Below are 57671 nucleotides of genomic sequence, written 5' to 3'. Positions count from 1 at the left end.
CCCGGCCAAGGCCGTCATAGGTCAGGGTCTGGGTCAGGCGGGTACCGCTGACCGTGTCACGGGTGGTGTAAGTGTGCGGGCGGGAGAACGCGTCGTAGCCGATCTCGCTGGTGACGTTGCCGACTGTGATCCGTTGCAGACGGCCGGCGCTGTCGAACGCGCGCTGGTGGTCCACGCCGGCGGCGTCTTCGAAGCCCAGCTGCAGACCGCCGAGGCTATAGCGCCAGGTGGTGACATGCGCCTGGCCATCGACCGTCCAGGTGTCGGTCTGCGGCTTGCCGGCAGCGGTGAAGGTCATCTGCTGAACGCCCAGCGGGCCACTGGCCGAGATGGTGGTGCCCAGGGTGCGGTCATAGCTGAAGCCGTGGGCGCTTTCACCAGCAGGGAGAATCTGTTCGACCAGGTTCTCCAACGCTTTGAGGTAACGGAAATCCACACGCTTGCCGTCGGCGAGGATGTTGTGGGTGGGTTGCAGTTGGCCTGCGGCGTAGTGATGTTCAGTGATGCGGCCTCCGCATTGGATGCTCAGCGGGCGGCCGAGGCCGTCGAACTGCTGGCGACCCACGGTCACGGGTTGTGCATAGTTGTTCATCATGGGTTCTCCACGGTTTGCATGGCCACCGACGTGGGGTGCTCGCCGTTGCTGTGTGGGGCGTAGGTCCAGAGGGTCTTGCGGGACTGTGAATCGCCGGCTGCAAGGCGCTCGACGACACGAGAGAACGCGTCGTAAGTGGTGCGGGTGCTGCTACCCACGCCGATGGCGGGTACGACGCTCTGCTCGATGACACGGTCCAACCCATCGCGAAGCTGGTAGGTTGTGCGCACCAATCGTCGCTTGTCAGGGTCGCCGCCACCGTCGTCATAGTGTTCGGTCTTCAACGGGCTGCCGTTGAGGTTCTTGTGCACGATCTCCAGGCTGCCTGCCTTGCCCTGGGCGGATTGCCAACGTTGCTCGGTCTGGGCGATCGGGTCGTGCACGGTGTAGGTGGTCACACCATTGCCCGCAGTCACCTGTGCAACGTTGCCCCAGTGGTCGTAGCTGGTGGTGCTGGTCGGGCTGAACAGCGGCTGGCCGTCGGCTGCCCAGTCCGTTTCGTTGCGCGAGGTTTCACGCCCCAGGGCGTCATACTCGATGCGGCTCATGCAGCGAAAAGGTGCAGCCGGGTGATCGAGGTCTTCGAGCTCTACCCATACCGTGCGGCCGGCGCCGTCGAGCCAGGTGCGCTTGCGCTGGCCAGTGGCGTCCTGCTCTTCATGGCCCACGCTGGCCAAGAGCAGGCTGGAACCGTCGATACTCGGCACGCGTGGGGCATGTTGCATGACGAATGCGTCGCTGAGGTGGTAGGCAGAGGTGCGGGTCACTTCATATTCGGTACCGCTGGCGATGACACTGCTTACCACGCGCCCGAGCCTGTCGTAGGCGTGGTCGGTGTGCACTCCTGCAGCACTGGTCTCGCGCAGGGTCCGGCCGCTGACCAGGGAGCGGGCGGTGCTGGTGCGCATGTGCTGGGTTTGATCCGCCTCGTCACCTTCGATCACGGTGGTGGTCAGCAGTGTCGCCACGCCGTTTACGGGCTCGATGCTGTAGGTATGGCGGGTGGCGATCGGCCGCCCTGCCACAGTCTTGGTGGCGCTGGCCAGGCGGGCGTAGTGCGGGCCAACCGTATCGATGTACGAGTTGTCGGAAGTTTCGACCACGGTTCCGGCCGTTTCGTCCTCCAGTTGCTCGCGCTCGACCAGTTGCAGGGCGGGGTCGCCGGTGATCAGCGAAGGCAACGCGGCATAAGTGTAGCGGGTGACCATGACCGGCGCAGCACCGTGGGCCGGTGCGGGCGGTGTAACCCTGTGCAGTTTCAAGCGGCGCACCATGTCCAGGCCATCTTCAGGCGCGCTGCCGGGCTCGCCTTCGATCGGGTAATACTCCTTGAACTCCGTCACGCCATTGGCCTGGACCGACTCGAGTGGGTTGCCATAGTGGTCGAAGGTGGAGGTGGTGACCTCGCTGCGTTCCCGTTTGACGGTATCGCCCTGCCACTCGATAAATGTGGTGGTCACCTGGCGCGGCAACTGGCAGAACGCCGCCTGCTCTTCCCAGGATTTGCCGTAGTCGACGTGGTAGCTGGTGTCGACGCGGGTTTCATGGTCGCCGGAGCGGCGGCGCTCGAGGGTTTGCAGGTGGTAGCGATCCCAGTGACGCTGTACGGTCTGCTTGATCGAGCCGCTTGAGTTGGTCTGGGTTTCAGTGACGGAATATTCGTAGCGCTCACGCAGCTTGTAGAGGTTGTCGCGGCCCGATTCCCATTGGAAGCCCAGCTGGCTGCCAAAGCCGAGGTAGTTGTAGGCACCCATCCAGGCGTAGCTATACGACAGCGTGCCTGATGCCGCACTGTCGGTGTGCTCCCAGCGCAACACGCGTGGCAGGAAACTGATCGGCGCGCCGCTGGGCAGGCGATGCGAGTCCCCGGCGGTCTTGCTCCAGAACAACTTGTCGGTGGCGCCAAGCGGGCCGCCGACTTCCTTGGGGAACAGCAGCGACTGGCCGTTGCCGACATCTATAGCCTCATAGCTGAAGGCAAAAGGCATTTCGACTTCAGGCAGGTGCAACTTCGCCAGGCGGCTGTTCGCTTGTTCGAAGACGTAAACCGCTTCTTCGGCAGTACCCGGTGCGAGCAGCAACCTAGGTGAAGTGCCGCTGCGGTCGAGCCGGGCCAGCACGCATTGGTTGTCGTCGGTGATCTCCCTGAGGAAGTTGACACCGTTGGCCGAGCTCCACTGCAGGTGCAGCCGCCGGCCTGCATCGCTGCGCAGCTCATGCAGCACATAGGGGCCGCTGCCGTTGACCTGCTTGAGGACCTCGATACGGCCGTCTTTGTGAGTGATCCGATAACTGCCATCGTCAGTACGCACTACCCGCAGCGCATGCAGCTTGTAGTCGCGAAACGTCAGCTGGCCGTCCACGACGGCCTGAACTGCGTACTGTTCGCCCGTGCCAAGGCGCAGCGCCTGGGCGCCTTGTGCCAGTGACAGTTCGCTGACCAGCAGCGACCAGCCCAGGCCAAAGCCTTGGTTGCGATGCGAACCCAGGCTGCTGAACGCCAGGGTGAAGGGCAGGGAAGGGCCGCCAAGGTTATTGGCGATACCCAATTCGATGTTGAAGACCAGGTTGAACTGGCCCGTTCGTGGGTCGACCGCTGATTGCATGGCCGAGAGGAAGTTGCCGGCTTGTGTGTGAATGCCGCCCGTGTTGAAGGGCAGTTCAGGTGTTTGGGAGGTTTCAATGATGGGGTCTGACATTTCTTCTCTTCTGTGAAAAGGGTGTGAGCAATCGTTGCCGCTGGTGCGGTGCGTAATAGGTCAAGTCTTTATAAGGGGGTGTAGCGATTACGCCAGGGCATCTACAGCTAGTTGCCGAAGTTCAGGGTTTTGCTGCTCGTTGATGCTTATTTTATTTGGCTGATTAAATATATATGGTGCATATCCAGCAGGCTGTATGCGCAATGGGTTCTAATGTTGCAGCCATTTAGGTATCACTGCGATTGAACGATATTAGGTGCTGAGGCTTCGGCGATGTGGGAACTTTCTGGTACGCCCAGGAGATTAGTCGTAGGTATTGTAGGTGTGCCATTGGCATTTAATGAAATAACCGCGGCAAAACCAGGTGGGGAGGCACCATAAAGTGCGAACCTGCTCAGCAGGCAGGGCTTAAACTTCAAGATGTCAGGAACGACTGATGTGATGTTTACAGATTGGTCTGTAAAGTATGCGTCTTGAACGCCAATGTACGGGTACAAAGCATGGCCTATTACCCCATCTATGACACTCTCAAGTTGCATGTCCATGGTCTGTCTCCATTAGCTGATCAGCCAGAGACAGAGTAAAAGGTCCTACACGCGAAAACAGATGGTGAAGGTTCCTGGTGACCCGGCCTGACTGCCCGGTGCTGCAGGCACACAGGCTGCGGGTAGGCAAAAAAGTCCATGCATGGCACGTTCCCACGAGTCGATACGTCTGGGAGCGCTCCGCACATTACAACCGTCCCCCCTGCTGGCCAGCGAGGCCATGGAACTTTGCCCCTGCCTCACGCCTCCACCGCTAGCAGGACATCGCGCAGGATCAGCCACCCAGCAACCCGAACGACCGGGAGCCCCCTTATGGCCAGGCACATCATCCACTACACCGGCCCCATCAACTCGTCCACCTGCGGCAACCTGATCAACACTTGCTCGCGCGCCCTGCAGCAAGGCGCCGAGCTGCTGCAGCTGAACATCGCCACCATGGGCGGGGAGTGCAGTTATGGCTTCACCCTGTATAACTTCCTGCGCAGCCTGCCGGTGCCGGTGCACACCCACAATCTCGGCACGGTGGAGTCGATGGGCAACATCATCTTCCTTGCCGGTAGCCACCGTACTGCCTGTGCGCTGAGCAAGTTCCTGTTCCATCCCTTCCACTGGACCTTGCACGGCTCGGTGGACCATGCGCGCATGGCCGAGTACGCCATGAGCCTGGATTACGACCTGCGGTTGTATGAGCAGATTGTTGTCGAGCGGACCGCAGGGGGCAGCGAGGCGCTGGATGTGCCGCGCTACTTGATGGCTTACCCGCGGATTCTGGGGCCGGAGGAGGCGCTGCGTTGTGGGTTGATCCAGGCCATCGACGATTTGCCGATTGCGGCGGATAGCACGCAGTGGAGTGTGCATGCGTGATTGCATGTGGGCGGTAGAGTGCATGGCGACAGGTTTGTAGCGCCCCCAAGATCGAGCGCCGCCCGCGCGGCGCTCGATCTCAAAGGCGCGGAAAAAACACCGGCGAACACCTAGTGGTCTTCACCCCACCTCAACCCCTCGCTTCACCACCAACGTCAAAATGTCATAACTCGCCACCAGTTCCCCATCCTGATTGATCACCTCCACATCCCAAGCCACCACCCCTTGCGGTTGCCCCTGGGGGCTGGTCTTGCCCTGGTCTATCTTGCGCTTGCAGGTCAACCGCGCCTGGATGGTGTCGCCAATCCCCACCGGGGTAATAAAGCGCAGGGTATCCAGGCCATAGTTGGCCAGCACCGGCCCTTCACCCGGCGAAACGAACAGCCCGGCCGCCGCCGACAGCACGAAATAGCCATGGGCGATGCGCTTGCCGAACTGCGACTGTTTCGCCGCGATCTCGTCGAAGTGCATGTAGAAGTGATCGCCCGACAGGCAGCCGAAGTTCACAAGGTCGGCCTCGGTCACCGTGCGCCGGTGAGTAAGCAACGACTCACCGATGCGCAGGTCATCGAAGTGGCGACGGAACGGGTGTACCTCGGTTTCGATTACCTCGGCGCCACGCACGTATTCGCCGGTCACCGCCATCAGCATGCTCGGTGAACCCTGCACCGCGGCGCGTTGCAGGTAGTGCTTGACCGCGCGCAGGCCGCCGAGCTCTTCACCGCCGCCAGCGCGGCCTGGGCCGCCATGCTTGAGTTGTGGCAGCGGCGAACCGTGGCCGGTGGATTCCTTGGCCGCTTCACTGTCGAGCACCAGCAGGCGCCCGTGCCAGGCAGCAGCGGCCGGGATGGCCTTGGCTGCCACCGTGCGATCGGCGGTGACCAGGGTCGCCACCAGGCTGCCCTTGCCACGAGCCGCCAGGGCTAGGGCTTCGTCGAGGTCGTCGTAGGCCATCAGCGTGCTGACCGGGCCGAACGCTTCGATATCGTGGGCGCCGCCCTCGGCGTGCGGGTCGCGGGCCAGCAGCAGGGTCGGGGCGAAGAACGCGCCTTCAGCCACGCCGTCACCGACCGGGCTGAAGCCATCGCTGGCGCCCAGCAGCTGGTCGCAACTGTCCAGCAGCATGCGTACGCGTTCACCGACATCGCGCTGCTGCTCGTGGGAAGCCAGGGCGCCCATGCGCACGCCCTCGACCGACGGATCACCGACCACCACTTTGCGCAGCCGTTCGCGCAGGCGAGTGGCTACGGCGTCGATGTGCCTGGCCGGGACGATGGCACGGCGGATCGCCGTGCATTTCTGCCCAGCTTTGGTGGTCATCTCCCGCGCCACTTCCTTGATGTACAGCTCGAACTCTTCGCTGTCGGGGTTCACGTCCGGGCCGAGGATGGCGCAGTTGAGCGAGTCGGCTTCGGCGTTGAACGGCACCGAATTGCGCACCAGGTTCGGCGTGACGCGCAGCTTGGCGGCGGTGTCGGCGGAGCCGGTGAAGGTCACCAGGTCCTGGCCCTGCAGGCGCTCGAGCAGGTCGCCGGTGCTGCCGATCACCAGTTGCAGGCTGCCGGCCGGCAGCAGGCCCGATTCATTCATCAGGCGCACCACGGCTTCGGTCAGATAGCTGGTGGAGGTGGCCGGCTTGACGATACACGGCATGCCAGCGAGGAAGGTCGGGGCGAACTTCTCCAGCATCCCCCAGATCGGGAAGTTGAAGGCGTTGATGTGCACGGCCACGCCGGTGCGCGGCACCAGGATATGGCTGCCGGCGAAGTGGCCTTGCTTGCCCAGCGGAATCGCCGGGCCCTCATGCACCAGATTGCCCGACGGCAGCTCGCGGCGGCCCATGCTCGAATAGGCGAACAGCGTGGCGTTGCCGCCTTCGATGTCGATCCAGCTGTCGGCGCGGGTGGCGCCTGAGTGGTGGGACAGGGCGTAGAGCTGTTCCTTGCGTTCGGCCAGGTACAGCGCCAGGGCTTTGAGGCGCGCGGCGCGTTGCTGGAAGTCCATGGCCAGCAGTTGCTTGAGGCCCTGGACACGGGCGAAATCGACCGCTTCGGCGAAGTCCGGGCGTTCTTCGTGGCTGTAGGCCAGGACGTGGCCGTCGAGGGCGCTGCGCAGGGCCTGGGCGCCGTGCTGGCCGATCCAGCGGCCGGCGATGAAGCTTTGCAGGGTAGGGGCGGCGGACATGCTGTTCTCCATGCTGTTCTGATAGACAGGCGGCGCGCTTACCAGAGCGCCAGGGTGTAGCCGATGATCAGGCGGTTTTCGTCCACGGCATTGGTCAGGCCATTGCCGGAACGGAAGGTCACGTTGCGCCAGCGCAGGCTGACGTCCTTGAACGGGCCGCTCTGGATGACGTAGGTGATGTCGGTGTCGCGTTCACGCTCGCGGCCATTGTTGAGGGTGGCGGTCTCGGCATGGCGGCCGTCGGTGTAGCGGGTCATGAAGCTCAGCCCGGGGATGCCCATGGCCACGAAGTCGTAGTCGTAGCGCAGCTGCCAGGAGTCGAGCCCGGCACGGGTGAAGGTGTTGTAGGTGACCAGGTTGACGGTGTACGGGTCGCCGCCGTTGAGGAACGGGAAGGCACTGTCGCCGGACATCTGCTGCCAGGTTGCGGTGAATTTGTGGGCTTTCACGCCGAGGGTGAACATGGCGTTGAAGTTGCGGTTGTCGATGCGCCCGGCGCGCTCGGCGCCATCGCCGCGGCTGTCGAAGTAGCGCAGGTCGCTGCGCAGGCTTACGCCCTCGGCCAGCGGTTGGGTGTGCAGCAGGCCGACGTACTGCTGGCGGTAGATCTCTTCGAGTTTGGCGTAGTAGTAGCTGACACTGGTCTGCGGGGTGAAGGCGTAGCTGCCGCCACCGAAGTCGAAGTGATCGCTGGTGGCGGCGCCATAGCCGATATCGTCGCGCCCGGAGGAATCACGCAGGTTGGCCTTGGTCAGGCGCCCGCCATTGAAGGTCAGGCCGTCGAGCTCCTGGCTGGTCAGCAGGCCGCCCTGGAAGGTCGAGGCCAGCAGGCGGGTGTCGTTGTACACCACCACCGGCAGGATCGGCTGCAGGGTGCCCAGACGCAGTGTGCTCTTGGACACCCGAAGCTTGCCGGTCAGGCCCAGTTCGCTGTAGTCCTCCACCGGCTCCTTGCTGTTGGGGCCGAACGGCAGCAGGCCGGTGCCGCGCCGGTCACGGCTGGAGTCAAGCTTGATGCCAAGCTGGCCCATGGCGTCCACCCCGACGCCGACCGGGCCATCGGTAAAGCCCGATTCGAAGCGCGCGGTGAAACCCTGGCCCCATTCCTCGGCCTTGTTCTGCGGTGCGTTGTCCTGGCGGAAGTCGCGGTTGATGTAGTGGTTGCGCAGCTCGACGCGCGCGTGGCTGTCGCCGATGAAGTCCGCCAGGGCCGGCAAGGGCAGGGCGAGGGTGGCCAACCAGGCGGCCGAGGTGAGGCGTGTGCGGTTCATTGTTGTTGTCCCCGTCGTTCTTATTGTTCTTGTGATCAGTGCTTGCTGGCGCCGGCGGCGCCGATACCGGTCATGGAGCGGATGAACTGCGCCAGGTAGCGGCCACGTTCGTCCTGGGCGCGCTGCGAGCTGTCGGTGACCGAGAAGGCCCAGGCGCCGAGGAACGCCAGCGACATGGAGAACAGCGCCGGGTTGCTGTAGGGGAACAGTGCGTGCTCGTTGTGCAGTACGTTGACCCATACCGCCGGGCCCAGCACCACCAGCACGATCGCCGAGACCAGCCCGGCCAGGCTGCCGCCCACCGCACCGCGGGTGGTCAGGCCTTTCCAGAACATCGACAGCAGCAGCACCGGGAAATTGACCGAGGCGGCCACCGCCAGGACCAGGCCGGAGAGGAAGGCGATATTCTGCGATTCGAACATCAGGCCCAGCAGCACCGCGAACAGACCGATCACCAGGGTGGCGATGCGCGACACGCGCATTTCCTGCTGCTCGCTGGCCTGGCCTTTGCGCATGACGCAGGCATACAGGTCGTGGGACACGGCCGAGGCACCGGACAACGCAAGGCCGGCAACCACGGCCAGGATGGTGGCGAAGGCCACAGCCGAGATGAAGCCGAGGAACAGGTTGCCGCCCACCGCCTGCGCCAGGTGCACCGCGACCATGTTGCCGCCGCCGATGATCGCGCCCGCGGCATCGCGGTAGGACGGTTCGGTGCCGACCATGACGATGGCACCGAAGCCGATGACGATCAGCAGCAGGTAGAAGTAACCGATGAAACCGGTGGCGTAGAACACGCTCTTGCGCGCTTCCTTGGCGTCGCTGACGGTGAAGAAGCGCATCAGGATATGCGGCAGCCCGGCAGTGCCGAACATCATCCCCAAGCCCAGTGAAATCGCATCTACCGGATTGGACAACAACGCCCCCGGCGCCATGATCGCCTGGCCCTTGGCATGCACGGCCACGGCGCTGGCGAACATCGCCTCGGTGCTGAAACCGAAGTGCTTGAGCACCATGAAGGCCATGAAGCTGGTGCCCGACAGCAGCATCACCGCCTTGATGATCTGCACCCAGGTGGTGGCGAGCATGCCGCCGAAGGTCACGTACAGCACCATCAGCACGCCCACCAGCATCACCGCATACAGGTAGCTGATGCCGAATAGCAGTTCGATCAGCTTGCCGGCGCCGACCATCTGCGCCACCAGGTACAGCAGCGCCACGGTCAGGGTGCCGAACGCCGAGGTGATGCGCACCGGGCCCTGGGCCAGGCGGTAGGAGACCACATCGGCGAAGGTGTACTTGCCCAGGTTGCGCAGGCGCTCGGCGATCAGGAACAGGATGATCGGCCAGCCGGCCAGTACGCCCAGGGCGTAGAGCAGGCCGTCGTAGCCGTTCATGAACATCATCGCCGAGATGCCCAGGAAGGACGCGGCGCTGATCATGTCGCCGGCGATCGCCAGGCCGTTCTGCATGCCGGTGAGGCCACCGCCGGCGGTATAGAAGTCACTGGCCGAGCGGGTGCGCAGCGCCGCCCAGCGGGTGACCAGCAGGGTGAAGCAGACGAACACCAGGAACATCGAGATGGCGGTCCAGTTCATCGTGCGCACTCCTGCTTGACCTTGTCGTTGAGCGGGTCGAGCACGGTGTTGGCGCGATGGGTGTAGATCCCGGTGAGGGCGAAGGACAGCAGCACCATCAGCACCCCGACCAGCATGCCGACACTGGTGACCCCGCCGCTGAGGGACTGGCCGAGCACGCCGGGGGCGAAGGCCACCAGGAGGACGAAGCCGTAGTAGGCGGCCAGCATGGTCAAGGTGAGGGTGCCGTTGAGGCGGCGCTTGCGCTTGATCAACTGCTGGAAGTCGGGGTGGTTGTTGATGCTCTCGAGGTGTTCGGGGGTCATGGCTGGCGTTCTCTCTGGCTGTTGTAATTGTTTTTTCAGGTCACGCGGGGGTAGCTTTTGGATATCGCGGGGCAAGCCCGCTCCCACGTCAGCTACCTGCGTGGGAGCGGGCTTGCCCCGCGATCGGGTTCAAAGCTGATCGAAGTCGAGCACCACCTTGTCGCTCAGGGGGTAGGTCTGGCACGACAGCACGTAGCCGGCGGCCACTTCGTAGTCTTCCAGGGCATGGTTGCTGTCCATCTCCACCTCGCCCTCGATCACCTTGCACTTGCAGGTCGAGCACACCCCGGCCTTGCACGAGTACGGCAGCTCGGCGCCGATGGCGTTGCCGGCATCGAGCACGCTGCGGGTGTTGCGCGGCAAGTCGAAGGCCAGGGCGCGGCCATCGCTGATCACCGTCACCTGGCTGACCGCCGAATCCAGCTCGCGCGCCGCCTCGCGGGCTTCGCGACGGGCTTCGCTGCCGGCGGCGGCGAACAGTTCGTAGTGGATGCGCGCGTTGTCCATGCCGTTGGCCCGCAGGCTGTCGCGCACGGTCTCGGTCATGGCCTGGGGGCCACAGATGAACGCGGCGTCGAGCTGCTTCACATCCAGCCAACGGGAGAACAGCTGGCCGCACTTGTCGGCGTCGATGCGGCCGTTGTACAGGTCGACGTCCTGTTGCTCGCGGCTGAACACGAAGATCAGGTTGAGGCGGTCCAGGTACTGGTTCTTCAGGTCTTCCAGGCGATCGCGGAACAGCGCGCTGTTGCTGGCGCGGTTGCCGTACAGCAGGGTGAAGCGGCTGTGGGGTTCGGTGGCCAGCGTGGTCGCGACCAGGGACAGGATCGGCGTGATGCCACTGCCGGCAGCCACGCCCAGGTAGTTGCCCTGGCGCGCCGGGTCCAGCGATACGAAGAAGTTACCCGACGGCGGCATTACCTCCAGTTGCTGGCCGGCCTTGAGCACTTCATTGGCAAAGGCCGAGAAGCGCCCGCCGGGCACGCGCTTGACCGCCACGCGCAGCTCGCCATCCTGCACGGCGCTGCAGATCGAATAGGAGCGGCGCACTTCCTCGTCATCGAGCTGGGTGCGCATGACCAGGTACTGGCCCTGGGTGAAGCGGAATTGTTCCTGCAGATGCGCGGGCACGTCGAAGGCGATGGACACCGCGTCGCGGGTTTCCTGGCGCACTTGCTTGATGGTCAGGCTGTGAAACGGGCTCATGGCGTTCTCCACGGCTCAAAGGCATTTGAAATAGTCGAACGGCTCCAGGCACGCGCGGCAGCGGTACAGCGCCTTGCAGGCCGTGGAGCCGAACTGGCTGAGCAGTTCGGTATGGGCGCTGCCGCACTGCGGGCAGCACACGCTGGGCGTGCTGCCGCGCAGGCTGGCGCTACCCGCGGGTGGGGCGATGCCATAGGCGCGCAGGCGCTCACGGCCTTGCGCACTGATCCAGTCGGTGCTCCAGGCCGGCATCAGTCGGCGCTCCAGCGCGGGTTCGGCGAAGCCGGCCTGCTCCAGGGCCTGACGGATGTCGCCCTCGATCACCTCGGTGGCCGGGCAGCCGGAGTAGGTCGGGGTGACCACCAGGTGCAGGTGGCCGGCGCGCCAGTCGAGGTCGCGCACTATCCCCAGGTCTACCACGCTGACCACCGGCACTTCCGGGTCCATCACTTCGGCCAGCACCGCCCAGGCATGGGCCAGGTCGCCGTGCTGCTGGGCCCGGGCGCCGCGGTCGCCGGCGATCAGCTCACCAGGTTGCATCGGGGTAGGCTCGCGGCAGGAATTGCATCTCGGCCAGCAGCAGGCCGAGGTGTTCGGTGTGCAGGCCCTTGCGCCCGTCCAGGTAGAAGTGGCTGGCGGCCTTGGGCAGGGGCAGGTCGACCGAGGCGAAGATGGCGGTGACGGTGTTCAGCCAGTGTTGGGCGATCTGCGCTGGGTCGGCGGCGATACCGGCCTGGGCCAGTTGCACTTCGCCGTCGTTGGCGACGCTCAATTCGACCGTGAAGCGCCACAGCGCCGGGATGGCTTCGAGCATGCGCCGACGGCTTTCTTCAGTGCCGCCACCCAGGCGCTGCACCCATTCGCCGGAGCGGCGCAGGTGATAGGTGACTTCTTTCAGGGCCTTGGCGGCGATGCCGGCGATGCGTTCATCGCTGGAGGCCGTCAGCGCTTCAAGCGTGGCGTGGTGCCAGGCGTCGTAAAGGAACTGCTTGAGCATGGTCACGGCGTAGTCGCCGTTGGGTTGCTCGACCAGCAGCAGGTTGCGGTAGGCGCGTTCATCGCGGCGGAACGCCAGCGCGTCGGCGTCGCGGCCGTCGTCCTGCAGTTCGGCGGCGTAGTCCAGCCAGTTGCGGGCCTGGCCCACCAGGTCGAGGCCGACGTTCATCAGCGCCAGTTCTTCTTCCAGCGCCGGGGCCTTGCCGCACCACTCGCACAGGCGCTGGCCCTGGACCAGGGCGCTATCGCCGAGCAGCAGCAGGTATTGGATAAGTGCTTGCTTGTGCATGGCGGGCCTCACATGTGTCCGACTTCGGCGGGCAGCTCATAGAAGCTGGCGTGGCGGTAGACCTTGTCGTCCGCCGGGGCGAACAGCGGGTCTTTCTCGTCGGGCGAGGAGGCGGTGATCAACGCCGAGGGCACTACCCACAGGCTCACGCCCTCGCTGCGGCGGGTGTACAGCTCGCGGGCGTTCTCGATGGCCATGGCGGCGTCGGCGGCATGCACGCTGCCGACATGCTTGTGGTTGAGGCCGTGCTTGCTGCGCACGAATACTTCGTAGAGGGTCCAGTCAGACATGCTCGATCTCCGCATCGATGGCCGCTTCAGGCGGCGTTCTTGTTCTGTTGTTTGCGTGCGTAGGCCACGGCGGCCTCGCGTACCCAGGCGCCGTCTTCGATGGCCTTGCGGCGGGTGGCGACGCGTTCCTGGTTGCACGGGCCGTTGCCCTTGATCACTTCGTAGAACTCGTCCCACTGGATGTCGCCGAAGTCGTAGTGACCGCGCTCGGCGTTCCACTTGAGCTCAGGGTCGGGGGCGGTGCAGCCGAGCAGCTCCAGCTGCGGCACGGTCTGGTCGATGAAGCGCTGGCGCAGTTCGTCGTTGGTCTGGCGCTTGATCTTCCAGGCCATCGACTGGGCGCTGTTGGGCGAGTGTTCGTCGCTGGGGCCGAACATCATCAGTGCTGGCCACCACAGGCGGTTGATGGCGTCCTGGACCATGTCCTTCTGGGCCTGGGTGCCGTGGCGCATCATGGTCAGCAGCAGCTCGTAGCCCTGGCGCTGGTGGAAGCTCTCTTCCTTGCAGATGCGCACCATGGCGCGTGAGTAGGGGCCGTAGGAGGTGCGCTGCAGCACCACCTGGTTGACGATCGCGGCGCCATCCACCAGCCAGCCCACTGCGCCCATGTCGGCCCAGCTGAGGGTGGGGTAGTTGAAGATGCTCGAGTACTTGGCCTTGCCGCTGTGCAGCTTGGCGATTTCTTCGTCGCGGTCGGCACCGAGGGTTTCCATGGCGCTGTACAGGTACAGGCCGTGGCCGGCTTCGTCCTGGATCTTGGCCATCAGTTGCAGCTTGCGCTTGAGGCTGGGAGCACGGGTGACCCAGTTGCCCTCGGGCAGCATGCCGACGATCTCTGAGTGGGCGTGCTGGGAGATCTGGCGGATGAGGGTCTGGCGGTAGGCGTCGGGCATCCAGTTCTTGGCTTCGATCTTGATCTCGGCGTCGATCTTTTCCTGGAAGGCGCGCTCTTCGGGCGACATCTCTTCCAGCGACTTGAGGCGTTTGACGCCGGTTTCTACGAGCTGTGCGTACATGTTCGGGCTCCCGGTGGTGGGCGGCTTGGGGCGTGGGGTATTTATAAGCGATACAAAACACAACATCAAACAGTATTTGATGTATCAAATAAAATTTGTGTATCGCATTGAGGCCCGATCGCGGGGCAAGCCCGCTCCCACGCCACTGTCTCAGCGTGGGAGCGGGCTTGCCCCGCGATGGCGTTGTCATGGGCGAAAAAAAGCCCCGGACCATGCCGGGGCTCGATGGACAGCTGCCGGATCAGCCGGCCAAGCGCTTGTCATAAACGTGGCAAGCCTTGCCTTCGGAACGCTTCAGCGCCCCGCACGGCTGCAGGTGCACTTGCGTGCTGATGCCGATATAGGTCTTGATCTGCTTCGCCAGCTCACCCACCACCTGCTTGCGCTGGCCTTCATCCAGGTACTGGCTGTCAGCACGCAATTCCACGTGCACCTCGACGCTGTCGAGGTTGCCATTGCGATACAGATGGATCTCATACATCTCTGAAAGCTGTTTGATTTTTAGGACCTGTTCTTCGATCTGCGTGGGGAACACGTTCACCCCGCGGATGATCAGCATGTCGTCGCTGCGCCCGGTGATCTTGCCGATGCGCCGCATCGGCCGGGCGGTGCCGGGCAGCAGGCGGGTGAGGTCGCGGGTGCGGTAGCGCACCATGGGCAACGCCTCCTTGCTCAGCGAGGTGAACACCAATTCGCCGAGCTGGCCGTCCGGCAGTACGGCGCCGGTCACCGGGTCGATGATCTCGGGGTAGAAGTGGTCTTCCCAGATGGTCGGGCCGTCCTTGGTCTCGATGCACTCCATGGCTACGCCAGGGCCCATGATTTCCGACAGGCCATAGATGTCCAGGGCGTTGATGCCCAGGCGCTGCTCGATGGAGCGGCGCAGCTCGTCGGTCCAGGGCTCGGCACCGAAGATGCCCAGGCGCAGCTTGAGGTCGTCGGGGGCAATGCCTTGGCGCTCGATCTCGTCGGCCAGGTTGAGCATGTACGACGGCGTGACCATGATGATGTCGGGCTGGAAGTCGCGGATCAGCTGCACCTGCTTTTCGGTCTGGCCGCCGGACATGGGGATCACCGTGCAGCCCAGACGCTCGGCGCCGTAGTGGGCGCCGAGGCCGCCGGTGAACAGACCGTAGCCGTAGGAGACATGTACCTTGTCGCCCTTGCGCCCGCCGGCGGCGCGGATCGAGCGCGCCACCACGTTGGCCCAGGTGTCGATATCGTTCTGGGTGTAACCGACCACGGTCGGCTTGCCGGTGGTGCCGCTGGACGCATGCAGGCGCACCACCTGGTCCTGGGGCACGGCGAACATGCCGTAGGGGTAGTTGTCGCGCAGGTCGTTCTTGCCGGTGAAGGGGAACTTGGCCAGGTCGTCCAGCGTGTGCAGGTCGTCCGGGTGGGCGCCGCAGGCGTCGAAACGCTGACGGTACAACGGCACGTTCTGGTAGGCGTGCAGCAGGCTCCAGCGCAGGCGCTCCAGCTGGTGCTGGCGCAGCGCGTCGAGGCTGGCGGTTTCCATCGGGTCGAGCAGGGCGCGTTCGGCTTTGGCGTAATGGTTCATGGTCTCACTCGAATTGTTCTTGTCGTGGGCCGAAGCCCTGAGTGTCATGGAGGGCAGCATACTGCCCGCGTTGCATGGCGTCTCTGGGCGGCTGATCAGAGGCGCTCGATCACCAGGGCAATGCCTTGGCCTACGCCGATGCACATGGTGCACAGGGCGTAGCGGCCGCCGGTCTGTTCAAGCTGGTGCAAGGCGGTGGTGACCAGGCGTGCACCGCTCATGCCCAATGGGTGGCCCAGGGCGATGGCGCCGCCGTTGGGGTTGACCCGTGGGTCGTCGTCGGCCAGGCCCAGTTCGCGCAGCACGGCCAGGCCCTGGGCGGCGAAGGCTTCGTTGAGTTCGATGACGTCCATGTCGGCCAGCGCCAGGCCGGTCAGCTCCAGCACCTTGTGGGTCGCCGGTACCGGGCCGATGCCCATGATGCGGGGTTCGACCCCGGCCACCGCCAAGCCCAGCACCCGGCCGCGGGCCTTGAGCTTGTGCCGGCGCGCGGCCTCGGGGCTGGCCAGCAGCAGGGCGCAGGCGCCGTCGTTGACCCCGGAGGCATTGCCGGCGGTGACGCTGCCGCCCTCGCGGAACGGCGTACCCAGGCGCGCCAGCTGCTCAAGGGTGGTGTCGCCACGGGGGTGTTCGTCGTGCTCGATGCATTTGGCCGGGCCTTTGCGCTGGGGGATCTCGACCGGCACGATCTCCTGGGCCAGGCGCCCACTGGCCTGGGCCGCGGCGGCCTTGTGCTGGCTGCGCAGGGCAAAGGCGTCCTGGTCGGCGCGGCTGATGCCGAACTGCTCGGCAACGTTCTCGGCGGTTTCGGGCATCGAGTCGATGCCGTATTGCGCTTGCATCAGCTTGTTGACGAAGCGCCAGCCGATGGTGGTGTCGTACAGCTCGGCGCTGCGGCCAAAGGCCTGCTCGGACTTGCCCATCACGAACGGCGCACGCGACATCGATTCAACCCCGCCGGCCAGCATCAGCCCGGCTTCGCCGCAACGCAGGGCGCGGGCGGCATTGCCGATGGCGTCCAGGCCCGAGCCGCACAGGCGGTTGAGGGTGGTGCCGGGCACGCCGATCGGTAACCCGGCCAGCAGGCTGGCCATGCGCGCGACGTTGCGGTTGTCCTCGCCGGCCTGGTTGGCGCAGCCGAGGATCACATCGTCGACCTGGCTCCAATCCAGTTCAGGGTGGCGCGCCATCAGCGCCTTGATCGGTACCGCGGCCAGGTCATCTGGGCGCACGCCGGACAGGGCGCCGCCATAGCGGCCAATCGGGGTGCGCACCGCGTCGATGATCAGTGCATGGGGCTGGAGGCTGTCAGTCATGGGTGTTCTCCGGTGCCAGCACGCTGCCGCGCACCCTGTAGGATTTGCCGTGGAACAGGGCGATCAGCTCGCCATGCTGGTTTTCGATGCGCACGTCGTAGTTGCCGGTGCGGCCTTTGCGGCTCAGTTCGGTCGCGCTGGCGACGAGCTGGTCGCCGCGTTTGGCCGGCGCGATGTAGTCGATGCTGCAACCCAGGGCCACGGTGGCTTCGTCATGGCTGTTGCAGGCGAAGGCAAAGGCCGAGTCGGCCAGGGCAAACAGAAAGCCGCCATGGCAGGTGCCGTGGCCCTGGATCATGTCGGCGCGCACGGTCATGGCCAGGCGCGCGCTGCCGGGGCTGGCATCGAGCAGCTCGATGCCCAGGCCTTGGCTGGCCGCGTCGCGGGCGAACATGGCCTCGGCGCAGGCACGCGCCAGGGCTTGGGGAGAGTGATCAGACATGCAGGCGGCCTCCTTCGGCGTGGGTGCGGCGCAGCAGCAGGGAAGGGCGGTAGCGTTCCTCGCCGTAGCTGCGCTGCAGGTTGTCGAGCACGCGCAGGGTGTAGCCGACACCGAGGCTGTCGGCCCAGGCCAGCGGGCCACGGGGGTAATTGACCCCGGCGCGCATGGCCAGGTCGATGTCTTGCGGCGTGCCAACCCCTTGCAATACAGCGTCGGCAGCTTCGTTGGCGAGCATGGCGACGGTGCGCAGCACCACCAGGCCGGGCAGGTCGGCAACGGCGCTGACCTCGAGCCCGGTGCTGCGCAGCAAGGCAATCGCCTGCTCGCGTGCCTCGGCTGTGCAGTTGGCGGCGTGGCTGATGGCAAGGCGGGTAGCGCTGGCATAGTCCAGGGCCAGATCGAGCAGGACCAGGTTGCTCAGGCCGTCCTCGCGGGCACGCTGGCTGGCCAGGCGGCCGTCGGAAAGCGCCAGGGTGGCGTCGCCGACCCGCAGCAAGCCTGCGCCTGCGCGTTCGGTGACGCTGATGCCGGCGGCGCGTAGACGGTCAACCAGGGATCGCAGTACGCCGAGGTCACCTTCTACCGCGCAGCAATCCACTTTCGCCTGGCTAGCCAGGGTGAGCGGTTGTGGCCTTTGCGCACCCTCGACATAGCTGTAGAAGCCTTGGCCGGACTTGCGTCCCAGGCGCCCGGCATCCACCAGCGCCTTCTGCACCAGCGACGGCTGGAAACGGAAATCGCCATAGAAGGCCTCGAACACCGAGCAGGTCACGGCGTAGTTGACGTCATGCCCGATCAGGTCGGTGAGCTCGAAAGCGCCCATGCGAAAACCGCCGGCCTCACGCAGCAGGGCGTCGAGGGTGGCGCAATCGGCGGCGCCTTCCTGCAGCAGGCGCAGGCTTTCGGCATAAAAAGGGCGCGCCACGCGGTTGACGATGAAGCCCGGCGTAGACTGCGTGTGCACCGGCTGCTTGCCCCAGGCCTTGGCCGTCTCATACAAGGTGGCGGCTACGGCGGGATCAGTGGCCAGGCCCGAGACGATCTCCACCAGGGCCATCAACGGCGCTGGGTTGAAGAAGTGCATGCCGATCACATGCTGTGGGCGCTTCAGGCCGGCGGCCAGGCTGGTGATCGACAGCGACGAGGTGTTGCTGGCGAGGATGCAGTCCTCGTTGCACAAGGCTTCGAGCTGGCGCAGCAGCGCCTGCTTGATAGAGAGGTTTTCGACGATGGCTTCGATTACCAGACGAGCGTTCGCCAGTGCATCGAGGGTTTCCACCGGCTGCAGACGGGCGCTGATGGCATCGCGCTCGGCGGCTGCCAACTTGCCTTTTTCCACCAGGCGACCGAGTTGCCGGTCGATCCCTTCGACCGCCTGTGCAGCGGCGCCTGGGCGGTTGTCGTAGAGGCGAACCGGATGGCCAGCCTGGGCAGCTACCTGGGCAATCCCGGCACCCATGGCGCCGGCACCGATTACCGCCACTAGCGCATTGCTGTCGAGTGCACGCATGTTCAACGCCCCTTGAACGCGGGTGCGCGCTTGTTCATGAAGGCGCTGACGCCTTCGCGGTAGTCCTCGCTGCGCCCGGCCAGCCGCTGCAGGTCGCGCTCCAGCTCGAGCTGTTGGTCGAAACGGTTGTCGTAGCTCTGGTTCAGTGCGCGCTTGATCAGGGCCAGGCCGTAGGTGGGCTGGGTCGCCAGCTGGCGGGCCAGGGTCAGGGCCTCGTCGCGCAGGGCGGCATCGTCGACCACGCGGTAGATCAGGCCCCACTGTTCGGCCTGTTCGGCGCTCAGGCGTTCACCGAGCAATGCCAATGCCTTGGCCCGGGCCATGCCGATCAGACGCGGCAGCAGCCAGGTACCGCCGGAGTCGGGTACCAGGCCGATCTTGCAGAACGCTTGGATGAAACTGGCCGAACGTGCTGCCAGCACCAGGTCGCAGGCCAGCGGGAGGTTGGCGCCAGCGCCGGCGGCCACGCCATTGACGGCACAGATCACCGGTAGCGGCAGGTCGCGCAGGCTGCGCACCAAGGGGTTGTAGAACTTTTCGATGGACTCGCCCAGGTCGGGCATTTCGGCGCCGGGGGCGACATTGCGATCGGACAGGTCCTGGCCTGCGCAGAAACCGCGGCCTTCCCCGGTCAGCAGCAGCACCCGGGCGTGTTCGCTCTGGCGCACTTGCTTGAGGGCTTCGCGCACTTCCAGGTGCATGGCGCCGTTGAAACTGTTCAGTTGCTCGGGCCGGTTGAGGCTGAGCAGGGCGACGCCGTCGTCGTCGATGGAAAACAGGATGTGCTGGAAAGGCATGCTCAAAGCGCTCCGTCGGTGGAGGGGAGGGGTCACTGGCCGAGGAAGCGGGCCGGGCGTTTTTCCTGGAAGGCGCGGATGCCTTCATTGCGGTCGGCAGTGCCGGCCAGCAGGGTGAAAGCGTGGCGCTCGAAGCGCAGGCCGGTTGCCAGGTCGGTGTCCTGGGCCTTGAGCAGCGCCTCCTTGGCCAGGCGCACGGCCAGCGGCGCCTTGGCGGCGATGACGCGGGCCACCTGCAGGGCGCGCTCGACCGCAAGCTCCGGCTCGGTGACTTCGCTGACCAGGCCGGCCTGCAAGGCATGGCGGGCGTCGATGGCCTCGCCGCTGAGGACCATCTGCATGGCCAGCGGCTTGCCCACCGCGCGCAGCAGGCGCTGGGTGCCACCGGCGCCGGGGATGACGCCGAGGTTGATTTCGGGTTGGCCGAAGCGTGCATCGCTACCGGCAATGACGATATCGGCGCACATCACCAGCTCGCAGCCGCCGCCCAGGGCATAGCCATTTACCGCGGCAATCAGCGGCTTGGCGAAGGCGGCGATGCGTTGCCAGTGGGAGACGCGGGGGTCGTTGAGGATGCCGACCAGGTCGCGCTCGGCCATTTCGTTGATATCAGCGCCGGCGGCGAAGGCCTTGCGGCTGCCGGTGATGATCACGGCACGGGTGTGTTCGTCGCGCTCGGCGGCTTCGAGTTCGGCGGCCAGCTCGGCCAGCAGCTCGGTGCTCAAGGCGTTGAGGGCTTGCGGGCGATGCAGGGTAAGCAGACGGACGCCGTCCACTGGGGGCTGCACAACGAGGTTGCTTGGCATGGTGGTACCTCAGGCTGCACGTTCGGCGCCAGCTGGAGCTGGCTTTTCTTGGAGTTGTTGGCGGTGCCGGGGCAAGTATAGGTGCAATGCGATACCGATTGGCAACACATAAATTGCTTATTTGTATCTCAATTTGTTCTTGCTCTCACTGCTAGCATGCATCGCTGGCGAGCCGGTACAGCAGTAGAAAAGGCTTTCAAATTAGCGAGCAAGCCCTTTCAGACGCTGCTTCATCGGTAATGAGTCGTCGCTCTCAAAGCGATACACGCCTGGATAAATTGACTTGTGTATTTGAAGTGATACAAGATCGCCCCGTCATCTGAATCACATTGAGAAGCAACCTATGCCCAGCTACCGCCTCGACGGCCTGACCCCTGTGGTTCACCCCAGTGCCTATGTCCACCCCAGCGCAGTCCTGATCGGTGACGTGATCGTCGGCCCTGAGTGCTATGTAGGCCCACTGGCCTCGTTGCGCGGCGACTTCGGGCGTATCGTCCTGGAGCAAGGCGCCAACCTGCAGGACACCTGCGTGATGCATGGTTTCCCCGGGGGCGACACGGTGGTGGAGCGCAATGGGCACGTCGGCCACGGCGCGGTGTTGCACGGTTGCCGGGTGGGCGAGGATGCCTTGGTGGGTATGAATGCGGTGGTGATGGATGGGGCGCATATCGCGCCGCGCTGCATCGTCGCCGCCACGGCCTTCGTCAAGGCCGGCTTCCAGTGCCCGGAACAGAGCCTGGTAGTGGGGGCGCCGGCCGAGGTCAAGCGCCCGCTCAGCGACCAGGAGCTGGCCTGGAAGCAACGCGGCACGGCTCAATACCACGCCCTGACCCGACGTTGCATGGCATCGATGGTGGAGTGCCCGCCGTTGACCGAGGCCGAGGCGCAGCGCCCGCGCATGGGCGATTCAGGCTTCCGGCCCAAGGCCGAGGGCGGCGCATGAACCTTGCACGGCCACGGCAGGCAGGTATAGTCGAGGCTTTAGCCGCGCCGCGTTCCCTCATGAGCAGCCTTGCCCCCCTGAATCACCTGATCACCCGCTTCCAGGAGCAGACGCCGATCCGCGCCAGCTCGCTGATCATCACGCTCTATGGCGATGCCATCGAACCCCATGGCGGCACGGTCTGGCTGGGTAGCCTGATCAACCTGCTGGAACCGATGGGCATCAATGAGCGGCTGATCCGTACCTCGATCTTTCGCCTGACCAAGGAAGGCTGGCTGACTGCCGAGAAGGTGGGGCGGCGCAGCTACTACAGCCTGACCGGCACCGGCCGGCGGCGTTTCGAGAAAGCCTTCAAGCGTGTCTACAGCGCCAACCTGCCGGCCTGGAACGGCGCCTGGACGCTGGTGCTGCTGTCGCAGCTCGATGCCGCCAAGCGCAAAGCCGTGCGCGAAGAGCTGGAGTGGCAAGGTTTCGGCGCCATGGGCCCGAACCTGCTGGGCTGCCCACGCAGCGACCGTGCCGACCTTGCGGCGACACTGCGCGAGTTGGACGCCGAGGATGACAGCATCGTGTTCGAGACCCACGCCCAGGAAGTGCTGGCCTCCAAGGCCCTGCGTGCCCAGGTGCGCGAGAGCTGGAACATCGATGAGCTAGGGCAGCACTACAGCGAGTTCATTCGCTTGTTCCGCCCTTTGTGGCAGGCGATGAAAGAGCTGGATGCACCCGATGCAGCAGACTGCTTCCTGGCCCGCACCTTGCTCATCCACGAGTACCGCCGCCTGCTGCTGCGTGATCCGCAACTGCCAGATGAGTTGTTGCCGGGCGACTGGGAAGGCCGAGCGGCTCGGCAGCTCTGCCGTAACCTGTATCGGCTGGTGCAGGGCAGGGCAGAGGAATACCTTGCCACTGCGCTGGAGACCGCGGACGGGCCGCTGCCGGATGCCAACAGCAGTTACTACCAGAGGTTCGGTGGGTTGAGCTGACTACACGCGTCGGCTTTGCATTGGCGGTCGGCCAATTAAAAAAGCCGAACCGCTGCGGAAACCTCGACGGCTTTGCTGATGTTGTAGCCGACGACGCGCCATTGATCAGCTTCCTCGCTGAGCAGCACGGCCTCGGTGACGGTCATGTTGGCAAAGGTTGATTGAGTCTGGACGGCCGCGTAATGGCCAGGCGGCGCAGCCGGCAGTTGTTTGGTGAACGCCACCTGGAAATGCTCACGCTGCTGCAGTTCACCAAGCCCCATGCGCAAACCGCTGATGCCTTTGACCCAGTTTGGCTCGGTCGTCGCTGCCTTGAGTACAGAGCCTGCCGACGCCCAGGTCATGTCGGCTCTTCCCGCGTCCAGCAACAGCAGGAACTCGTTCGCCGTATCCGCTATCTGTTTCTGCTGTTGCGCAGAGCCAGGCTGGGAGAGCACTACCGCCGACGTATTGGTCGCGGGCGCGTTGGTATTGATGGAAACGTCACAGCCTGCGAGCAACAGCAAACCGACCAGTAAAACACCATGCTTCATGCAAAAGCCTCGAGAGTAGAGGGGTCAGCGGGCTATTAAACCGAAAAGTGGGCGGATTGGACAGCCGCAAGGCCCTGCACAACACATTGCTCAAAAGGTCTGAAGTCTGTCGAATTATGACTTGGACGATCTTGGTAGGGGCGCAATAGGATTGCCGCCATCGGAGTTCATAACCAACTCCCCTTATCAGGAATGCACAGATGAACCTCAAATCCCTTATCGCCAACCCACTGGGCTTCGGCACAGCGCCCCTGGGCAACATGTTCCGCAATGTGCCAGAGGCCGAGGTACAAGCCACCGTCGACGCCGCCTGGAACAACGGCGTGCGCTACTTCGACACTGCGCCGTTCTACGGTGCCGGCCTCTCCGAATCGCGCCTGGGCAACGCCCTGGTCGGTCGTCCGCGCGACGAATACGTGCTCAGCACCAAGGTCGGCCGGATCATCCTCGACGAACTGGAAGACCCTACCAGCCGTGAACTGGGCGAGAAGAGCGGCCTGTTCGAACACGGCAACCGCAACCGCATCGTCAACGACTACAGCGCCGACGCTACCCTGCGCTCCATCGAGGACAGCCTGCGTCGCCTGAAGACCGACCGCCTGGACATCGTCTGGATCCACGACATCGCCCAGGACTTCTATGGTGACGAGTGGCTGGAGCGTTTCGAAACCGCACGCAAAGGGGCCTTCCGGGTCCTCACCCGCCTGCGTGAAGAAGGCGTGATCAAGGCGTGGGGCCTGGGCGTGAACCGGGTCGAGCCGATCGAACTGACCCTCGACCTGGACGAACCGCGCCCCGATGGCTTCCTGCTCGCCGGCCGTTACTCGCTGCTGGACCACGACCGCGCTCTGCAACGTGTCATGCCGCAAGCCGTGGAGCAGGGCGTTGGCATCGTCGTCGGCGGCCCATACAGCTCTGGCGTCACTGCCGGTGGCGAGCACTTCGAATACCAGAAGGCCACCCAGCCGGTGCTGGAGAAGCTCGAGCGTATCCGTGCGGTCGCCCGTGCCCATGGTGTCGACGTCAAGGCCGCCGCCTTGCAATTCGCCCTGGCCCACCCGGCCGTGGTCGCAGCGATCCCGGGCTCGACCCGTCCACTGCACGCCAACGAAGACCATGCAGCCCTGAGCGCTGTCATCCCCAGCGCGTTCTGGAGCGACCTGCGTCAACAAGGCTTGATCAACGCCCTGGCGCCTATTCCAAGCGTTTGAACTGACTTTGCGGGGCCGCGTCGCGGCCCTGTCCTTACCGCATCATCGGGGTTGAACCCCAGGAGAAACATCATGGCTACTGCACAATCGTCCATCGACCTTGACATCAATGCCGACCGTGTCTGGCAACTGATCGGCGGCTTCGACTCGCTGCCCGACTGGCTGCCGTTCATTCCACAAAGCGCCCTGAGTGAAGGCGGCCGCGTACGCACGCTCCAGAGCATCGGCGGCGACACCATCATCGAGCGCCTGCTGGACTTCAATGAAGCCGGGCGCAGCTACAGCTACACCATCCTTCAAGGCCCGGCGCCGGTTCGCGACTACCAGTCGACCCTGCGTGTGGTGTCGGCAGGCCAGGGGTCCCGGGTGGAATGGTCCGGCTCGTTTGTGCCGGTCGGTATCAGCGATGCCGAAGCGAGCGCGATGTTCGCCACCATCTACCAGGATGGCCTGGCGGCGCTGAAGCAGGCACTGCAAGGTTGATGGTCGACCTGGGGCCGCAAGGCGGCCCCAGGCCTCAGTTGCCGTGTTTCATTGCGCCGTTAACCACGGCCTTGCTCATTTGCGAAGACTTGTATGCTGGACTTCAGACAACTGCGTTATTTCGTCGCCGTGGCTGAGTTGGAACACGTGGGCAAGGCGGCAGAACAACTGCACATTTCCCAGTCGCCGCTCAGCCGGCAAATTGCCCAGCTCGAAGAACGCCTGGGCCTGCAGCTGTTCGAACGCAGCCAGCAACGGCTGCGCATTACCTCCGACGGCCGCACTTTCCTGCATGAGGCCAAGGCCCTGCTCAAACACGCCGAACGCCTCGAGTCGCTCGGCCGCCGACTGGGCCGGGGCGAGACGGGCGGGCTGTGCATCGGCTACGTCAGCCACGCCATCCATGCCGGGGTGTTACCCAAGGCGTTGCGCCGGGTTCGTGAGGAGCGGCCGGGCATCCATATCGCCCTGTACAACCTGACGGCTCAAGAGCAATTCGAGGGGTTGCGCCAGCGCAGCCTCGATATCGCGCTGGTGTGCGAGCCGATACCGGCGGAGGATCCGGAGCTGCTGGCAACACCGGTATTCAAAGACCCGCTCCATCTCGCGCTACCCTTTGGCCACCCACTGGCCGACAAGGCGCGGATCGAGCCTGCCGATCTTCACGAGCAGGACTGGATCATGGTCGACGGGCACGCTACCCCCAACCGTCGCGAGCGTTTCATGGCCCGTTGCGTGGAGGCAGGCTTTACCCCGCAGACCCGCCTGGAGGCCGCCGAACCACTGAGTGCGCTGGGGCTGGTGTCTGCGGGATTGGGGCTGGCGCTGATACAGCAAAGCATCGGCGCTGACAGCAACCCTGACGTGGTCCTGCGCGAGTTGCCGTGGTTAGGGCAAAGTATCGGCCTCTGGGCCGCCTGGCACCGTGTTGACCTGCGACCGATTGTGGGCGACTTTCGTCAGATCGTATTGGCTGGCGCAGCGTACTAAGGACTCTATGATTCCCTCCCTGGACAGTATTTTCGCCCGACTGCGTTTGCGTCAGTTGCGCCTGCTTATCGAGCTTGATCGCTGCGGCTCACTGCACAAGGCCGCCGAGGCCATGGCCATTTCCCAACCCGGTGCGACCAAGGCATTGCGCGAGGTCGAGGAGATCCTCGGCGTGCCGTTGTTCGTGCGCCAGCCCAGCGGCCTGGTGGCCAACGACGCCGGGCGCTGCGTGGTGCGCTATGCGCGGTTGATCCACAGCGACCTGGGGCATTTGCGCGATGAGATGCTGGGCATCGTCCAGGGGCAGGGCGGGCACCTGGCGGTGGGCAGCATCATGGGGGCCATGCCGATGCTGGTGGGGGCGCTGGGGCGGTTGCGGCGCAAGCAGGCGCAGTTGTCGGTGGAAATCGCCGAGAACACCAGCGCCAACCTGCTCGAACAACTGGACGAAGGGCGCCTGGACCTGGCGATCTGCCGCCCCGGCGTCGGGCGTAATACCGCTGACTACGTGTTCATGGAATTGGCGCAGGAGCCGCTGGCGGTGGTGGCCCATCCGCAGCACCCGTTGGCCAGTGCGCCGGCCCTGGCGATCGGCGACCTGAGCCACTACCGGTGGATCGTCTACCCCGCCAACATGCCCATGCGCCAGGCCCTGGAGCGCGAGTTGAGCGAGGCGGGCGTGGAGGTGCCGCGCTATCCGCTGGAGACGTCGTCCACCTTCGCAACCTTCATGTTGCTGGAGGAAGACCCGACCCTGGTGGCGGTGATTCCCAGCGCGGTGGCGGCCTTCGCCGAACAGCGTGGCCTGCTGGTGTCGCTTGCGGTGCGCTTGCGGGCGTTGAGCGAGCCGTTCGGGGTGGTACATCGGGTCGGCTCGCCACTGTCCCATGCGGCGCAGCTGCTGGTCGAAGAGTTGCTCACGCCCTGAATGCACAGGGACCGCCAAGCGGCCCCAGGCACCGTCAGAACTGCCGTTCGCGGTAGTCGATCAGGCTCGAGAACAGGGCAATCAGCAGCGCCGCGACCACGAAGAAGATCAAGGCGAAGAAGTACTCGCCGGTGAACTGCACGATCAGGCCGATTGCGATCGGCACCAACACGCCCGCCATGTTGCCGCAGAAGTTCATGGTCCCGCCCAGCACGCCGGTGCGCGAAGGGCCGCCGATGATCGCCGGCAGGCACCAGTACATGCCGCACCAACGGATGAAGAACATCGCCACGCACAGCAGGGTGATCACCGGGCCCGTGCTGGCGACGAAGGCCGCCGCGAGGATGCACGCCGCCGCGACCAGTGCCGAGCCGCTGAACATCGAGCGCATCACCAGGTTCGGCGAGGCGCCGCTGGCACGCCACTTGTCACCGATCCAGCCGCCGACCAGCTCACCGATGAAACCGCACATGAAGATCAAAAAGGTCGCCCCGCCCATCGCCGAGATGTCCAGGCCGTGGGCCTTGTGCAGGTAGCTGGGCATCCAGGTCAGCAGGCCGTAGAACACCGCGAGGATGCAGCTGTAGCCGGCGAACATGGCGAAGATCGAGCGGTCCTTGAGCAGCACGCGCAGGGGAATGCTGGCCCTGGCGGCGGCATGGGCGCTGGCGTTGCCTTCGGTGATGTGGCGCAGCTCGGCTTCGTTGACCCCTGGGTGTTCGCTGGGGTGGTTGCGGATGTACTTCCAGGCCAGGATGCCGGCCAGGATGGTGCCCACCCCGGCGACCACGAAGGCCAGGCGCCAGGAGCCGAGCCAGGCGATCAGCCCGGAGATGAGAATCGCGCCCAGGGCGCTGCCCAGCGGTGCACCGCCATCGACCAGCACCGCGCCACGGCCGCGCTCGTTTGGGGTGAGCCAGGAGCCGTTGAGCTTGGCGCCTGCGGGCATGATCGGCGATTCGGCCACACCCAGGCCGATACGCGTGAACAGCAGCACCAGCCAGTGATGCGAGGCTGCGCCCAAGGCCTGGAAGGCGCCCCAGGCGATGGTCGCGGCGCCGATGATGCCACGGGTGTGGAAACGGTCCAGCAACAGGCCACCAGGGATCTGCATCAGTGCATACGACCAGAAGAACGCGCTGAGCATCAGCCCCTCCATGGCCGGTGTCAGGTCGAACTCCGGCGCGATCAGCGGCAGGGCCACCGACAGCGAGGCGCGGTCGATGTAGTTGATCGCGGTAAGCAGCAACAGGATCAGGAAGATGCGCCAGCGCACCGTGGTCATGGGAGCGTTGGCGTCCAGCGCCAGGGCAGCCGGGGAGGAGGTCGTCTTCATCGCAGTGCTCGTTCTTGTGATTATCGGGAGGCACATCGTCCGCACCCTGTGCAGAGGCCGTGTGCGCCCCGATTGTTGGAGCCGCTGGCAAGCCTTTGGTAATGAAAAGAGCTGATCCAGGGATAACGCCTGCTTATCGATAAGCCTTGGTTATCCCCGGATCAGCTCTTTTCATTATCCGGCGCGTCTGCAGCGCCCCTAGATTGCCCAGGCACGGCTCGCCGCGACTCACGGCGGGTTCAACAAGAACAACGCGGCTCCACGTGCCTGAGGATCTTTCATGAGCAACTTCCAGTTCCATTTCCCCACCATCACCCAGTGCGGCGAAGGCTTGGCCAACCAGGCCGGCGCGCTGCTCAAGCCGCATTTCCAGGGGGCCTTGCTGGTGGTGACCGACCAGGGCCTGATCGACGCTGGCATCCTGGGCGGCTTCTTCGCATCCCTGGAGCAGGCCGGCATCGACTACCACCTGTTCTCGGCGGTGCAAGCCAACCCCAGCACCGACGTCCTCGACGCTGCCGTGCGCCTGTTGCGTGAGCACGATTGCAAGGCGGTGATCGGCGTGGGTGGCGGCAGCAGCATCGACACCGCCAAGGGCGTGGCGGCGATGGCCAGCAACCCGGGCAGTATCCTGGACTACGAAGGCTATGACCGGCTGGTCAATCCGCCGCTGCCGATCTTCGCCATCCCGACCACCGCCGGCACCGGCAGCGAGTGCACCGCCTCGACGGTGTTCACCAACAAGCAGACGCTGTTCAAGACCGTCATCATCAGCCCGCGGCTGTTCCCGCGCCTGGCCATCCTGGACCCTGCACTGACCCTGAACCTGCCGGCGTCGATCACCGCCGCCACCGGCATGGACGCATTGACCCACGCCATCGAGTCCTACGTATCGCGCCAGGCCAACCCGATCAGCCAGGCCATGGCCTTGCAGGCGATCCGCATGATCGCGGGCAGCCTGCAGAAGTGCTACTTCGTCGGCGCCGACATGGCCGCCCGGGAGCAGATGCTGCTGGGTTCGTTCCTCGCTGGCGTGGCGTTCTCCCAGTCCAAGCTGGGCAACGTGCACGCCATCTCCCACACCTTCGGTGGCGTGTTCAACATCCCCCATGGCATCGCCAACGCGGCGCTGCTGCCCTATGTGATCAAGTTCAACCTGCCGGCCTGCCCGGAGCGCATGCGTGATATCGCCATCGCCATGGGCGCCGACGTCACCGGCCTGAGCCTGGAGCAGGCGGCGGCCTGCACGGTGGAGCGCGTGGTGGCGCTGAACCGTGCCATCGGGATCCCCGCCACCATCCGTGAGCTGGGCGTGGACCTGGAGTTCCTGCCGCAGATGGTCAGCGACTCCATGCGCAGCGGCAATGTGCGGGTCAACCCGCGCCTGACCACGGCCAGCGATGTCGAGCGGCTGATCACCGACGCCTACCACGGCAACCTCTGAACCCCATTACCCAACGCGTGCCCGGCGCGGGCACGCCTGCCCAGGAGTCCCTGTTCATGTTCTATGAAATGCGTACCTACACCCTGCACATCGGCAAGATGAAGGAGTACCTGGAACACTTCGAGAAAGAAGGCCTGCCGGTGATCTCGCGCTACGCGACGCTGGTTGGCTGGTGGTACACCGAGATCGGTGAGCTCAATCAGGTGGTGCACATCTGGGCCTATGAGAGCCTGGATGACCGCATCCGTCGCCGCGCCGCGCTCTACGAGGACCGCGACTGGCTCGAGCGCTTCATCCCCAAGGCCTTCCCCATGCTCATCCGCATGGAGTCCAAACTGCTGATGCCGGCGGCGTTCTCGCCGATCAAGTGACCCTGTTTTCTTGCGAGCGTATTTTTCATGTCCGACGGATACAACTACATCGGCGGGCGCCGCAGCGGCCTGGGCGCGGTGTTGCTGAGCAGCATCGATGCCCACAGCGGCGAGCGCCTGCCCGGGTTCTTCTACCAGGCCACCGACGCCGAAGTGGATGCCGCAGCACAGGCGGCGGCCACGGCTTACCCTGTTTACCGCGCCCTGGCGCCGGAGCGCCGGGCGTGCTTCCTGGAGGCCATCGCCGACGAACTGGACGCCCTGGGGAGTGACTTCATCGCCCTGGTCGGGCGTGAAACCGCCTTGCCGGCACCGCGTATCACGGGTGAACGCGGGCGCACCAGCGGGCAGTTGCGGTTGTTCGCCCAGGTGCTGCGCCGGGGCGATTACCTGGGGGCGCGCATCGACCGCGCCTTGCCCCAGCGCCAGCCGCTGCCGCGCCTGGACCTGCGTCAGTGCCGCCTCGGCGTAGGCCCGGTGGCGGTGTTCGGCGCCAGCAATTTCCCGCTGGCGTTCTCCACTGCCGGCGGCGACACCGCCGCCGCATTGGCCGCGGGTTGCCCGGTGGTGGTCAAGGCCCACAGCGGTCACATGGCCACGGCCCAGCAGGTGGCCGATGCCATCGAGCGCGCGGTCCGGCGTACGCAGATGCCGGCGGGGGTGTTCAACATGATCTTCGGCAGTGGTGTGGGAGAGCGTCTGGTGTGCCATCCGGCGATCCAGGCTGTGGGCTTCACCGGCTCGCTGAAGGGCGGACGGGCCTTGTGCGACTTGGCGGCGGCGCGCCCCCAGCCGATCCCGGTGTTTGCCGAAATGAGCAGCATCAACCCGGTGCTGGTCCTGCCCGAAGCGCTGCGTCGGCGGGGTGAGGCCATCGCCCGCGAGCTGAGTGCGTCGGTCGTGCAAGGGGCAGGGCAGTTCTGCACCAACCCTGGCCTGGTGATAGGCCTGCGCTCGCCCGAATTCAGCGCGTTCGTCGAGGCCTTGCGCCTGCACTTGGACGACCAGCCGGCGCAGACCATGCTCAACCGCGGCACCCTGGCCAGCTACGCGGCAGGCTTGCGCGCCCTGGCAGCGCACCCACAGGTCCAGCGTTTGAGTACCGCCTGCCATGACGGCACTCAGGCTTCGGCGCAACTGTTCAAGGCCGATGTGCAGTTGTTGCTGGAAGGTGACGAGCTGTTGCAGGAGGAGGTGTTCGGCCCGGCCACCGTGGTGGTGGAAGCAGCTGACCGTGAAGAACTGCACCGGGCCCTGGTCGGGCTGCGGGGGCAACTGACCGCCACCTTGATCGGTGAGCCGGCCGAACTCCTCCAAGCCGGCGACCTGCTGGCACGGCTGGAGGAGAAGGTCGGACGGGTGCTGGTCAACGGTTACCCGACCGGGGTCGAGGTCTGCGATGCCATGGTTCATGGTGGCCCGTACCCGGCCACCTCGGATGCCCGCGGCACTTCGGTGGGTACCCTGGCCATCGACCGTTTCCTGCGGCCGGTGTGCTACCAGAACCTGCCCGACGCACTGCTGCCCGATGCACTGAAGAATGCCAACCCGCTGGGTATCAAGCGCCTGGTGGATGGGGTGTTCAGCCGCGACCTGTTGTAGCACCATCGGGGCAATTTCACTGGCCCTGTCCTTATACCAGGGCCAGTGACCTCTGCGCGATTCATTCACCAAGGAGCCGATCATGGATCTAGGTATCAAAGGCCGCTGGGCAATCGTCTGCGCCGCCAGCCAAGGGCTGGGCAAAGGCTGCGCCGAGGCCCTGGCGGGCGAAGGCGTCAACCTGGTGATCAATGCGCGTACCGCCACTACCCTGGAGCAGACTGCTGCCGAGCTGCGTAGCCGGTTCCCGGCAATCGAGGTGGCCACGGTCGTCGGTGACGTGGCCGAGCCTGCGGTCCGCCAGGCCCTGCTCAGCGCCTGCCCGCACGTCGATATCCTGGTCAACAATGCTGGCGGCCCGCCGCCGGGGGATTTCCGTGACTGGGGCCGGGATGACTGGCTCAAGGCGCTGGACGCCAACATGCTCACGCCGATCGAACTGATCAAGGCCGTGGTGGACGGCATGGCCGAACGTGGCTTTGGCCGGGTGGTGAACATTACCTCCGGTGCGGTCAAGGCGCCGATCGACATCCTGGGCCTGTCCAATGGCGCACGTAGCGGCCTGACCGGCTTCATCGCCGGGCTTGCCCGCCAGCAGCGCCTGGCCGGGCGCAATGTGACCTTGAACAACTTGCTGCCAGGCGCGTTCGACACGGCACGCCTGCACAAGACCCTGCAGGCGGCGAGCCAGGCCAGCGGTGACCTGCAGGCGACGACTCAGGCACGCCGCCAGGCGATCCCGGCGGCGCGGTTCGGCAATGCCGAGGAATTCGGGGCGTATTGTGCGTTTCTCTGCAGTGCCCATGGGGGCTATATCACCGGGCAGAACCTGCTGATCGACGGCGGAGCCTATCCAGGGACCTTCTGAGCAACATTATCGATGAGCTGCAGACCGTCCAGGCCGGCGTTCGGGGTCCAGCCCCAGGCTCGATGGGTGTTGTGCATTGAAAGTAGCAGGGCAGGGTAGCCATCGATGACAAAGGGCCGCTGGGCGGCCCTTGTGTTCAGGCAAGCTGGATTCAAATTGCGAGGCTGTCGACCACACCGCCGTCGACCCGCAGGGCCGCGCCAGTGGTGGCGGAGGAGTAAGGGGACGCGAGGTAGACCACAAGGTGGGCGACTTCGTCGACCTCGGCGGCGCGCTGGATGATCGAGCTGGGGCGGGCGCTGCGCACGAAATGGTCGGCCTCTTCGCGGATGCTGCGGCCGGAGGCCTTGGCAGCCTCGGCCACCAGGTTGGCGACGCCGTCGGTCAGGGTCGGCCCCGGCAGTACTGCGTTGACCGTGACGCCGGTACCTGCCAGACGCTTGGCCAGGCCATGGGAGACGGCGAGGTTGGCGCTCTTGGTCACGCCGTAGTTGATCATGTCGGCGGGGATGGCGATGCCCGATTCGGAGGAGATGAACAGAATCCTCCCCCAGCCTTTCTCCACCATCCCCGGGGCGTAGTGGCGAGCCAGGCGCACGCCGGACAGCACGTTGGTTTCGTAGAAACGGGTCCACTCGCTGTCGGCCACCTCGAAGAAGTCGACGTCGTCGTAGATGCCCAGGTTGTTGACCAGGATGTCGGCCTTGGGGTGGGCGGCGAACAGGGTTTCGGCGCCGGCAGCGGTGCCCAGGTCGGCGACGACGCCCTGTACCTGGCCACGCCCGCCCTGGGCGCGCAGCTCGTCTAGGGCGGCATCCACCGATTTCTGGCTACGGCCGGCGATGACGACGTCGGCATGGGCCCGGGCCAGGCCGCGGGCGATGGCCAGGCCAATACCGCCGGTCGAGCCGCTGATGATGGCGGTGCGTCCGCCGAGGTCGATGTTCATGGAATGGCTCCTGTGGTTGAGTTGCATCGATGAGGCCATGCTAGTGAGGCGCTAAAAGACTGTAAAAGACAGAGTTCGACTGGGTTCAGACCTTTTCGGTCTGGTCGGCCAGCGCCAATACCTGCGCGCGGAAAACCGCCACGATCGGCCGCAGGTCCACCTGGTGCCAGGCCGCCCACAGCCGCACGCAGGGCCTGAACCAGTCCAGTTGGCGCAACACCACGGTAGGGCCTGCGCTGGCCGTCAGGCTGCTCTGCACCATGGCCAGGCCCAGCCCTGCGGACACCAGTCCGAGCACGCTCAGCGGGTCGGTCGCCTCCAGCGACAGGCGTGGGGTGAACCCGGCATCGGCGCAGCGGGCGATGAAGTCATCGCGCTTGTTGACCTGGTCGGGCTGGCCGCCGGTGATGATCCACTCTTGTTCATGCAGGTCGGCGGGGGTGAGTTCGGCTTGGGTCGCCAGTGGATGCTCGGCGGGGATCGCCAGCAGCATGGGGTCGTCCAGTACGGGTCGGGCAAGCAGGTCGGGATCGTTGTCGGGCGCGGGCTCGCAGACCAGGGCGATGTCCAGGCTGCGTTGACGCAGGCCTTCGAACTGCTCGCCGGGTGTCATGTTGTAGAGGGCGATATGGATCTGCGGACGCTCGCCACGGATGGCCCGCACAGCGCCGGGCAGCACGCCGGCATGGATGGCGTGGTTGACGTAGCCGATGCACAGGCCGCCTTCCTCGCCGCGGCCCAGGCGCTTGCCCAGCGACTCCAGGCGTTCGGCGTGCTTGAGCAGGCCACGGGCTTCGACCAGGAAGGTGCGCCCGTCAGTTGTCAGGAACAGCCGTTGGTTGCGTCGTTCGAACAAGGCCAGGCCGAGGTGGTCCTCGAGCTGGGCGATCTGCCGGCTCAGCGGGGATTGGGAAATGTGCAGCTGCTCCGCCGCACGGCCGACGTTTTCACATTCGGCGACGGCGACGAAGTAGCGCAACTGACGCAGATCTTGCATGGGACCTCCAGGGGACTGCTCCACGTATACGAGGGCGGTCCCGAACTGGCCAGCCTCAGTGCACTCAGGTGATGTTACGCAGCCTCGCCGAGGGCGTTGGCCGTGGCCGTGCCGCGCCCGCCAAGCCATACCAGCAACAGCCCGCCGGCTGCCAGCAGGCCACCGGCTACCGGTATTGCAGCATAGCCAAGGTCCAGGCTGATGACGCCACCACCCAGCGCCGCGCCTACAGCGTTGCCGAGGTTGAACGCGCCGACGTTGATCGAAGAAGCAAGGCCCGGCGCCTCGGCAGCGGCGATCATCACGCGCATCTGCAGTGGCGGCACCACGGCGAAGGTGAACACGCCCCATACCAGCAAGGCCAGGGCGGCGCCGAGGTGGCTGCCCAGTACCAGCGGCATCAGCACCATGATCAAGGCCAGGACGCCGAGGAAGATCCGTGCCGAGCCGTCCAGCGACCAGTCGGCCAGGCGACCGCCCAGGCTGTTGCCGATCGTGAAGCCTACGCCGATCAGCACAAGGCCGAGGGTGACGAAGCTGTCCGAGGCGCCGGTCAGTTCAGCCAGCACGGGGGCTACGTAGGTGTACAGGGTAAACATCGCCCCGGCGCCGAGCACGGTGGTGGCCATGGCCAGCAGCACCTTTGGCCGAGCGATCACGGCCAGTTCGCGGCGTACATCGGGCACGCTGCCACGCTCGCCCTTGGGCAGGGCATACCACAAGGCGGCCATGGCAAGGATGCCAAGCAGCGCGGTGCCGGCGAAGGCCAGGCGCCAGCCGATCTGCTGGCCGATCCAGGTGGCGGCGGGCACGCCACCGATGTTGGCGATGGTCAGGCCCATGAACATGGTGGCGATGGCACTGGCCTGTTTCTCACGTGGCACTACGCTGGCAGCCACCACCGCACCCAGGCCGAAAAAGGCACCGTGGTTGAGGCTGGTGATCAGGCGCGAGGCGAGCAGGGTGCCGTAGCTCGGCGCCAGGGCCGAGAGCAGGTTGCCCAGGGTGAAGATGGCCATCAGCGCGATCAGTGCACCACGCTTGCCGAAGCGGCTGAACAGCAGGGTCATGACCGGGGCGCCGAGCATCACGCCAATGGCATAGGCCGTCACCAGCATGCCGGCGCTGGGGATGCTGACGTCCATGCCTTGGGCAATCACCGGCAGCAGGCCCATGGGGGTGAACTCGGTAGTGCCGATGCCGAAGGCGCCGATGGCCAGGGCGGTCAAGACGTGCCCGGGTTTCATTGTGCGAACTCCTGTGTGGCGAAGCTGGATAATGGGTTCTGATCATGCAGGCTCATCGGATGGCCTCCGGTTGGTGTTGTGAGCGATGCTGGAACGGATCGCTTGGTGGGCGCAGTATCGCCATCTTGTGCGGGTGGATTAAGTCATGACTGCGCCAATGACTTTTGACTTGAAATCACGGATCAACAGGGGGAAAGCCCGCAGTGAGAGGGTTCGCAGCGGGCAGGGGACTGACTGGTAGGGCGATCAGTGAATGGCAACCGGATTGATGTTGACTTGCGTGGAGCCAACATAGAGCGGTTGGCCGAGCACAAACAGGAACTCCCAGACCTTGTCGTGCACCAATGCACGGCTGTCGATAAGTTCCAGGTTGTAGATACCGCGCTTGGCGAGCATGTATTGATTGACCGGGAACTCGTCCTTGCCATGGGGGTTCGGATAAACCTCAGAGGCCCAGGTGTCGCCGCCGAACGCGACGATGCCCTGGTCTGCCAGCCACTGGGCCGCTTGCATGCCGATGCCGGGTTCTACTTCCAGGAACTGCTTGTTGTCCTTGCCGATCAATTCCAGCCAACCGGTGTTGAACAGCACCACATCGCCCTTGCGCAGGGTCAGGCCTTGCTTCTTCAACACCGCCTGGATGTCGGCCACGCGGAACTCGGTGCCACCGGGTACGATGGCCTTGTTGTAATAAGCGGTCATGTCCAGCACCACGCCACGGGTCACTATCGGCGGCACTTTCTCGACCCCGAGCTTGGTGACGCCATCGACAGTCACGAAGTCGGCTGCTTTGTTGCCGTTGTAGTACAGATTGTCGATGCCGATGTGGCCAATCCCGTTGAGCTGGGTGCCAACGCCGGTCCAGGCGTTTACCAGTTCGTCGTTGAAGGTGAACTTGTTCGGCCCCAGCGACTTGCCGGCCTGCTGCCCGACCTGCACGTTGTACAGGCGGAAACTACGATGGCGGAATGCAGGAAGGTTGTTGTCCACGGGTACGGCCAACGGATAGGTCTTGCCCGTCTTGACCAGGCCGACCGCCTGTTTGACCACATCCGGGGTCAACAAGTTGGCAGCGCCGATTTCATCGTTCGGGCCGTAGGCCGACGGGTACCAATCGGCTGCAGAGGCGGCCTGCATGGCAAGCGGCAGCAAGGCCGCCAGGGCGAATTTTGAAAAGGTTTTCATCGTGGTTCTCCAGTTGGCGAAGGCCGTCAAGGCAAGTGCGAACAGCGCAAGGGGATGATGCGGTCCAGTGGTCTGAGCAATGGCTCGCAGTTTGCGGCGTTTAAAATTGCGAATTAAGCCCTGTACAAGCCAAATTCATTTGACTTGAATTCAAGAATGGAAATTACACCAGGGGAGAAGTTTCAGGCGGTAGATGCCGGCAGAGTATGTTGCCAGGGGGAGGGCAGGAGAGAAGTCCAGATGCCTTAAGTATCAAATTAGATAATTCTGTATATGTTCATATCGAGCACTGACTTCGCAGCCACCTAATCAATGCAGTCAATAATGAAATTCCAAGCATGGTCGTTACTGGCTACTTAGGGAGTGAAGCAACTTCTTGGCAACCACTGCCTATGATTCAAATGAATGAACATCTGGTCGAGTTATATTTGGCGCCTATAAATTCGCGACAAAGGGGCAGGCCGCAATCAGATCTGTGAAGCGAAGCGTTGTCATCAGGCCCAAGTATCAGGTGCCATGAGTCGTCAGCGTTACCTCTGTGTGCTGGCCAACTCAGCGTCTTGCCACCCGCCACCAAGCGCCGCATAAAGATTGACCTCTGCCACTAACTGCGCCAACCGGTCACTGATCAACCCTTGCTGTGCGCTGAACAATGATCGTTGTGCGTCGAGAAAAACAAGGCTGCTGTCCAATCCAGTGCGATAACGGTTCTCGGCGAGGGTGTAGTAACGCTGGCTCGCCGCCACCAGTTCGCGCTGTGCCTGCAACTGCCGTTGGTAGGTTGCCCGTGCCGCAAGCCCGTCGGCGACTTCCTGAAACGCGTTCTGAATAGCCTTTTCGTATTCTGCTACCTGAATGTCCTTCTGCAATTGCGCATAGTCCAGGCTGGCCCGCAGGGCTCCGGCGGTGAAGATCGGCAGACTGATCTGTGGCTGGAACAGCCAGCTACCGCTGCCCGCGCCGAACAGGCCGTCAAGTTCGCGGCTGCTGCTGCCAGCGTTGGCGGTCAGGTTGATGCTGGGGAAGAACGCAGCCCGCGCAGCGCCAATGTTGGCGTTGGCCGCGCGTAGCCGATACTCGGCCTGGATGATGTCCGGACGGCGTTGCAGCAGGTCGGAGGGCAGGCCTGCCGGCATTTCGGCGATCTGCTCATCGGCCAGGGCCAGGACGGCCAGGTCATCGGCCACAGGTGCGCCTACCAGCAAGGTCAACTGGTTGAGGTCTTCGGCCACCCGCCGCTTGTAGCGCGCCACGGCGGCGCGGGTGCTGTCGACACTGGTGCGTGCCTGAATCTGGTCTAGCGCCGACACCGTACCGGCACGCCGCTGATTGCTGGTCAAGCGCAGGCTGCGTTCGTCGGCTGCCAAGGTATCCAAGGCCAGCGTCAGCAGTTCTTGATCGGCACGCCAGGTCAGGTAACCGCTGGCAACGCTTGCCACCAGGCTCAATTGCGTGCTGCGCCGGGCCTGATCGCTGGCCAGGTAGGTGAGTAGCGCCTGGTCGCTGAGGCTGCGCACCCGGCCGAACAGGTCCAGTTCGTAGGCGCTGACACCGAGTGTCGCCGCGTAGGTCGAGGAGATCATGCCTTGGTCGGTGCCGGTCATGCCGCGCGGCAGGTACTGGCGCTTGCCCTGTGCGTCGGCAGTCACTTTGGGGAACAGGTCGGCCCGCTGGATGCGATATTGCGCTCGATAGGCCTCCACATTGAGCGCCGCGGTGCGCAAGTCACGGTTGTTGGCCAGGGCATTGTCGATCAGCTGGCGCAATACCGGGTCATGGAACACCTGGCGCCAGTCCTGGACAGGTCGGTGTTCCAAGGCATTGCCCTGGTAGGCAGGCCCCTGCGGGAACTGCTCGGCCACCGGTGCCGACGGGCGCTGGTAGTCGGGAGCCAGGGAGCAGCCGCACACAAGTGCGGCGCAGAGCGTCAGTGTATGTCGGAGCATTCCGGGTCTCTTGGAGTCAGGCGCCTGCCATCCATCTGGCCAGGCCGTGGCGACCACTGATCCCCAACTTGGCGGTGGCGCGTTTGAGGTAGGTTTCGATTGAGCTGCTCTTCACGTTCAGCCGTTGCGCCATTTCAGGCACCGTGTCGCCGGTCAGCAACCCCAGGCAGACCTCCTGTTCGCGGGTGGAGAGCTTTACTGCCTCCTGAGCCACGCGCTCGGCGAAGGACTGGCGCAGCGAGCCGGCTTCCAGTTCTGCTGCAGGCCTGCCGGAGTGACGGGCGATACCTTGTCCCAGCCGCTGGCCGTGGTGCTCGACCAACGGCAGCAAGGCGTCGGAGAGGTTTTTGAGCTGCGACAGCTCCCCCAGGGTGAAAGGCCGCTGGCTGGGCAGGCGATGGAAGCAGATGACCCAGCGCCTGTCGCCGCTACGGGAAACCAGATGACACTGGTGGGCACTGTGGCTGTCGTGTGGTGGGGCCTTGAACTCGATCAACAGCGGGTCGGTCATCTGCATGATGCTGTGCAGAAACGGATCGCGCAGCGGGGCGGCACTTGGCGCCCGTTCTGCCCCGGCGTTCCCCAGTACCTTGATGTGGCTGACACTGACCTGGCGTGGGTCGAGCGTCCATTCGCTGAGGTCAAGCCTGTGAATTGGCACCTGGGCGTCGACCAGGCGAAACATCTGCTCGGCGAAATCATCGGCGCCGCTGCTGGCGATCAGTTCACCCAGTTGCAGATACAGATGGGGGTCGGGGCGCTGTTCGAGGCTGGCGTTCAGCTTCATATCCTTGTCGTCCTTGATTCAAAACGTTACGGCGGGTGGTCTCGCGATCGAGTCTCCGGGTTGCAAATGAATGATGGCGGTATTCAAGCCCGCCTTGGAGGCGGCGTCTGTAATGGAAAACCGGGACAGAAAATGTCAGAAATTGCTGAACGATAAGTGGCTCAGCGCCCTGGGTTTCAGCAGCCATTCAGGCAAGTAGCCAGCGATTTGGCGTCATAAGCCCGGCGGTTCGCAGCGGATCCAGCACAATCGATTCAGGAGTAGGTCATTGGGGGCTGCTTCCCATGGCAAATCTCTTACAGGCTTTTCAGCTGTCGAGGATGGTGGCACCGGATGTCCGGGTTTCAGGGGCCATACAGGGTGGGATGGCGGTGCTTGAATCCGCGGATGATCAATCAGAAGGATCTGCCCCCTCATGCCAGCCGCCGAAACCTTTGCCCTGACTGCTGCCCAGCGCGATATCTGGCTGGACCAGATCAGCCACGGCGACTCGCCGCTGTACAACATAGGCGCTTATGTCGTACTGCAAGGAGCAGTGGATGTGGCGCGGCTGCAGGCCGCCCTGGCGCACCTTGTGGCCCTGCATGAAGGGTTGCGCACGGTGCTGGTGGCTGGGCATGGGGTGCCACGCCAACGCTTTGCCGAGAACGTGACGGTTGAACTAGCCGAGTACGACGTCCGCGCGACCGACGATCCGTTCGCAGCCGCCAAAGGCCGTCTGCACGACCAGATGCAAAAAGTGTTTGCCCTGGAGGGAGGCCCGTTATGGGGAGCGCAGTTGATCAGGCTGCAAGACCAGCGCTACCTGTTCGCCCTGCAGGCGCACCACTTGATCCTCGATGGTTGGGGCGTGGACCTGTGGTTCAAGCAAGTCGCTGATTACTATGGCTTGATAGGGCAAGGCTTACCGCTGCCGACCACGGCGCCGTCCTATCGTGAATTCATCGACGACGATGCCCAGTACCAGGCTTCGCCCCGTCATGGCAGCGACCGCGACTACTGGTTGGCCAAGTTCAGGCAGTTGCCCGATGCCCTGTTGTCGCCGCGTGAGCGTGGCGCGGTGTCGGCCGGCGAGCCGAGTGCAGTGCTCGAACAACCCTTCGATACGCGCCTGCTTGCGCGCATGCGGCAACTGGGCACGGACCTGCAGGCCTCGGCGTTTCATGTACTGCTGGCTGCGATGCACGTGTGCTGCGCGCGCACCTGGCAACGCGACGACTGGGTGGTTGGCTTGCCGGTGCGCAACCGTGGCAATGCCCGGCTCAAATCGACCATGGGGCTGTTCACCCAGGTCAGCGCCTTGCGCATGGGTTTCGGCCGCAACGGCTCGTTCGCCGAACTGGTGTGCGGCATCCGTGATGCCCTCAAGCGGGATTTTCGCCATCAGCGGTTCGCCCTTAGCGAGTTGAACCGCGCCCTCGGCGCGCTGCGCGAAGAACGGCCGCAGCTGTTCGAGCTGATGGCATCGTTCGAGGAAGACGGCAATGACCTGCGCTTTGGCGATATCAGCGGCCATACGGTGATGGTCTGCAATGGCCACGAACCCACGCCGCTCAGCGTCCACCTGCGCAGCAACCGCCACAGCGACAATGCCCACCTGCATTTGGTCTACAGCCGCGCCTGGTTCAGCGCGGACCAAGTCGAGGCATTGGCCGCCCGCCTGTTGCATGTGCTCGAGCAAGGGTTGCAGCAGCCCGGCTTGTGCATTGGCGCCTTTGACCTGCCGACCCCCAGCGAGCATGCGCAGCTGCAGCAATGGAACCGTTCGGCAGTGTCGCCCGGGCACGCTGAAGGGCTGATACACCGGCGTATCGAAGCCCAGGCCATGGCCAGGCCACAGGCGCTGGCAGCGCTGCACGAAGGCCAGGGCCTGAGCTACGGCGAGTTGAACCGGCGCGCCAACCAGCTGGCGCAGCACCTGATCGGCCTGGGTGCCGGGCCTGACCTGCGTGTCGCGGTGGTCGCCCAACGTGGCCTGGATACCTTGGTCGGGCTGCTGGCGGTACTCAAGGCTGGGGCCGCGTATGTGCCGATCGACCCCGCTCACCCGCAGGAGCGCCTGGCCTATCTGCTCGAAGACAGCGCACCGCAAGTGGTGCTGAGCCTCTCACGGTTGAGGGGGCGGCTGCCTGCCCACGGCCTGCCGCTGATCGAACTCGACCGCTACCCATGGCCCGAAACGAGCGAAGCCGAACCTGCAGTTGCGCAGCTGGCGCCGCACAACCTGGCTTATGTCATCTACACCTCCGGCTCCACCGGCCTACCCAAAGGCGTGATGGTCGAGCACCGGATGCTGGCCAACCTGGTCGATTGGCACTGCGCCAGCTTCAACCTGGGGCCTGGCCGAAACCAGTCGAGCCTGGCCGGTTTCGGCTTTGATGCCATGGCCTGGGAGGTCTGGCCGACCCTGTGCAGCGGTGCGACGCTGCACTTGGCGCCGGTGCGCGACGGGGCCGAGGACATTGAAGCCTTGCTGCGCTGGTGGCGGGCGCAGCCGCTGGACATCAGCTTCCTGCCGACCCCGGTGGCCGAACATGCCTTTGCCCAGGGCGAGCTGCACCCGACCCTGCAAACCCTGCTCATCGGCGGCGACCGCCTGCGTCGCCTGGCGCGCGAACGTCGCTACCGCGTCATCAACAACTACGGCCCCACTGAAGCCACGGTGGTGGCGACCTCGGGTCTGGTCGAGGCAGGCCGGCCGCTGCATATCGGTGGGCCGGTAGCCAACACCCGCCTGTACGTGCTCGACGAGCAGCGCCAGCTGTTGCCGATCGGCGCTGCCGGTGAGCTGTACATCGGCGGCAGCGGCGTGGCCCGCGGTTATCTGAACCGGCCTGAACTGACCGCTGAACGCTTTCTCGACGATCCCTTCAGCCCTGAGCCCGAGGCCCGCCTGTACCGCACCGGCGACCTGGCGCGCTGGCTGCCCGACGGCACCCTGGAGTACCTCGGGCGCAACGATGACCAGGTGAAGATCCGTGGCGTGCGAGTAGAGTTGGCTGAGATCGAGGCGGCCCTGGCCAGTCACGCTGCAGTGCGCGAATGTGTCGTGTTGCTGCGCGACGGCCAGTTGCAGGCGTGGTTCATCGGCGCAGCACCGGTGACCCCGCGAGTGCTGCATGAGCATCTGCGCGCGCAACTGCCTGCTGCCTTGCTGCCAGCCGCATATGTGGGCCTGGCCAGCTGGCCGCTCACCGCCAACGGCAAGCTTGACCGCCGCGCTTTGCCCGCTGCCGACGAGCCGGCCAAGGTGCGCCGAGAGCATGAGGAGCCCATGGGCGACATCGAGCAGCGCCTGGCACTTTTGTGGGCCGAGTTGCTGCAGGTCGAGCGGGTAGGGCGCCAGGACCATTTCTTCGAGCTGGGTGGCCATTCGCTGCTGGCGGTGCAGTTGATCGAACGTATGCGTCAGCAAGGGCTGCAAGCTGACGTGCAGGTGCTGTTCGGCCAATCGACCCTGGCCAGCCTGGCTGCCGCCGTGGTGGTGGGCGAAGCCGCAACGGTACCCGCCAATGGTGTGCCGTCGGGGTGCCAGCAGATTACCCCCGAGATGCTCAGGTTGACCGATCTCGACCAGGCTGCCATCCAGCGCATCGTCGCCACGGTGCCGGGCGGCGCAGGCAATGTGCAGGAGATCTACCCGCTGGCACCCTTGCAGCAAGGGTTGCTGTACCACCACGTGACCGATGAACAGGACCCTTATCAGCAGCAGGTGTTGTTCGCCTTTGCCAGCCACGCACAGCTACAGGCCTTTGCCGTTGCCTTGCAACAAGTAATCGATCGGCACGACATCCTGCGCACCAGCCTTCTTTGGGAAGGCTTGGAGCACCCGCAACAAGTTGTCTGGCGCAAGGCGCGCTTGCCGGTCGACAACTGGACAGCTGAACGGCCAGGTGACGATTGGGCAGCGCAGTTGCGCTGTGCCTACGATCCACAACGTCGGCCCCTGGATTTGCGCCAGGCGCCGATGATGGCACTGGTGACTGCCGAAGAGGCGGCGCAGGGCCGCTGGCTGGGGCTGCTGCGCTTGCACCATCTGGTCAACGATGCCGTTTCGTTGCAGGTACTGTTTGGCGAGCTCGATACGTTCATGCACGGCCGGGGCGAGCAACTGCCGCCGCCGGTGCCGTACCGCGACTATGTGGCGCTCAGCGGCGCTGACGAGCGCCAGGCCGGCCACGAAGCCTTTTTCCGCGATCAACTGGCCGGCGTCGAGCCGCCTGCGCCCGTTGCGGGGCTGGGCGGTGTCGCGGTAGACGAGCAGGACCTGCAGACCCATGCCGTGGCGCTTGACCCCGGCTTGACTGACCTGCTGCGCACTCAGGCACGTCAGCACGGCGTGGGCCTGCCCAGCCTGCTGCACCTGGCCTGGGCCCAGGTGCTCGGTAGCCTGTCAGGGCGCGATGAGGTGGTGATCGGCACCGTGCTGCTGGGCCGCGCCATGGCCGGCAAAGGCGCCGACCGCGCCCTGGGCATGTTCATTAACAGCTTGCCGTTGCGGGTCAGCCTGGCAAATCACTCACTGGGCCAGGCATTGGTTGAAACCCATGCACGCCTGGCCGCCTTGCTCGGGCACGAAGACGCGCCCTTGCTTCTGGCCCAGCGCTGCAGCGGGCTGCCAGCCGCCACGCCGCTGTTCAACAGCTTGCTCAACTACCGCCAAGGGGCATTGCCGCAGGGGCAGGTGCTGCCCGGTGTGGAACTGCTCGAAGCCAGCGAAGTGTTGAGCCACGGCCTGGTGCTGACGGTCGATGACCCGGGCAACACGCTGCACCTGGCGTTGCGCGCGCCATGTGCCATTGGCGCACCACGGGTGCTGGGCTATCTGCTGACGACCTTGCGCCAATTTGCCCAGAGCGCAGCAGAGCGCCCCCTGAATACCCTTTGCTGCGTGACCGCCGATGAACTGCAGCGCCTGTTGCACACCGTCAACCAGACCGAAGACCGGCAAAGCCCCCTGGATAGCACGCTGCCTGCACTGTTCGAAGCCCAGGTCCGGCGAACTCCCCTGGCTGTCGCGCTGCAGGCCGAAGACGCCAGCCTCGATTATCAGACGCTCAATGCCCAGGCCAACCGCCTGGCCCATCGCCTGATCGCCCTGGGCGTGGGGCCCGATACGCGCGTCGCCCTCTGCCTGGAGCGCGGTGTGTCAATGATGCTGGCGTTGTTGGGCGTACTCAAGGCCGGCGGCGCCTATGTGCCGCTCGACCCTGGCTACCCGGCTGAACGCCTGCGCTTCATGCTCGAAGACAGCGCGCCGAACGTGGTGCTGGTTCATGGCGCCACCCTAGGCCTGTTCGATGCGTTGCCGGTACCGGTGCTCGATCTGGACGGCGACAATTGGCAGGTCTGCAGCGCCGAAAACCCCAAGGTGCCAGGCCTGGGCCCCAGGCAGCTCGCCTACGTGATGTACACCTCCGGCTCGACCGGCACGCCCAAGGGCGTGATGATCGAACACCGCGGGCTGTGCAACCTGATGCACTGGGGTACGCAGATCTGCCCGCCGCAACCGGGTGATGCCTTGCTGCAACGGGCGCCCTACAGTTTCGACGGTTCGGTCTGGGAGTTGTTCTGGCCGCTCTGTGCTGGCCTGCGCCTGGTCCTGGCGCGCCCCGACGGCCATCGCGACCCCGCTTACCTGGTGCAGTTGATCCAGGCCCGGCAGGTCACGACGATGAAGTTCGTGCCGGCATTGTTGCATCAGTTTCTCGAGCAGCCGGGCGTCGAACACTGCACCAGCCTGACCGACATTTTCTGTGGCGGGGGCGAGCTGACCCTGGCGCTGCTGCGCAACGTTCGTGAACGCTTGCCCCAGGTGCGTGTGCACAACGTTTATGGCCCCACCGAGGCGACCGTGGACAGCACCGCATGGACCCTGCACGCACATGAGCCGCTTCCCGCACTGGCCCCACCCATTGGCCGGCCAATCGCCAACACTCGTCTGTACGTGCTTGACCACCACGACCGCCCGGTGCCACTGGGTGCGGTGGGACAATTACACATTGGTGGCGTCGGCGTCGCCCGTGGCTACCTGGGGCTACCGACGCTGCAGGCCGAGCGCTTCATTGCCAGCCCGTTCGTCGAGGGTGATCGCCTTTACCGCACCGGCGACCTGGTGCGCTACCGCCAGGACGGTGAGCTGGACTTTGTTGGCCGCAACGATTTCCAGGTCAAGCTGCGCGGGCTGCGGGTCGAGCTGGGCGAGATCGAGGCGGCGCTGGCAGCGCACCCAAGCGTTGGGCAAAGCGTGGTGCTGATGCGCGAAGAGCGCCTGGTGGCCTATTTCACCTGCCGCGATGGCTGCCCGGCGCCGGCGCTGGAGGTGTTGCGCAGCCACCTGCTCGCGCGCATGCCTGAATACATGGTGCCGCAGGCGTTCGTCGCCCTGGCGCAGTTGCCGTTGAGCGCCAACGGCAAGATCGACCGCAAGGCGCTGCCTGCACCCGGCGAGGATGCGGTGATCAGCCGTGAATTCCAGGCGCCCCAGGGCGAGCTGGAGGCCGCGTTGGCGGCCATCTGGACCGAGGTGCTGAAGGTCGAACAGGTTGGGCGCCAGGACAACTTCTTCGAGCTGGGCGGGCATTCATTGCTGGCGGTAAGCCTGGTGGCGCGCATGCGCCAGGCCGGCCTGCATGTCGATGCCCGCACCTTGTTCAGCCAGCCGACCCTGGCGGGGCTGGCGGCCAGCACCCGCCGTGAGCAGCTTGAGGTGGTGATACCGCAGACCACCATTCCCAGCCTGGGCAAGCGCAGGCGGATCTAAGGCAGTTCGCTTTGGATTTTGGGCGGTGCGGATATCGAGCGCCGCCCGCGCGGCGCTCGATATTCGCCTCACCAAAACCATCAAGCCATACACCTGTCCCCGCTTCCCATGTCAGACCAACCGGTCACGATCCTTTAGCGTGTCCCCGATTCCCATTTCCAGGCAAAGCAGGATGCTTACCGATGCTCTTCAGCGAACTGATGGCTGCTCTTTCCACCCGTGCGATCCGACTCCAGCGTGAAGACCAGGACCTGATTGTCCTGGGTGATGACGAAACCCTGGACGATACCCTGTGGGATGCGCTGTCACGGCACAAGCCGGCCTTGCTGGAGATGCTTGCCGAATACGACGACGACTGGCTGAGCCCGGCGTTCCAGATCACCCCCGACATGCTGCCGCTGGTGCAACTCGACCAACAGGCCATCGACCGCATCGTCGCCAGCGTGCCGGGCGGTGCAGCCAACGTGCAGGACATCTACCCACTGGCTCCGCTGCAGCAGGGCATGCTGTACCAGCATCTGGCGGCCAGCAATGGCGACCCGTACCTGGCCCAGGTGCAACTGCGCTTCACCAGCAAGGCGCACCTGGAGGCCTTCGCCGAGGCCCTGCAATGGGTGATCCAGCGCCACGACATTCTGCGTACGGCGCTGCATTGGGAGTACCTGGACGAGCCGGTGCAGGTGGTGTGGCGTGAGGCGACGCTGGTGCGTGAGGCCGTCGCGGTCGACGGCAGCCAGGCGCTGGCCCGGTTGTGCGAGCGTTTCGACCCGCGCCACTATCGCCTCGACCTGAGCCAGGCGCCATTGATGCAATTGATGCACGCAAGGGGGGAAGGCGGAGCGTGGGTGGCCTTGCTGATGTTCCACCACCTGGTGATGGACCATACCGCGCTGGACATCGTACGCCGCGAGATCCAGGCCCACCTGGCCGGCGAGTCGGCGCAACTGGCGGCCCCCATGCCGTTTCGCAATGTGCTGGCCGCCGCGCGCCTGGCGCTGGACGAGCAGGCCCATGAGCGCTTCTTCCGCGACATGCTCGCCGACCTCGACGAGCCGACCCTGGCCTTCGGCCTGAAAGACAAAGGCGACCAGGCCCTGGAACAGGCGCGCCTGACCTTGCCGGCTGCACTCAGCCAGCGCCTGCGTAGCCAGGCACGTTCGCTCGGGGTGAGCCCGGCGAGCGTGCTGCACCTGGGCTTCGCGCGGCTGCTCGGGCAACTGTCGGCGCGCCAGACGGTGGTGTTCGGCAGCGTCCTGTTGGGGCGCATGACCACGGGTGATGGCAGCGAGCAAGCGCTGGGCATGTTCATCAACACCTTGCCACTGCGCATCGACCTCGGCCAGCACGGCGTGCGCGACGCGCTGCTGGCCACCCACCGGCGGCTCAGCGCCTTGCTCGGCCACGAGCAGGCGTCGCTGGCCCTTGCCCAGCGCTGCAGCGGCGTGGCCGCGCCGGCGCCGCTGTTCAACAGCATGCTCAACTACCGCCACAGTGCGGCCGGTGATGCCGCCGAAGTCATCCCGGTGGCACCGGGCATCGATATCGTCGGTGCCGAAGAACGCACCGACTACCCGCTGACCGTCAGCGTCGACGACCTCGGCGACGACCTGCGCCTGACCGTACAGAGCCTGCCGCAATGGAGCGCAACACGCTTGTGCAGGCAGTTCGAACAGGTACTGGATGCCTTGGTCGAAGCGCTGGAGGCCAATCCCGCAGCGCCAATGCAGGGGCTGGCGGTGCTGCCGGCGTTGGAACGTGACCAGGTGTTGCGCCAGTTCAACGACACCGCTCAGCGCTTTGCGCAGGGCCAGACCGTGCATGCCTTGGTCGAAGCCCAGGCCGCCCGCACGCCGGATGCGTCCGCGCTGATCCAGGCCGGCCAGGTGCTGAGCTATGGCGAGCTGAACCGCCGCGCCAACCAGCTTGCTCACCGGTTGATCGGGCTGGGCGTCAAGCTGGGTGACCGGGTCGCGTTGTGCCTGCCGCGCAACGCCGAGCGCCTGGTCGGCCTGTTGGCGGTGTTGAAGGCCGGTGCTGCCTACGTGCCGGTGGACCCGACGTACCCGGCCGAGCGTATCGCCTACCTGCTGGCTGACAGCGCGCCGGCCTTGGTGTTGGCCACGGCGGCGATCGAAAACCTGCCGGACATGCCCCGCCTGAACCTGGATCAGCCCCACGCATTCGGCGGGGACGAAACCAACCCGGCACTGCCAGGCCTTGATGCGCAGCAACTGGCTTACCTGGTCTACACCTCCGGCTCCACTGGCCAGCCCAAAGGCGTGATGATTGAACACCACGCACTGGTCAACCTGGTGCATTGGCACTGCCAGGCGTTCGATCTGGCTGCAGGTGTGCACAGCGCCAGCGTGGCCGGTTTCGGTTTCGACGCCATGGCCTGGGAAGTCTGGCCAACCCTGTGTGCCGGCGCCACGCTGCACCTGCCTCCTGAAACCATCGGCAACGAGCATGTCGACGAGTTGCTCGACTGGTGGCTGCAGCAACCGCTGCAGGTCAGTTTCCTGCCCACGCCGGTGGCCGAGCAGGCCCTGCGCCGCGACCGCCAGCACCCGACCCTGCGCACCCTGCTGATCGGCGGCGACCGGCTACGCCAGTTCGAGCGCGACCCCGGCTTCGCGGTGGTCAACAACTATGGCCCGACCGAAACCACCGTGGTGGCGACCTCTGGCCAGCTCGTCCCAGGCGGCGCCTTGCATATCGGCCGGCCAATCGCCAATACCCAGGTGTATGTGCTCGATGAAGGGCTGCAGCCGGTACCGGTGGGCGTCACTGGTGAGCTCTTTATTGGCGGTGCGCAGGTGGCACGCGGCTATTTCAACCGCCCCGAACTGACCAAAGAGCGCTTCCTGCCCGACCCGTTCAGCGAGGTTGCCAATGCCCGCCTGTACCGCAGTGGCGACCTGGTGCGCTGGAACCCTGACGGCACCCTCGACTACCTGGGGCGCAACGATGACCAGGTGAAGATTCGCGGCGTGCGCGTGGAACTGGGCGAGATCGAAGCCGCCCTGGCCGCGCAACCGGGCATCGCCGATGCCGTCGTGCTGGTGCGCGAAGCGCGCCTGCTGGCCTGGTTCACCGAGACGGCGCCGGTTGACCTCGAACGCCTGCGTCAGGCCCTGCAGGCCAGCCTGCCGGCGCAACTGGTGCCGTTGGCATTCATGCGCCTGGATGAACTGCCACTGACCAGCCACGGCAAGCTCGATCGCCGCGCACTGCCCGACCCCGACAGTACCCTGCTGGCCGGCCAGGCCTACGAAGCTGCGCAAAGCGCGACCGAAGTGGCCATGGCTGCGATCTGGGCCCAGGTGCTGGGCGTCGAGCGGGTAGGGCGCCACGACAACTTCTTCGAGCTGGGTGGCCATTCGTTGCTGGCGGTGACCCTGGTCGAGCGCCTGCGCAAGGCGGGCCTGGTGATCGACGTGCGCGTGCTGTTTACCCAGCCGACCCTGGCCGCGCTCGCCAGTGCGGTGGGGATCGGCCATGAAGCCAAGGTGCCGGCCAACCAGGTGCCGTACGGCGCCGAACGCATCACGCCAGACCTGCTCAGCCTGATCGAGCTGGACCAGGCCGCGATCGACGCGGTGGTCGCCACGGTGCCCGGTGGCGCCGCCAACGTGCAGGAAATCTACCCGCTGGCGCCGTTGCAGGAAGGCATCCTCTACCACCACCTGAGTGCCGAGCAAGGCGACCCGTACCTGCTGCAGACCCGCCTGGCCTTCGACAGCGTCGAGCGCCTGCTGGCCTGGGCCGGCGCCTTGCAACAGGTCATCGATCGCCACGACATCCTGCGTACTTCGGTGCTCTGGCAGGGCCTGGCGCAGCCGTTGCAGGTGGTGTGGCGCACGGCTGAGCTGGTTGTTGGCGAAATCGACGACCTGGTCGATGAGCCGGGTGTCGAGCGCATCGAGCAGTTGCACGCGCGCTTCGACGCCCGTCATTACCGCCTGGACCTGGCCCAGGCACCGCTCACCCGCCTGTATTACAGCCCGGACCCTGGCAACCAGCAGGTGGTGGCCATTCTGCTGTTCCACCACCTGACCCTCGACCACACCGCCATGGACGTGGTCGCCCGGGAAATGCGCGCGCTGCTGTTCGGCCAGGCCGACACCCTGCCGGCGCCAGTGCCGTACCGCAACTACGTGGCCCAGGCACGCCTGGCCGACCCGGCCGGCCATGAAGCGTTCTTCCGCGAGATGCTGGCGGATGTCGAAGAGCCGACCTTGCCGCTGGGCTTCGCCGATGTACAAGGCGATGGGCGCGATATCGAAACGGCCTTTGCGCCACTGGATGCCGGCATCAGCCAGCGCTTGCGGGGCCAGGCGCGTCAACTGGGCGTCAGCGCCGCGAGCCTGATGCACCTGGCCTGGGCGCGGGTGCTGGGAGTGCTCTCCAACCGCCACGACGTGGTCTTCGGCACCGTGCTGATGGGCCGGCTGCAGGGTGGCGAGGGGGCCGACCGAGCGCTGGGCATGTTCATCAACACCTTGCCACTGCGGGTCGATACCCGCGCCTCGGTACAGGCTGCGGTGCGCGCGACCCACCGCAGCCTGTCGGCGCTGCTCGGTCATGAGCACGCGCCGCTGGCGCTGGCTCAGCGTTGCAGCGGCGTGGCAGCTTCGGCGCCATTGTTCAGCGCCTTGCTCAACTACCGCCACAGCGCAGCCGATGCGCCGCGCGAAGGCGAGGGCATCTGGGAAGGCGTGCGCCTGCTTGGCGGGGAAGAGCGCAGCAATTACCCGCTGACCCTGAGCGTCAACGACCTGGGCGAAGATTTCAGCTTCAGCGTGCTGGCAGTCGAGGGTATTGGCGCGGCCCGGGTGGTCGAGTGGATGGCCGCCGCGGTTGGCCAGTTGCTGCAGGCGCTGGAGCAAGGGCAGGCCACGCCAGTGGACAGCCTGCCGATCCTCAGCGATGAGGCCCGCCAACAACTGCTCGGTGGCTTCAACGATACCGCCCGCGAGTACCCGCAAGGGCAGACGGTGCATGCCCTGGTCGAAGCCCAGGCTGCCCGCACGCCCGATGCCACGGCGCTGACCCAGGCCGGTGTGACGCTGAGTTACGGCGAGCTGAACCTGAGTGCCAACCGCCTGGCGCACCGCCTGATCGAGCGTGGTGTGCAGCGCGGCGACCGGGTTGCCCTGTGCCTGCCGCGCAGCCTGGAACGGGTGATCAGCCTGCTGGCCGTGCTCAAGGCCGGTGCTGCCTACGTGCCGGTGGACCCCAGCTACCCGGCCGAACGCATCGCCTATCTGCTAAGTGACAGCGCCCCGGCCTTGTTGCTGGCCGAATCGAGCCTCGGCGGTTTGCCGGGCGACGTTCCCCGCCTGGATCTCGACGATGCAGGCGCCTGGCACTCGTCTGACAGCAACCCGCAGGTGACAGGGCTGGATTCCCAGGCACTGGCCTATGTGGTCTACACCTCCGGCTCTACTGGTCTGCCCAAGGGCGTGATGATCGAGCATCAGGCCCTGGCCAACCTGGTGCACTGGCACTGCCAGGCCTTCGCACTGCGCACCGGCGAGCGCACCTCGAGCGTCGCCGGCTTCGGTTTCGACGCCATGGCCTGGGAGGTCTGGCCGGCCTTGTGCGCCGGTGCCACCTTGCACCTGCCGCCTGCGCCTATCGGCAATGAACATGTCGACGAGTTGCTCGACTGGTGGCTGCAGCAGCCACTCACCGTCAGTTTCCTGCCCACCCCAGTAGCCGAACAGGCCCTGCGCCGCGAGCGCCAGCACCCGACCTTGCGCACCCTGCTGATCGGCGGCGATCGCCTGCGCCAGTTCGACCGCGACCCCGGCTTCGACCTGGTGAACAACTACGGCCCAACCGAAACCACGGTCGTCGCCACCTCCGGCAAGGTGCTGCCTGGTGCGGCACTGCACATTGGCCAGCCCATCGCCAACACCCGCGTCTACGTGCTCGACGAACACCGCCAGCCGGTACCGATCGGGGTAACCGGTGAGCTGTACATCGGCGGTGCGCAGGTCGCCCGTGGCTACTTCAACCGGCCCGAACTGACGGCCGAGCGCTTCCTCGACGACCCGTTCAGCCGCAAACCGGGGGCGCGCATGTACCGCAGCGGCGACTTGGTGCGCTGGAATGCCGATGGCACCCTGGATTACCTGGGCCGTAACGACGACCAGGTGAAAGTCCGCGGTGTGCGCGTGGAACTGGGTGAAATCGAGGCAGCCTTGCAGGCACAAACGGGCATCGACGATGCCGTGGTGCTGGTGCGTGACGAGCGCTTGCTGGCCTGGTTCACCGAGACCGCGCCGGTGCAACTCGACAGCCTGCGCCAGGCGCTGCAGGCCAGCTTGCCGGCGCACATGCTGCCCCAGGCGTTGATCCGCCTGGCGCAGCTGCCGCTGACCAGCCATGGCAAGCTCGACCGCCGTGCATTACCTGAGCCGGATACCGCCGACCTGGTCAGCCATGGCTATGCCGCGCCGCAGGGCCAGACCGAAACGACCATGGCGGCGATCTGGGCCGAGGTTCTGGGTGTCGAGCGGGTAGGGCGCCACGACAACTTCTTCGAACTGGGCGGCCATTCGTTGCTGGCCGTGACCCTGATCGAGCGCTTGCGCCAACAGGGCCTGCAAACCGACGTGCGGGTGCTGTTCGGCCAACCGACCGTGGCCGCGCTCGCTGCGGCGTTGGGCAACGGTCGCCTGGTAACGGTCCCCGAGAACCGTATCCCGGTGGGCTGCACGCAGATTACCCCGGACATGCTGTCATTGATCGACCTGGACCCAGCCAGCATCGCGCGCATCGTCGCCACGGTGCCGGGAGGCGCCGCCAACGTTCAGGACATCTACCCGCTGGCACCGCTGCAGGAGGGCATTCTTTACCACCACCTCAGCGCTGCCGGTGCAGACCCGTACCTGCTGCAATGGCGCATCGCGTTCGATTGCCCGGCACGGCTGCAAGCCTTCGCCAGCGCCCTGGACAAGGTCATCGCTCGTCACGACGTGCTGCGCACTGCCGTGCTGTGGGACGGTCTGCGCCAACCAGTGCAAGTGGTGTGGCGCAATGCGCCCCTCGCAATTATTGAAAGCGCCGCCGATCCTGTGGGAGCGGGTCTTGCCCGCGAAGAATCCACCGCGATGCTTGAACTGTGCACTGCCCCGTTGATCCGCCTGCTGCATAACCCGCCGGCTGACAACCAACGCCTTGAAGCCACCCTGCAATTCCACCACATCGTCCTCGACCACACCGCCATGAAGGTGGTCCTCGAAGAAATCCGCGACCACCTGCGCGACCAAGCCCCGACCCAACCCCCGGTGCCGTACCGCAACTACGTGGCACAGGCGCGGTTGGCCATCAGCGAAGCCGAGCACGAAGCGTTCTTCCACGCCGAGCTGGCCGACATCACTGAACCGACCCTGCCGTACGGCCTGACCGACCTACAGGCCCAGGCCGGTGATTTCGACATGGCCACCGTGCAACTGGGGGCTTGCGACTACCAACGCCTGCGCCGACAGGCCCAGCAGCTGGGTGTCAGTGCCGCCAGCCTGTTGCACCTGGCCTGGGCACGCCTGGTGTCGGCCACCAGCGGCAAGGACAGCGTGGTGTTCGGCACGGTGCTGCTCGGTCGCCTGCAAGGGGGGGGCGGTGCCGACCGGGGCCTGGGCATGTTCATCAACACCTTGCCATTGCGCCTGGACCTGGATGGCCTGGGCGTTCGCGATGGGGTGCGCCTGGCGCACCAGCGCCTGAGCAGTTTGCTGGTGCATGAACACGCGTCCCTCGCCTTGGCCCAGCGCTGCAGCGGCGTGGTTGCGCCGTTGCCGCTGTTCAGCGCGGTGCTCAACTACCGGCATGGCGCCAGTGCTGCTGAGCAGCAGGTGCAGCGCGAGGCCCTGGAGGGCATCGAGGCGTTGCCCAGCGGCGGGCATGGCCACTACCCGCTGAGCGTCAACGTCGACGATCTGGGCGATGGCTTGCGCATGACCGCGCAAGTCATGGCGCAGGTGGGCGCGCAGCGGGTCTGCGAGCAATTGCTGCAAGTGCTGGTCGGTATGCTTGATGCCCTTGAACAGCAGCCGCAATTGCCCTTGCAGCAACTGCCGGTGCTGGCGGCGCAGGAGCGTCAGCAGCTGCTGGTCGAAGCCAACGCCACGACGCTGCAGCACGACCTGCAACAACCCCTGCACAGGCTGTTCGAAGCGCAGGTGCGTGTTGCGCCGGATGCGCTGGCCCTGGTGGCCGAAGAGGGCCAGCTCAGCTACCGCCAGCTCGATGAGCAGGCCAACCGCCTGGCCCATCACCTGATCGGGCTCGGGGTGAAACCCGACGATCGCGTAGCGATCTGTGTCGAGCGCGGGCTGTCGCTGGTCGTCGGCCTGCTGGCCATCCTCAAGGCGGGCGGGGCCTACGTGCCCGTCGACCCGGGCTACCCGGCAGAACGCATCCGCCACATGCTGGAAGACAGCGCGCCGCTGGCCGTGCTGGTGCACGGCGCCACCCGTGAAGTGGTGCAGTCTGCGCAGGCACCGCTGATCGATCTGGACGCGTCGGCCTGGGATGCCCAGCCGATCAGCAACCCTCGCGTACCTGGCCTGGCGTCGCACCACCTGGCCTATGTGATCTACACCTCCGGCTCCACCGGCCTGCCCAAGGGCGTGATGGTCGAACACCGCAACGTGGTCAACCTGGTGCACTGGAGCCAGCGCCTGTGCGCCGTGGTGGCAGACGCTAGTGTGTTGCAAAAGACCCCGGTCAGCTTCGACGCCTCGGTGTGGGAGCTGTTCTGGCCACTGTGCAGCGGCCTGCGCCTGGTGCTGGCCCGCCCGGACGGCCAGCGTGATCCGCATTACCTGGCGCAACTGATCCAGGCACAGCGGGTGAACGTGGTGCAATTCGTGCCAGTACTGCTGCAGCAGTTCCTTGAGCACCCGCAGAGCGCAGATTGCAGCAGCCTCAGCGATATCGTCTGTGGCGGTGGCGAGTTGACCCAGGCACTGGCCGCGCGGGTGCGCCAGCAACTGCCGGGCGTGCGCCTGCATAACGTCTACGGCCCCACCGAAACCACCGTCGACTGCAGCGTATGGACCCTGGAGCCCGATGCGCCGCTGCCAGAAGGCGTACTGCCAATCGGCCGCCCGATCGACAACACCCAACTCTATGTGCTGGACAACCGCGACCAGCCCGTGCCGTGGGGCGTTACCGGTCACCTGCACATCGGCGGCGCCGGCGTCAGCCGTGGCTACCTGGGCTTGGGCCAGCAGCAAGCCGAGCGTTTCATTGCCAGCCCGTTCGTGGCCGGCGCACGGCTGTACCGCAGTGGCGACCTGGTACGTCAGCGTGCCGACGGCAACCTCGAATTCCTGGGGCGCAACGACCAGCAGGTGAAGATCCGCGGCCTGCGTATCGAACCCGGTGAAATCGAGGCGTGCCTGACCCGCGTGGCGGCTGTGCGCGAAGCCGTGGTGCTGGCCTTCGATGAACGCCTGGTCGCTTACTACACCGGCGCAGAGCAGCCGGCGGACAGCCTGCGGCAGGCGCTGCTGGCACAGATGCCCGAGTACATGGTGCCGGGGCTGTACATCCACCTCGACAGCCTGCCGCTGGCACCGAATGGCAAACTCGACCGCAAGGCATTGCCAGCGCCGGATGCCAACTTGCAGCAGCGCCCCTACGAAGCCCCGCAAGGCCGCACCGAAGCCCTGCTGGCAGGGCTGTGGGCCGAACTGCTGGGGGTAGAGCAGGTGGGCCGGCATGACAATTTCTTCGCGCTGGGCGGCCACTCGCTGCTGGCCGTGAGCCTCACGGCGCGCCTGCGCCTGGAGGGCCTGCAGGTTGATGTGCGGACCTTGTTCGGCCAGCCGACCCTTGCCGCGTTGGCGGCGACGCTGGGCCAGAACCAGCAGGTCGACGTGCCCGAAAACCGTATCCCGGCCGATTGCACCCACATCACTGTGGACCTGCTCAGCCTGATCGAGCTGGACCAGGCCTCCATCGACCGTATCGTCGCCAGCGTGCCGGGTGGTGCTGCCAATGTGCAGGACATCTACCCGCTGGCGCCGCTGCAGGAGGGCATTCTCTACCACCACCTGAGCGCAGCCGAACACGACCCGTACGTGCTGTATTCGCGGTTGCGCTTCGACAGCCTCGAGCGCTTGCAGGCCTTTGCCCGTGCGCTGGACCAGGTAATTGCGCGTCACGATGTACTGCGCACCGCCGTACTTTGGGACGGCTTGCCACAGCCAGTGCAAGTGGTCTGGCGCCAAGCACCGCTCGCCGTTGTTGAGCAGGTTGCGGCCCCTCGCGAAGCATCCGCCGCAAAACTCGATCTGAGCAGCGCACCACTGCTACGCCTGCTCTATACCCCGAGCGCAGGCGCCATCGACGCCACCCTGCAGTTCCACCACATCGTGCTCGACCACACCGCACTGGAAGTCATAGGCGAGGAGTTGGTTGCTTTCATGCAGGGCAACCCGGCCCCCACGCAACCTGCCGCTCCCTACCGCAACTACGTGGCCCAGGCCCGGCTGGGCATCAGCCAGGCCGAGCATGAAGGCTTCTTCCGCTCGCAACTGGCCGATATCGATGAGCCAACCCTGCCATTCGGCCTGAGCGATGTGCAAGGCGACGGCCGTGGCATGCAGGAGGCCAAACTGCCGTTGTCGGCCACGCTCGCCGCTGGCCTGCGTCGTCAGGCACAGGGGCTTGGCATCAGCGTCGCCAGCCTGTTCCACCTGGCCTGGGCGCGCCTGCTGGCAGCGGCCAGCGGCAAGGACAGCGTGGTGTTCGGCACCGTATTGCTCGGCCGTCTGCAAGGTGGCGAGGGTGCTGAGCGGGCGCTGGGGATGTTCATCAACACCTTGCCGCTGCGGGTCGACCTGGGCGGCGTCAGCCTGCGCGCGGCGGCCCATGCGACCCATCAGCGCCTCAGCGCGCTGCTGGCCCACGAGCATGCTTCCCTGGCCTTGGCCCAGCGTTGCAGCGGCGTGGCCGCGCCGTTGCCGCTGTTCAGCGCGATGCTTAATTATCGCCATGGGGCTCAAGGCAGTGCCGAGCAGCGCCACGCCTGGCAAGGCATCGAAGTGCTGGAAGGGCAGGAGCGTACCAACTACCCGTTGAGCCTGAACGTGGATGACCTGGGTGACGGCTTCCGCCTGGTGGCCATGACCCCGGCAGACATTGGCGCGGCGCGGATCTGCGGGCAGATGAACCGGGTGCTGGAGGCCATGGTCGCGGCGCTGGAGCAAGAGCCGGAGCTGGTGGTGCAGCGCCTGCCGGTGCTGGAGGCTGATGAACGCCAGCGGGTGCTGGTGGACTTCAACGCCACGGCGGTGGACTACAACCTTGAGCAGACGCTGCATGGGCTGATCGAAGCGCAGGTCGAACGCACGCCGGATGCCGTGGCGGTGCGGGCTGAAGAGGGCACCTTGAGCTATTGCCAGCTCAACGAACAGGCCAACCGTCTGGCGCATCACTTGATCGGTCTTGGTGTGAAGCCGGACGATCGCGTGGCGATCTGCGTCGAACGTGGGCTGTCGATGGTGGTTGGTCTGCTGGCCATCCTTAAAGCCGGCGGTGCCTACGTGCCGGTCGATCCGGATTACCCAACGGAACGTGTGCGGCACATGTTGAGCGACAGCGCGCCGGTGGCGGTGCTGGTGCATGCCGCGACGCGCCATGTGCCGGAAAGCGGTCGGGTCATCGACCTGGATCAGCCGAGCTGGGACGCACGACCTGCGAGCAACCCCGTCGTGAAAACGCTGACACCGCACCATCTGGCCTACGTGATCTACACCTCCGGCTCGACAGGGCTGCCCAAAGGCGTGATGAACGA

General features: G+C 65.3%; 38 protein-coding genes and 1 pseudogene (1 of these 39 running past the window's edge). 13 read left to right on the top strand and 26 right to left on the bottom strand.

The features are described from left to right. The 3 genes from F6X61_RS01460 to F6X61_RS01450 all read right to left on the bottom strand — a co-directional run. Window positions 1-595, bottom strand: partial view of an RHS repeat-associated core domain-containing protein gene (locus tag F6X61_RS01460; protein WP_153785065.1) — the 5' portion only. It extends 1745 nt beyond the left edge of the window; 595 of the gene's 2340 nt are visible here — the first part of the coding sequence; it begins with the start codon at window positions 593-595; its stop codon lies off the left edge, out of view. After that, complete coding sequence (locus F6X61_RS01455; protein WP_153785064.1) at window positions 592-3294, bottom strand: hypothetical protein; 2703 nt, start codon at window positions 3292-3294, stop codon at window positions 592-594. Before F6X61_RS01455 ends, F6X61_RS01460 begins: the two co-directional genes overlap by 4 nt. 233 nt (window positions 3295-3527) lie before the next feature. Beyond that, window positions 3528-3839 (bottom strand): hypothetical protein, encoded by a 312-nt coding sequence (locus tag F6X61_RS01450; RefSeq protein WP_153785063.1) that lies wholly within the window; start codon window positions 3837-3839, stop codon window positions 3528-3530. Window positions 3840-4151: 312 nt separating this feature from the next. On the opposite strand from F6X61_RS01450, the gene F6X61_RS01445 reads away from it, so the two are divergent. Continuing rightward, entirely contained in the window at window positions 4152-4703 is a 552-nt protein-coding gene (locus F6X61_RS01445) for an ATP-dependent Clp protease proteolytic subunit (RefSeq protein ID WP_153785062.1), read from the top strand. Window positions 4704-4823: 120 nt separating this feature from the next. Here F6X61_RS01445 and paaZ read toward each other — a convergent pair whose 3' ends face one another. From paaZ to paaF, 15 genes and pseudogenes are all read right to left on the bottom strand, one after another. Beyond that, window positions 4824-6887 carry a phenylacetic acid degradation bifunctional protein PaaZ gene (gene paaZ / locus F6X61_RS01440; protein ID WP_153785061.1) on the bottom strand — a complete coding sequence of 688 codons (2064 nt, stop codon included), beginning with the start codon at window positions 6885-6887 and terminating at the stop codon, window positions 4824-4826. A 38-nt stretch (window positions 6888-6925) separates the two neighbouring features. After that, window positions 6926-8158 (bottom strand): OprD family porin, encoded by a 1233-nt coding sequence (locus F6X61_RS01435; RefSeq protein ID WP_153785060.1) that lies wholly within the window; start codon window positions 8156-8158, stop codon window positions 6926-6928. Between the two features lie 35 nt (window positions 8159-8193). Continuing rightward, a pseudogene (locus tag F6X61_RS01430) lies at window positions 8194-9762 on the bottom strand (cation acetate symporter); the annotation flags it as partial. After that, window positions 9753-10061: a DUF485 domain-containing protein gene (locus tag F6X61_RS01425; RefSeq protein WP_110993846.1), complete on the bottom strand. Its 309-nt coding sequence runs from the start codon at window positions 10059-10061 to the stop codon at window positions 9753-9755. The pseudogene F6X61_RS01430 and the gene F6X61_RS01425, both read right to left, overlap by 10 nt. Before the next feature lie 129 nt (window positions 10062-10190). Next, window positions 10191-11267 carry a 1,2-phenylacetyl-CoA epoxidase subunit PaaE gene (gene paaE / locus F6X61_RS01420; protein ID WP_153785059.1) on the bottom strand — a complete coding sequence of 359 codons (1077 nt, stop codon included), beginning with the start codon at window positions 11265-11267 and terminating at the stop codon, window positions 10191-10193. A 15-nt stretch (window positions 11268-11282) separates the two neighbouring features. Next, a complete protein-coding gene (gene paaD / locus F6X61_RS01415) occupies window positions 11283-11807 on the bottom strand; it encodes a 1,2-phenylacetyl-CoA epoxidase subunit PaaD (RefSeq protein ID WP_153785058.1) in 525 nt (174 codons plus the stop codon). After that, window positions 11794-12552 carry a 1,2-phenylacetyl-CoA epoxidase subunit PaaC gene (gene paaC / locus F6X61_RS01410; protein ID WP_153785057.1) on the bottom strand — a complete coding sequence of 253 codons (759 nt, stop codon included), beginning with the start codon at window positions 12550-12552 and terminating at the stop codon, window positions 11794-11796. Before paaC ends, paaD begins: the two co-directional genes overlap by 14 nt. Window positions 12553-12560: 8 nt before the next feature. Next, window positions 12561-12842 (bottom strand): 1,2-phenylacetyl-CoA epoxidase subunit PaaB, encoded by a 282-nt coding sequence (gene paaB, locus F6X61_RS01405; protein ID WP_023631078.1) that lies wholly within the window; start codon window positions 12840-12842, stop codon window positions 12561-12563. Window positions 12843-12868: 26 nt separating this feature from the next. After that, complete coding sequence (gene paaA / locus F6X61_RS01400) at window positions 12869-13858, bottom strand: 1,2-phenylacetyl-CoA epoxidase subunit PaaA (RefSeq protein ID WP_153785056.1); 990 nt, start codon at window positions 13856-13858, stop codon at window positions 12869-12871. Between the two features lie 241 nt (window positions 13859-14099). Beyond that, a complete protein-coding gene (gene paaK, locus F6X61_RS01395; RefSeq protein WP_153785055.1) occupies window positions 14100-15419 on the bottom strand; it encodes a phenylacetate--CoA ligase PaaK in 1320 nt (439 codons plus the stop codon). Window positions 15420-15514: 95 nt separating this feature from the next. Beyond that, window positions 15515-16735 (bottom strand): 3-oxoadipyl-CoA thiolase, encoded by a 1221-nt coding sequence (gene pcaF, locus F6X61_RS01390; RefSeq protein ID WP_153785054.1) that lies wholly within the window; start codon window positions 16733-16735, stop codon window positions 15515-15517. Next, window positions 16728-17177 (bottom strand): hydroxyphenylacetyl-CoA thioesterase PaaI, encoded by a 450-nt coding sequence (gene paaI, locus F6X61_RS01385; RefSeq protein ID WP_153785053.1) that lies wholly within the window; start codon window positions 17175-17177, stop codon window positions 16728-16730. The genes pcaF and paaI overlap by 8 nt, the downstream gene beginning before the upstream one ends. Then, a complete protein-coding gene (gene paaH, locus F6X61_RS01380) occupies window positions 17170-18687 on the bottom strand; it encodes a 3-hydroxyacyl-CoA dehydrogenase PaaH (protein ID WP_153785052.1) in 1518 nt (505 codons plus the stop codon). Before paaH ends, paaI begins: the two co-directional genes overlap by 8 nt. A gap of 2 nt (window positions 18688-18689) precedes the next feature. Then, entirely contained in the window at window positions 18690-19484 is a 795-nt protein-coding gene (paaG, locus tag F6X61_RS01375) for a 2-(1,2-epoxy-1,2-dihydrophenyl)acetyl-CoA isomerase PaaG (RefSeq protein ID WP_153785051.1), read from the bottom strand. A 32-nt stretch (window positions 19485-19516) separates the two neighbouring features. Next, window positions 19517-20290: a 2,3-dehydroadipyl-CoA hydratase PaaF gene (paaF, locus tag F6X61_RS01370; RefSeq protein WP_153785050.1), complete on the bottom strand. Its 774-nt coding sequence runs from the start codon at window positions 20288-20290 to the stop codon at window positions 19517-19519. Window positions 20291-20633: 343 nt separating this feature from the next. On the opposite strand from paaF, the gene paaY reads away from it, so the two are divergent. Together paaY and paaX are read left to right on the top strand one after the other, a co-directional pair. Then, window positions 20634-21233 (top strand): phenylacetic acid degradation protein PaaY, encoded by a 600-nt coding sequence (paaY, locus tag F6X61_RS01365; RefSeq protein WP_153785049.1) that lies wholly within the window; start codon window positions 20634-20636, stop codon window positions 21231-21233. A gap of 59 nt (window positions 21234-21292) precedes the next feature. Next, entirely contained in the window at window positions 21293-22216 is a 924-nt protein-coding gene (gene paaX / locus F6X61_RS01360) for a phenylacetic acid degradation operon negative regulatory protein PaaX (RefSeq protein ID WP_153785048.1), read from the top strand. A 35-nt stretch (window positions 22217-22251) separates the two neighbouring features. Here the strand turns inward: paaX and F6X61_RS01355 are convergent, their stop codons facing one another. Next, the gene (locus tag F6X61_RS01355) at window positions 22252-22749 is read right to left on the bottom strand and encodes a DUF4019 domain-containing protein (protein WP_153785047.1); all 498 of its coding nucleotides are present in this window, start codon (window positions 22747-22749) and stop codon (window positions 22252-22254) included. Between the two features lie 200 nt (window positions 22750-22949). On the opposite strand from F6X61_RS01355, the gene F6X61_RS01350 reads away from it, so the two are divergent. From F6X61_RS01350 to F6X61_RS01335, 4 genes are all read left to right on the top strand, one after another. Then, entirely contained in the window at window positions 22950-23960 is a 1011-nt protein-coding gene (locus F6X61_RS01350) for an aldo/keto reductase (RefSeq protein WP_153785046.1), read from the top strand. A gap of 72 nt (window positions 23961-24032) precedes the next feature. Next, on the top strand, window positions 24033-24443 hold the full coding sequence (locus tag F6X61_RS01345; RefSeq protein WP_153785045.1) for an SRPBCC family protein: 411 nt from the start codon (window positions 24033-24035) through the stop codon (window positions 24441-24443). A 93-nt stretch (window positions 24444-24536) separates the two neighbouring features. After that, window positions 24537-25433 carry a LysR family transcriptional regulator gene (locus tag F6X61_RS01340; RefSeq protein WP_153785044.1) on the top strand — a complete coding sequence of 299 codons (897 nt, stop codon included), beginning with the start codon at window positions 24537-24539 and terminating at the stop codon, window positions 25431-25433. A 7-nt stretch (window positions 25434-25440) separates the two neighbouring features. Continuing rightward, window positions 25441-26361, top strand: coding sequence for a LysR family transcriptional regulator (locus tag F6X61_RS01335; protein ID WP_153785043.1), 921 nt, complete (start codon window positions 25441-25443; stop codon window positions 26359-26361). A 34-nt stretch (window positions 26362-26395) separates the two neighbouring features. Here F6X61_RS01335 and F6X61_RS01330 read toward each other — a convergent pair whose 3' ends face one another. Continuing rightward, window positions 26396-27697 carry an MFS transporter gene (locus tag F6X61_RS01330; protein WP_153785042.1) on the bottom strand — a complete coding sequence of 434 codons (1302 nt, stop codon included), beginning with the start codon at window positions 27695-27697 and terminating at the stop codon, window positions 26396-26398. A gap of 280 nt (window positions 27698-27977) precedes the next feature. On the opposite strand from F6X61_RS01330, the gene F6X61_RS01325 reads away from it, so the two are divergent. From F6X61_RS01325 to F6X61_RS01310, 4 genes are all read left to right on the top strand, one after another. Beyond that, a complete protein-coding gene (locus F6X61_RS01325) occupies window positions 27978-29141 on the top strand; it encodes an iron-containing alcohol dehydrogenase (protein ID WP_153785041.1) in 1164 nt (387 codons plus the stop codon). A gap of 56 nt (window positions 29142-29197) precedes the next feature. After that, window positions 29198-29512, top strand: coding sequence for an NIPSNAP family protein (locus tag F6X61_RS01320; protein ID WP_125858593.1), 315 nt, complete (start codon window positions 29198-29200; stop codon window positions 29510-29512). A gap of 27 nt (window positions 29513-29539) precedes the next feature. After that, window positions 29540-31114, top strand: a complete 1575-nt coding sequence (locus tag F6X61_RS01315; RefSeq protein ID WP_153785040.1) for an aldehyde dehydrogenase (NADP(+)) — start codon at window positions 29540-29542, stop codon at window positions 31112-31114. An 82-nt stretch (window positions 31115-31196) separates the two neighbouring features. Further along, window positions 31197-31982, top strand: coding sequence for an SDR family oxidoreductase (locus F6X61_RS01310; protein ID WP_153785039.1), 786 nt, complete (start codon window positions 31197-31199; stop codon window positions 31980-31982). A 151-nt stretch (window positions 31983-32133) separates the two neighbouring features. Here F6X61_RS01310 and F6X61_RS01305 read toward each other — a convergent pair whose 3' ends face one another. From F6X61_RS01305 to F6X61_RS01280, 6 genes are all read right to left on the bottom strand, one after another. Then, on the bottom strand, window positions 32134-32931 hold the full coding sequence (locus F6X61_RS01305; protein ID WP_153785038.1) for an SDR family NAD(P)-dependent oxidoreductase: 798 nt from the start codon (window positions 32929-32931) through the stop codon (window positions 32134-32136). Window positions 32932-33016: 85 nt separating this feature from the next. Next, window positions 33017-33928: a LysR family transcriptional regulator gene (locus F6X61_RS01300; RefSeq protein WP_153785037.1), complete on the bottom strand. Its 912-nt coding sequence runs from the start codon at window positions 33926-33928 to the stop codon at window positions 33017-33019. A 74-nt stretch (window positions 33929-34002) separates the two neighbouring features. Next, complete coding sequence (locus tag F6X61_RS01295) at window positions 34003-35175, bottom strand: MFS transporter (RefSeq protein WP_153785036.1); 1173 nt, start codon at window positions 35173-35175, stop codon at window positions 34003-34005. 246 nt (window positions 35176-35421) lie between these two features. After that, the gene (locus F6X61_RS01290; RefSeq protein ID WP_153785035.1) at window positions 35422-36360 is read right to left on the bottom strand and encodes a cyclase family protein; all 939 of its coding nucleotides are present in this window, start codon (window positions 36358-36360) and stop codon (window positions 35422-35424) included. A gap of 530 nt (window positions 36361-36890) precedes the next feature. Continuing rightward, entirely contained in the window at window positions 36891-38306 is a 1416-nt protein-coding gene (locus tag F6X61_RS01285; RefSeq protein ID WP_153785034.1) for an efflux transporter outer membrane subunit, read from the bottom strand. Window positions 38307-38322: 16 nt separating this feature from the next. Continuing rightward, a complete protein-coding gene (locus F6X61_RS01280) occupies window positions 38323-39093 on the bottom strand; it encodes a helix-turn-helix transcriptional regulator (RefSeq protein WP_153785033.1) in 771 nt (256 codons plus the stop codon). 415 nt (window positions 39094-39508) lie between these two features. Here F6X61_RS01280 and F6X61_RS01275 point away from each other — a divergent pair, with 415 nt between their 5' ends. Further along, window positions 39509-45856, top strand: coding sequence for a non-ribosomal peptide synthetase (locus F6X61_RS01275; protein ID WP_153785032.1), 6348 nt, complete (start codon window positions 39509-39511; stop codon window positions 45854-45856). Window positions 45857-46038: 182 nt separating this feature from the next. Continuing rightward, on the top strand, window positions 46039-57671 hold an 11633-nt coding region (locus F6X61_RS01270), incomplete at its 3' end, for a non-ribosomal peptide synthetase (RefSeq protein WP_153785031.1).

Source organism: Pseudomonas sp. EMN2 (genome assembly GCF_009650555.1).
Classification (GTDB): Bacteria; Pseudomonadota; Gammaproteobacteria; order Pseudomonadales; family Pseudomonadaceae; genus Aquipseudomonas; species Aquipseudomonas sichuanensis.
This window is presented reverse-complemented; position numbering and strand designations above follow the sequence as displayed.

What these genes read in the sequence shown, in the direction of transcription:
- F6X61_RS01450 (WP_153785063.1), bottom strand. Translation starts at nt 3,839, where the DNA reads ATGGACATGCAACTTGAGAGTGTCATAGATGGGGTAATAGGCCATGCT.
- F6X61_RS01455 (WP_153785064.1), bottom strand. Translation starts at nt 3,294, where the DNA reads ATGTCAGACCCCATCATTGAAACCTCCCAAACACCTGAACTGCCCTTC.
- F6X61_RS01425 (WP_110993846.1), bottom strand. Translation starts at nt 10,061, where the DNA reads ATGACCCCCGAACACCTCGAGAGCATCAACAACCACCCCGACTTCCAG.
- paaI (WP_153785053.1), bottom strand. Translation starts at nt 17,177, where the DNA reads ATGTCTGATCACTCTCCCCAAGCCCTGGCGCGTGCCTGCGCCGAGGCC.
- F6X61_RS01300 (WP_153785037.1), bottom strand. Translation starts at nt 33,928, where the DNA reads ATGCAAGATCTGCGTCAGTTGCGCTACTTCGTCGCCGTCGCCGAATGT.
- F6X61_RS01435 (WP_153785060.1), bottom strand. Translation starts at nt 8,158, where the DNA reads ATGAACCGCACACGCCTCACCTCGGCCGCCTGGTTGGCCACCCTCGCC.
- F6X61_RS01295 (WP_153785036.1), bottom strand. Translation starts at nt 35,175, where the DNA reads ATGAAACCCGGGCACGTCTTGACCGCCCTGGCCATCGGCGCCTTCGGC.
- pcaF (WP_153785054.1), bottom strand. Translation starts at nt 16,735, where the DNA reads ATGACTGACAGCCTCCAGCCCCATGCACTGATCATCGACGCGGTGCGC.
- F6X61_RS01285 (WP_153785034.1), bottom strand. Translation starts at nt 38,306, where the DNA reads ATGCTCCGACATACACTGACGCTCTGCGCCGCACTTGTGTGCGGCTGC.
- F6X61_RS01280 (WP_153785033.1), bottom strand. Translation starts at nt 39,093, where the DNA reads ATGAAGCTGAACGCCAGCCTCGAACAGCGCCCCGACCCCCATCTGTAT.
- F6X61_RS01315 (WP_153785040.1), top strand. Translation starts at nt 29,540, where the DNA reads ATGTCCGACGGATACAACTACATCGGCGGGCGCCGCAGCGGCCTGGGC.
- F6X61_RS01290 (WP_153785035.1), bottom strand. Translation starts at nt 36,360, where the DNA reads ATGAAAACCTTTTCAAAATTCGCCCTGGCGGCCTTGCTGCCGCTTGCC.
- F6X61_RS01330 (WP_153785042.1), bottom strand. Translation starts at nt 27,697, where the DNA reads ATGAAGACGACCTCCTCCCCGGCTGCCCTGGCGCTGGACGCCAACGCT.
- F6X61_RS01275 (WP_153785032.1), top strand. Translation starts at nt 39,509, where the DNA reads ATGCCAGCCGCCGAAACCTTTGCCCTGACTGCTGCCCAGCGCGATATC.
- paaZ (WP_153785061.1), bottom strand. Translation starts at nt 6,887, where the DNA reads ATGTCCGCCGCCCCTACCCTGCAAAGCTTCATCGCCGGCCGCTGGATC.
- paaK (WP_153785055.1), bottom strand. Translation starts at nt 15,419, where the DNA reads ATGAACCATTACGCCAAAGCCGAACGCGCCCTGCTCGACCCGATGGAA.
- paaY (WP_153785049.1), top strand. Translation starts at nt 20,634, where the DNA reads ATGCCCAGCTACCGCCTCGACGGCCTGACCCCTGTGGTTCACCCCAGT.
- paaH (WP_153785052.1), bottom strand. Translation starts at nt 18,687, where the DNA reads ATGCGTGCACTCGACAGCAATGCGCTAGTGGCGGTAATCGGTGCCGGC.
- paaA (WP_153785056.1), bottom strand. Translation starts at nt 13,858, where the DNA reads ATGTACGCACAGCTCGTAGAAACCGGCGTCAAACGCCTCAAGTCGCTG.
- paaX (WP_153785048.1), top strand. Translation starts at nt 21,293, where the DNA reads ATGAGCAGCCTTGCCCCCCTGAATCACCTGATCACCCGCTTCCAGGAG.
- F6X61_RS01310 (WP_153785039.1), top strand. Translation starts at nt 31,197, where the DNA reads ATGGATCTAGGTATCAAAGGCCGCTGGGCAATCGTCTGCGCCGCCAGC.
- F6X61_RS01320 (WP_125858593.1), top strand. Translation starts at nt 29,198, where the DNA reads ATGTTCTATGAAATGCGTACCTACACCCTGCACATCGGCAAGATGAAG.
- F6X61_RS01325 (WP_153785041.1), top strand. Translation starts at nt 27,978, where the DNA reads ATGAGCAACTTCCAGTTCCATTTCCCCACCATCACCCAGTGCGGCGAA.
- F6X61_RS01445 (WP_153785062.1), top strand. Translation starts at nt 4,152, where the DNA reads ATGGCCAGGCACATCATCCACTACACCGGCCCCATCAACTCGTCCACC.
- paaF (WP_153785050.1), bottom strand. Translation starts at nt 20,290, where the DNA reads ATGCCAAGCAACCTCGTTGTGCAGCCCCCAGTGGACGGCGTCCGTCTG.
- paaD (WP_153785058.1), bottom strand. Translation starts at nt 11,807, where the DNA reads ATGCAACCTGGTGAGCTGATCGCCGGCGACCGCGGCGCCCGGGCCCAG.
- F6X61_RS01340 (WP_153785044.1), top strand. Translation starts at nt 24,537, where the DNA reads ATGCTGGACTTCAGACAACTGCGTTATTTCGTCGCCGTGGCTGAGTTG.
- paaG (WP_153785051.1), bottom strand. Translation starts at nt 19,484, where the DNA reads ATGCCTTTCCAGCACATCCTGTTTTCCATCGACGACGACGGCGTCGCC.
- paaB (WP_023631078.1), bottom strand. Translation starts at nt 12,842, where the DNA reads ATGTCTGACTGGACCCTCTACGAAGTATTCGTGCGCAGCAAGCACGGC.
- paaE (WP_153785059.1), bottom strand. Translation starts at nt 11,267, where the DNA reads ATGAGCCCGTTTCACAGCCTGACCATCAAGCAAGTGCGCCAGGAAACC.
- F6X61_RS01345 (WP_153785045.1), top strand. Translation starts at nt 24,033, where the DNA reads ATGGCTACTGCACAATCGTCCATCGACCTTGACATCAATGCCGACCGT.
- paaC (WP_153785057.1), bottom strand. Translation starts at nt 12,552, where the DNA reads ATGCACAAGCAAGCACTTATCCAATACCTGCTGCTGCTCGGCGATAGC.
- F6X61_RS01355 (WP_153785047.1), bottom strand. Translation starts at nt 22,749, where the DNA reads ATGAAGCATGGTGTTTTACTGGTCGGTTTGCTGTTGCTCGCAGGCTGT.
- F6X61_RS01305 (WP_153785038.1), bottom strand. Translation starts at nt 32,931, where the DNA reads ATGAACATCGACCTCGGCGGACGCACCGCCATCATCAGCGGCTCGACC.
- F6X61_RS01335 (WP_153785043.1), top strand. Translation starts at nt 25,441, where the DNA reads ATGATTCCCTCCCTGGACAGTATTTTCGCCCGACTGCGTTTGCGTCAG.
- F6X61_RS01350 (WP_153785046.1), top strand. Translation starts at nt 22,950, where the DNA reads ATGAACCTCAAATCCCTTATCGCCAACCCACTGGGCTTCGGCACAGCG.